General features: G+C 70.6%; 48 protein-coding genes (1 of these 48 running past the window's edge). 25 read left to right on the top strand and 23 right to left on the bottom strand.

The window, feature by feature from the left end:
- Positions 1 to 854, bottom strand: the 5' portion of a protein-coding gene (locus VLF38_RS02310; RefSeq protein ID WP_325269676.1) for a LacI family DNA-binding transcriptional regulator. Its footprint begins 172 nt before the window's first position; 854 of the gene's 1026 nt are visible here — the first part of the coding sequence; it begins with the start codon at positions 852 to 854; its stop codon lies beyond the left edge, outside the window.
- A 181-nt stretch (positions 855 to 1035) separates the two neighbouring features.
- Between VLF38_RS02310 and VLF38_RS02305 the strand changes: the two genes are divergently transcribed.
- The 7 genes from VLF38_RS02305 to VLF38_RS02275 are packed head-to-tail and all read left to right on the top strand — an operon-like array spanning position 1036 to position 9202.
- Entirely contained in the window at positions 1036 to 2730 is a 1695-nt protein-coding gene (locus tag VLF38_RS02305) for a glycoside hydrolase family 13 protein (RefSeq protein WP_325269675.1), read from the top strand.
- Positions 2731 to 2786: 56 nt separating this feature from the next.
- Positions 2787 to 4073: an ABC transporter substrate-binding protein gene (locus tag VLF38_RS02300; protein WP_325269674.1), complete on the top strand. Its 1287-nt coding sequence runs from the start codon at positions 2787 to 2789 to the stop codon at positions 4071 to 4073.
- A 25-nt stretch (positions 4074 to 4098) separates the two neighbouring features.
- Positions 4099 to 5130, top strand: coding sequence for a sugar ABC transporter permease (locus tag VLF38_RS02295; protein WP_325269673.1), 1032 nt, complete (start codon positions 4099 to 4101; stop codon positions 5128 to 5130).
- Positions 5127 to 5966 (top strand): carbohydrate ABC transporter permease, encoded by an 840-nt coding sequence (locus tag VLF38_RS02290; protein ID WP_325269672.1) that lies wholly within the window; start codon positions 5127 to 5129, stop codon positions 5964 to 5966. Before VLF38_RS02295 ends, VLF38_RS02290 begins: the two co-directional genes overlap by 4 nt.
- Positions 5967 to 5991: 25 nt before the next feature.
- On the top strand, positions 5992 to 7068 hold the full coding sequence (locus tag VLF38_RS02285; RefSeq protein WP_325269671.1) for a sn-glycerol-3-phosphate ABC transporter ATP-binding protein UgpC: 1077 nt from the start codon (positions 5992 to 5994) through the stop codon (positions 7066 to 7068).
- Complete coding sequence (locus VLF38_RS02280; protein WP_325269670.1) at positions 7049 to 7972, top strand: carbohydrate kinase; 924 nt, start codon at positions 7049 to 7051, stop codon at positions 7970 to 7972. Before VLF38_RS02285 ends, VLF38_RS02280 begins: the two co-directional genes overlap by 20 nt.
- Positions 7973 to 7984: 12 nt before the next feature.
- A complete protein-coding gene (locus VLF38_RS02275) occupies positions 7985 to 9202 on the top strand; it encodes a DUF4032 domain-containing protein (RefSeq protein WP_325269669.1) in 1218 nt (405 codons plus the stop codon).
- Here the strand turns inward: VLF38_RS02275 and hutI are convergent, their stop codons facing one another.
- Genes hutI through hutH form a run of 5 tightly spaced genes read right to left on the bottom strand, consistent with a single transcriptional unit; the run spans position 9203 to position 16110 of the window.
- On the bottom strand, positions 9203 to 10369 hold the full coding sequence (gene hutI, locus VLF38_RS02270; RefSeq protein WP_325269668.1) for an imidazolonepropionase: 1167 nt from the start codon (positions 10367 to 10369) through the stop codon (positions 9203 to 9205).
- A complete protein-coding gene (locus VLF38_RS02265; RefSeq protein ID WP_325269667.1) occupies positions 10366 to 11688 on the bottom strand; it encodes a formimidoylglutamate deiminase in 1323 nt (440 codons plus the stop codon). Before VLF38_RS02265 ends, hutI begins: the two co-directional genes overlap by 4 nt.
- Positions 11685 to 12875, bottom strand: coding sequence for an allantoate amidohydrolase (locus VLF38_RS02260; protein ID WP_325269666.1), 1191 nt, complete (start codon positions 12873 to 12875; stop codon positions 11685 to 11687). The genes VLF38_RS02265 and VLF38_RS02260 overlap by 4 nt, the downstream gene beginning before the upstream one ends.
- Before the next feature lie 8 nt (positions 12876 to 12883).
- The gene (gene hutU, locus VLF38_RS02255) at positions 12884 to 14566 is read right to left on the bottom strand and encodes a urocanate hydratase (RefSeq protein ID WP_325269665.1); all 1683 of its coding nucleotides are present in this window, start codon (positions 14564 to 14566) and stop codon (positions 12884 to 12886) included.
- Positions 14563 to 16110: a histidine ammonia-lyase gene (gene hutH, locus VLF38_RS02250; protein WP_325269664.1), complete on the bottom strand. Its 1548-nt coding sequence runs from the start codon at positions 16108 to 16110 to the stop codon at positions 14563 to 14565. Before hutH ends, hutU begins: the two co-directional genes overlap by 4 nt.
- 125 nt (positions 16111 to 16235) lie before the next feature.
- On the opposite strand from hutH, the gene VLF38_RS02245 reads away from it, so the two are divergent.
- Positions 16236 to 16985, top strand: a complete 750-nt coding sequence (locus tag VLF38_RS02245) for an IclR family transcriptional regulator (protein WP_325269663.1) — start codon at positions 16236 to 16238, stop codon at positions 16983 to 16985.
- 11 nt (positions 16986 to 16996) lie between these two features.
- Here the strand turns inward: VLF38_RS02245 and phaZ are convergent, their stop codons facing one another.
- On the bottom strand, positions 16997 to 17803 hold the full coding sequence (gene phaZ / locus VLF38_RS02240) for a poly(3-hydroxyalkanoate) depolymerase (protein ID WP_325269662.1): 807 nt from the start codon (positions 17801 to 17803) through the stop codon (positions 16997 to 16999).
- 8 nt (positions 17804 to 17811) lie between these two features.
- Entirely contained in the window at positions 17812 to 19500 is a 1689-nt protein-coding gene (locus VLF38_RS02235; protein WP_325269661.1) for a PHA/PHB synthase family protein, read from the bottom strand.
- A 141-nt stretch (positions 19501 to 19641) separates the two neighbouring features.
- Between VLF38_RS02235 and VLF38_RS02230 the strand changes: the two genes are divergently transcribed.
- Entirely contained in the window at positions 19642 to 20826 is a 1185-nt protein-coding gene (locus VLF38_RS02230) for a PucR family transcriptional regulator (RefSeq protein ID WP_325269660.1), read from the top strand.
- 27 nt (positions 20827 to 20853) lie between these two features.
- On the opposite strand, the gene VLF38_RS02225 is transcribed toward VLF38_RS02230, so the two are convergent.
- Entirely contained in the window at positions 20854 to 21843 is a 990-nt protein-coding gene (locus VLF38_RS02225) for a Gfo/Idh/MocA family oxidoreductase (RefSeq protein ID WP_325269659.1), read from the bottom strand.
- 100 nt (positions 21844 to 21943) lie between these two features.
- Between VLF38_RS02225 and pgm the strand changes: the two genes are divergently transcribed.
- Entirely contained in the window at positions 21944 to 23578 is a 1635-nt protein-coding gene (pgm, locus tag VLF38_RS02220) for a phosphoglucomutase (alpha-D-glucose-1,6-bisphosphate-dependent) (protein ID WP_325269658.1), read from the top strand.
- Positions 23579 to 23769: 191 nt separating this feature from the next.
- Here pgm and glgA read toward each other — a convergent pair whose 3' ends face one another.
- The 6 genes from glgA to VLF38_RS02190 form a co-directional block, all read right to left on the bottom strand.
- Positions 23770 to 24948: a glycogen synthase gene (gene glgA / locus VLF38_RS02215; RefSeq protein WP_325269657.1), complete on the bottom strand. Its 1179-nt coding sequence runs from the start codon at positions 24946 to 24948 to the stop codon at positions 23770 to 23772.
- Entirely contained in the window at positions 24945 to 26153 is a 1209-nt protein-coding gene (glgC, locus tag VLF38_RS02210) for a glucose-1-phosphate adenylyltransferase (RefSeq protein WP_325269656.1), read from the bottom strand. Before glgC ends, glgA begins: the two co-directional genes overlap by 4 nt.
- Positions 26150 to 28051 (bottom strand): 1,4-alpha-glucan branching protein GlgB, encoded by a 1902-nt coding sequence (gene glgB, locus VLF38_RS02205; RefSeq protein WP_325269655.1) that lies wholly within the window; start codon positions 28049 to 28051, stop codon positions 26150 to 26152. Before glgB ends, glgC begins: the two co-directional genes overlap by 4 nt.
- Positions 28051 to 30096, bottom strand: coding sequence for a maltotransferase domain-containing protein (locus VLF38_RS02200; protein WP_325269654.1), 2046 nt, complete (start codon positions 30094 to 30096; stop codon positions 28051 to 28053). The genes glgB and VLF38_RS02200 overlap by 1 nt, the downstream gene beginning before the upstream one ends.
- Positions 30093 to 32258: a glycogen debranching protein GlgX gene (gene glgX / locus VLF38_RS02195; RefSeq protein ID WP_325269653.1), complete on the bottom strand. Its 2166-nt coding sequence runs from the start codon at positions 32256 to 32258 to the stop codon at positions 30093 to 30095. Before glgX ends, VLF38_RS02200 begins: the two co-directional genes overlap by 4 nt.
- A 111-nt stretch (positions 32259 to 32369) precedes the next feature.
- Positions 32370 to 33359 carry a DMT family transporter gene (locus VLF38_RS02190; protein ID WP_325269652.1) on the bottom strand — a complete coding sequence of 330 codons (990 nt, stop codon included), beginning with the start codon at positions 33357 to 33359 and terminating at the stop codon, positions 32370 to 32372.
- A gap of 52 nt (positions 33360 to 33411) precedes the next feature.
- On the opposite strand from VLF38_RS02190, the gene VLF38_RS02185 reads away from it, so the two are divergent.
- On the top strand, positions 33412 to 34803 hold the full coding sequence (locus VLF38_RS02185) for an NAD(P)H-quinone dehydrogenase (RefSeq protein ID WP_325269651.1): 1392 nt from the start codon (positions 33412 to 33414) through the stop codon (positions 34801 to 34803).
- A 129-nt stretch (positions 34804 to 34932) separates the two neighbouring features.
- A complete protein-coding gene (locus VLF38_RS02180; protein WP_325269650.1) occupies positions 34933 to 36198 on the top strand; it encodes a SpoIID/LytB domain-containing protein in 1266 nt (421 codons plus the stop codon).
- Between the two features lie 83 nt (positions 36199 to 36281).
- On the opposite strand, the gene VLF38_RS02175 is transcribed toward VLF38_RS02180, so the two are convergent.
- From VLF38_RS02175 to VLF38_RS02155, 5 genes are all read right to left on the bottom strand, one after another.
- A complete protein-coding gene (locus tag VLF38_RS02175; protein WP_414689351.1) occupies positions 36282 to 38051 on the bottom strand; it encodes an acetyl/propionyl/methylcrotonyl-CoA carboxylase subunit alpha in 1770 nt (589 codons plus the stop codon).
- A gap of 122 nt (positions 38052 to 38173) precedes the next feature.
- Positions 38174 to 38773 (bottom strand): nucleoside triphosphate pyrophosphatase, encoded by a 600-nt coding sequence (locus VLF38_RS02170; RefSeq protein ID WP_325269648.1) that lies wholly within the window; start codon positions 38771 to 38773, stop codon positions 38174 to 38176.
- A gap of 102 nt (positions 38774 to 38875) precedes the next feature.
- Positions 38876 to 39460, bottom strand: coding sequence for a hypothetical protein (locus VLF38_RS02165; protein ID WP_325269679.1), 585 nt, complete (start codon positions 39458 to 39460; stop codon positions 38876 to 38878).
- A 127-nt stretch (positions 39461 to 39587) separates the two neighbouring features.
- Entirely contained in the window at positions 39588 to 39839 is a 252-nt protein-coding gene (locus VLF38_RS02160) for an acyl-CoA carboxylase subunit epsilon (protein ID WP_325269647.1), read from the bottom strand.
- The gene (locus tag VLF38_RS02155) at positions 39839 to 41452 is read right to left on the bottom strand and encodes an acyl-CoA carboxylase subunit beta (RefSeq protein WP_325269646.1); all 1614 of its coding nucleotides are present in this window, start codon (positions 41450 to 41452) and stop codon (positions 39839 to 39841) included. Before VLF38_RS02155 ends, VLF38_RS02160 begins: the two co-directional genes overlap by 1 nt.
- A gap of 44 nt (positions 41453 to 41496) precedes the next feature.
- Between VLF38_RS02155 and VLF38_RS02150 the strand changes: the two genes are divergently transcribed.
- The 4 genes from VLF38_RS02150 to purE all read left to right on the top strand — a co-directional run bounded on the left by VLF38_RS02150 (position 41497) and on the right by purE (position 44655).
- Complete coding sequence (locus VLF38_RS02150) at positions 41497 to 42282, top strand: biotin--[acetyl-CoA-carboxylase] ligase (protein WP_325269645.1); 786 nt, start codon at positions 41497 to 41499, stop codon at positions 42280 to 42282.
- On the top strand, positions 42279 to 42821 hold the full coding sequence (locus tag VLF38_RS02145) for a PH domain-containing protein (RefSeq protein WP_325269644.1): 543 nt from the start codon (positions 42279 to 42281) through the stop codon (positions 42819 to 42821). Before VLF38_RS02150 ends, VLF38_RS02145 begins: the two co-directional genes overlap by 4 nt.
- Before the next feature lie 110 nt (positions 42822 to 42931).
- Positions 42932 to 44119 carry a 5-(carboxyamino)imidazole ribonucleotide synthase gene (locus VLF38_RS02140; RefSeq protein WP_325269643.1) on the top strand — a complete coding sequence of 396 codons (1188 nt, stop codon included), beginning with the start codon at positions 42932 to 42934 and terminating at the stop codon, positions 44117 to 44119.
- A 44-nt stretch (positions 44120 to 44163) separates the two neighbouring features.
- Entirely contained in the window at positions 44164 to 44655 is a 492-nt protein-coding gene (gene purE, locus VLF38_RS02135; RefSeq protein ID WP_325269678.1) for a 5-(carboxyamino)imidazole ribonucleotide mutase, read from the top strand.
- Positions 44656 to 44673: 18 nt separating this feature from the next.
- Here the strand turns inward: purE and VLF38_RS02130 are convergent, their stop codons facing one another.
- Entirely contained in the window at positions 44674 to 45357 is a 684-nt protein-coding gene (locus VLF38_RS02130; protein ID WP_325269642.1) for a TetR/AcrR family transcriptional regulator, read from the bottom strand.
- 113 nt (positions 45358 to 45470) lie between these two features.
- On the opposite strand from VLF38_RS02130, the gene VLF38_RS02125 reads away from it, so the two are divergent.
- Positions 45471 to 46640 (top strand): acyl-CoA dehydrogenase family protein, encoded by a 1170-nt coding sequence (locus tag VLF38_RS02125; RefSeq protein WP_325269641.1) that lies wholly within the window; start codon positions 45471 to 45473, stop codon positions 46638 to 46640.
- Here the strand turns inward: VLF38_RS02125 and VLF38_RS02120 are convergent.
- Together VLF38_RS02120 and VLF38_RS02115 are read right to left on the bottom strand one after the other, a co-directional pair.
- Positions 46565 to 47452: a hypothetical protein gene (locus VLF38_RS02120; protein WP_325269640.1), complete on the bottom strand. Its 888-nt coding sequence runs from the start codon at positions 47450 to 47452 to the stop codon at positions 46565 to 46567. The two genes, VLF38_RS02125 and VLF38_RS02120, sit on opposite strands and share 76 nt — an antisense overlap.
- Before the next feature lie 141 nt (positions 47453 to 47593).
- A complete protein-coding gene (locus VLF38_RS02115) occupies positions 47594 to 48814 on the bottom strand; it encodes an LCP family protein (RefSeq protein WP_325269639.1) in 1221 nt (406 codons plus the stop codon).
- Between the two features lie 26 nt (positions 48815 to 48840).
- On the opposite strand from VLF38_RS02115, the gene VLF38_RS02110 reads away from it, so the two are divergent.
- From VLF38_RS02110 to VLF38_RS02075, 8 genes are all read left to right on the top strand, one after another.
- The gene (locus VLF38_RS02110; protein ID WP_325269638.1) at positions 48841 to 49350 is read left to right on the top strand and encodes an acyl-CoA thioesterase; all 510 of its coding nucleotides are present in this window, start codon (positions 48841 to 48843) and stop codon (positions 49348 to 49350) included.
- Between the two features lie 104 nt (positions 49351 to 49454).
- Positions 49455 to 50918 (top strand): LCP family protein, encoded by a 1464-nt coding sequence (locus tag VLF38_RS02105; RefSeq protein WP_325269637.1) that lies wholly within the window; start codon positions 49455 to 49457, stop codon positions 50916 to 50918.
- Between the two features lie 18 nt (positions 50919 to 50936).
- Positions 50937 to 51869, top strand: coding sequence for a glycosyltransferase family 2 protein (locus tag VLF38_RS02100; RefSeq protein WP_325269636.1), 933 nt, complete (start codon positions 50937 to 50939; stop codon positions 51867 to 51869).
- A complete protein-coding gene (locus tag VLF38_RS02095) occupies positions 51866 to 52795 on the top strand; it encodes a glycosyltransferase family 2 protein (RefSeq protein ID WP_325269635.1) in 930 nt (309 codons plus the stop codon). Before VLF38_RS02100 ends, VLF38_RS02095 begins: the two co-directional genes overlap by 4 nt.
- Positions 52796 to 52843: 48 nt before the next feature.
- On the top strand, positions 52844 to 54031 hold the full coding sequence (gene glf, locus VLF38_RS02090) for a UDP-galactopyranose mutase (RefSeq protein ID WP_325269634.1): 1188 nt from the start codon (positions 52844 to 52846) through the stop codon (positions 54029 to 54031).
- Complete coding sequence (locus tag VLF38_RS02085) at positions 54028 to 56001, top strand: glycosyltransferase (protein ID WP_325269633.1); 1974 nt, start codon at positions 54028 to 54030, stop codon at positions 55999 to 56001. Before glf ends, VLF38_RS02085 begins: the two co-directional genes overlap by 4 nt.
- Complete coding sequence (locus VLF38_RS02080) at positions 55998 to 56873, top strand: ABC transporter permease (protein ID WP_325269632.1); 876 nt, start codon at positions 55998 to 56000, stop codon at positions 56871 to 56873. The genes VLF38_RS02085 and VLF38_RS02080 overlap by 4 nt, the downstream gene beginning before the upstream one ends.
- 1 nt (position 56874) lies before the next feature.
- Positions 56875 to 57639, top strand: a complete 765-nt coding sequence (locus VLF38_RS02075) for an ABC transporter ATP-binding protein (protein ID WP_325269631.1) — start codon at positions 56875 to 56877, stop codon at positions 57637 to 57639.
- The last annotated feature ends 32 nt before the right edge of the window (positions 57640 to 57671 follow it).

The following is a 57671-nucleotide window of genomic DNA, read 5'->3' as shown; positions in this document are numbered from 1 at the left end:
GCCAGCGGGTGGTCGTCGATGCCGACGACGGAAACGTCCTCGGGCACGCGCAGGCCCAGGGCGCGCAGCCCCTGCATCGCGCCGAAGGCGACCTCGTCGGAGAAGCAGAGGATGGCGGTCGGCGGCTCGGGCAGGCTGCGGAGCTGCTCCGCCGCCGCGGCGCCGTCGGTGGGTGTGAACGGCACGGAGACGACGTACTCCTCGCGATGGGGGAGACCTGCCTCCGTGAGGCCGGCCAGGTAGCCCTCGAGGCGCAGAGTGTCGGGCGCCCAGTGCTCGTCGCCGTAGATGGTCGCCCGCACCATGGCGATGCGTGAGTGGCCCAGGCCGACGAGGTGCTCGACGGCCGTGCGTGCGATCGCGCGGTCGTCGACCTCGACGTGCGGGAAGTCGCGGATCCGACCACCGGCCACGACCACCTCGACACCCAGGTGGTCGAGGCGGTCGACCTCCTGCTGGGGCAGGGGGAGCGCGATCAGCACGACGGCGTCGACCTTGCGGCGCGTGGGCAGCTCGCGGAAGAACCGGCTGCGGACCGCGACGTCGCTGACCTGGTAGAGAAGCACGTCGAGGTCGGCGGCGCGGAGCCGGCGTTCGATGGCGGCGAGCATTTCGCCGTAGAACCACTTCTCCGTCGCGGGTACGACGACCCCGACGCGCCGCGTCGGGCCACCGGAGAGCCGCGAGGCCTCGGGGGAGATGACGTAGGCGAGCTCCTCGGCGATCTCGAGGATGCGGGTGCGGGTCGCCTCGCCGACGCCCGGCAGGCCACGCAGGGCGCGCGAGACCGTGGCGACGGAGACACCAGCGCGCTGCGCCACGTCGGCCATGTTGATCTCGTTGCGACTCACCACGCGGCTCAGGGTAAGCCCTCCTGTCGCTGTCGGCCCCGACTTCGGCAGCGGGATCGGACGGGGGTGTTGACAGCCGGGTGTGACTGTCGCCACGATATTAACGCAAACGTTTACGTGATCGCACTCACGGTCACCCGACACCCACAGAAGGGCGATCCCCTTGCTGCACCACGACACCGCAGTGGCCGACACACTCACCACGTTCCCGGCCTCGGCGGACTCCGACTCGGGCTCGGACTCCGGGCGCCCCTGGTGGACCGACGCGGTCGTCTACCAGGTCTACATCCGCTCCTTCGCCGACGGCTCGGGCGACGGCATCGGTGACCTCGCCGGCCTCCGCGCCCGTCTGCCCTACCTCGCCGAGCTCGGCGTCGACGCCATCTGGATCAACCCCTGGTACCCCTCGCCGCAGGCCGACGCCGGCTACGACGTGGCCGACTACCGCGACATCGAGCCCGACTACGGCACGCTCGAGGAGGCCGACCAGCTGATCGCCGAGGCGCACGCAGCCGGCATCCGGGTGATCCTCGACATCGTCCCCAACCACACCTCCGACCAGCATGCGTGGTTCCAGGCCGCGCTGGCCGGCGACGAGGCGGCCCGGGCCCGCTACGTCTTCCGGCCGGGGCGAGGCGAGCACGGCGAGCTCCCGCCCAACAACTGGGAGAGCATCTTCGGTGGCCTCGCCTGGACCCGCGTCCCGGACGCCGACGGCAATCCGGGGGAGTGGTACCTCCACCTCTTCGCCCCCGCGCAGCCCGATCTCGACTGGGAGAACCCCGAGGTGCGCCAGGAGTTCGAGGAGATCCTGCGCTTCTGGTTCGACCGTGGCGTCGACGGCTTCCGCATCGATGTCGCCCACGGCCTGGTCAAGCAGGAGGGGCTGCCCGACGCGGGCGAGCACGACCCGGCTGTCCCGCACAACACGCCGCACCCGGCGTGGGACAACGAGGGCGTCCACGAGATCTACCGCGGCTGGCGCGAGGTCGCCAACGCCTACGCGCCGGATCGTGTCTTCGTCGCCGAGGCCTGGGTCCGCGACAACGAGCGCCTCGCGGCGTATCTCCGCCACGACGAGCTGCACACGGCGTTCCAGTTCGACTTCCTGCGGGCGCCGTTCCGCGCCGACTACATGAAGGAGGTCGTCGACGACGCGCTGGCCGCGACGGCCGCCGCGGGTGGGACGAGCACGTGGGTGCTCTCCAACCACGACGTCCCGCGCCACGTCACCCGCTACGCCCGCTCCCAGCCGGAGCACATGGTCGAGTCGACGTGGGACCGGCTGCGGTGGCCGTCGGAGCCTGCCGACGTCGCGCTCGGTCAGCGCCGGGCGCGCGCCGCAGCGATGTTCATCCTCGGGTTGCCCGGCACGGTCTACCTCTACCAGGGCGAGGAGCTCGGCCTCCCCGAGGTCGAGGAACTGCCCGACGACGCCCGTCAGGACCCGACGTGGTTCCAGAACACGAACGGCGACCCGGGCCGCGACGGCTGCCGCGTCCCGCTGCCGTGGGGTGGCGACGGCGCCGCCGCCGGCTTCAGCCCCGCCGGCGCCACCGGTGAGCCCTGGCTTCCCCAGCCCACCGGCTGGGCGCAGTTCAGCGCCGCCGACCAGGAGTCCGACCCGGACTCCGTCCTCAACCTCTACCGCCGGGCGCTCCGCCTCCGTCGGGCCCACTTCGTCGGAGCCAGCGGCTTCGCGTGGGTGCACACGTCCGAGACGGCCGTCGCGTTCCGGCACGGCGACGTCGAGGTCTGGCTCAACACCGGGTCCGACCCGGTCGAGCTGCCCACCGGCGAGGTCCTGCTCGCCTCGGTCGCGGATGCCCCCTCGGGGTACCTCCCTGCCAACGGCGCCGTCTGGCTCCGTCGTTCCTGACCCCCGCTCCGAAGCCGCTCCCCAGCCGCACAGAAGCCGCACAGAAGGAAGTCACCATGCAGAAGATCCGAATCACCACCTCAGCACTCGCCGTCGGAGCGCTCGCTCTCCCGCTCCTCGCCGCATGTGGGGGTGACGGCGGCGGGGCAGCTGGCAGCAACGACGCCTTCAAGCAGCACCTCGACGACCGGGGCCCGATCACCTACGTCCAGGGCAAGGTCAACGACAACGCCACCAAGGGCATCATCGCCAAGTGGAACCAGCTCCACCCCGAGGAGAAGGTCACGCTCAAGGAGCAGACCGACGAGGCCGACCAGCAGCACGACGACCTGGTCCGCAACCTCGACGCGAAGAACCCCGACTACGACGTCGTCTCCGTCGACCTCGTCTGGACTGCCGAGTTCGCGGCCAAGGGCTACCTCCAGCCGCTCGAGGACGAGCTCGCGGTGGAGACCGAGGGCCTGCTCGAGTCCGCAGTGCAGGGCGGTCAGTACAACGGCGTCCAGTACGCCTCGCCGACGACCAGCGACGGCGGCATGCTCTACTACCGCACCGACCTCGTGAAGACCCCGCCGAAGACCTGGGCCGAGCTCTTCGACATGTGCGACGTCGCCGACAAGGCGGGCATCGACTGCTACGCCGGCCAGTTCAACAAGTACGAGGGCCTCACCGTGAACGCCTCCGAGGCGATCAACGGCGCCGGCGGCTCGATCGTCGACGAGGACGGCAAGACGCCGACCGTCGACAGCCCGGAGGCCGCCGAGGGCCTGCAGGTCCTGGTCGACGGCTTCAAGAGCGGTGACATCCCCAAGCCCGCGATCACCTACACCGAGGAGGAGGGCCGCGAGGCCTTCCAGTCGGGCAAGCTGCTCTTCCTGCGCAACTGGCCCTACGTCCACGGTCTCGCCGCCAAGGAGGCCAGCTCCAAGGTGAAGGGCAAGTTCGACGTCGCCCCGCTCCCGGGCCTCGACGGCGTGGGTGCCTCGACGCTCGGCGGTCACAACACGGCGATCAGCGCCTACTCCGACCACAAGGCGACCGCGATCGACTTCGTGAACTTCCTCGCGTCGGAGGAGATCCAGCACGAGTACCTCGACAAGGGCTCCCTGGCTCCGATCCGGGCCGACGTCTACGAGGACGCCGCGCTGGTCAAGAAGTACCCCTACCTCCCGACGCTCCTCACCTCCATCGAGAACGCCGTCCCGCGCCCGATCACGCCCTTCTACCCGGCCGTGACCAAGGCGATCCAGGACAACGCGTACGCCGCGCTGAAGGGTGACAAGACCGCCGAGGAGGCCGTGGCTGACATGGCCGCCGCGATCGAGGCGGCTTCCGGCAAGTGAGCCGGGGCCACACAAGGAATCCGTCATGAGCACCGCACCTCAGGTCGCCCCGGACGGGGCACCCAACGGGTCCGGCGGCTCCTTCCTCGCCCGGCGGCGCAACCCGCGCCGCCGGGCCGGGGGAGGGAGCGCGCCCAGGCCGCAGCGCACGGCCGTTCTCCTGGTCGCCCCGACGCTGGTCGTCCTGGCCGTCGTCATCGGCTACCCGGTCCTCCGGGCGGTCTGGATGTCGTTCCAGGCCGACGAGCGCGTCGACGAGAACGGCTTCTTCGTCGAGGGCGGCTTCGCCGGCTTCGACAACTACACGCACTGGCTCCTCGAGCGCTGTGGTGATGTTGCCTGCCCGCCGGGCAGCCTCGGCGCGAGCTTCTGGGAGGTCGTGTGGATCACGGTCTTCTTCACCGTCGTGACCGTCTCGATCGAGCTCGTCCTGGGCTTCTGGTTCGCGGTCATCATGAACGGCAAGTTCCGCGGGCGTGGGCTGGTCCGCGCCGCCGTGCTGATCCCGTGGGCGATCCCCACAGCGGTCACCGCCAAGCTCTGGTACTTCATCTTCAGCTACAACGGCATCGCCAACCAGCTCTTCAACACCGACATCGTCTGGTTCGGCGACAAGTGGGCAGCGCGGAGCGCGATCATCGTCTCCGACGTCTGGAAGACCACGCCGTTCATGGCGCTGCTCATCCTCGCCGGCCTGCAGCTGATCTCCGATGACGTCTACGAGGCTGCCAAGGTCGACGGCGCCTCCGCGTGGCAGCGGTTCTGGTCGATCACGGTGCCGCTGGTCAAGCCGGCCGTCGTCGTGGCGCTCCTCTTCCGCACCCTCGACGTCCTCCGGATGTACGACTTGCCGGAGATCATGACCGGTGGTGGAGCCGGTGACGGCAACGACACCACGACCCTGTCGATCCTGGTGATCGATCAGGTGCGCGAAGGATTCAACGGCGCAGCCGCCTTGTCGACGCTCACGTTCCTCTTCATCTTCGGAGTCGCGTTCGTCTTCATCAAGGTGCTCGGTGCGAGCGCCACAGGAGCCGAGGGGAAGGCCAAGCGATGACCACCACCAGCCGCTGGCGCTCCGTGCGCACCTACCTCGGAGTCGCCCTGATCGTGGTGTGGGGCCTGGCGCCCTTCTACTGGATGGTCGTCACCTCGCTGCGCGACCTGCAGTTCACCTTCGACACGACCCCGTGGCCGACCCACGTCACGCTCGACAACTTCCGCAACGCGTTCGACACGAGCAACGACAACCACTTCGGCCGGTCGCTCCTCAACAGCGTCTTCATCGGCGTGGTCACCACAGTGGTCGGCCTGATCGTCGGCGTCTTCTGCGCCTACGCCATGGCCCGCCTCCACTTCCGGGGCAAGAACCTGATCCTCGGGTTCATCCTCGCGGCCTCGATGTTCCCCGGCGTCGCGCTGGTCACTCCGCTCTTCCAGCTCTTCACCAACATCGGGTGGTTCGGCAGCTACCAGGCGATGATCATCCCGAACATCTCCTTCGTGCTCCCGCTGACCATCTACACCCTCACGGCGTTCTTCCGCGAGATGCCCTGGGAGCTGGAGGAGGCGGCCCGCATCGACGGTGCCACCAAGCGTCAGGCGTTCACCAAGATCATGCTGCCGCTGGCTGCTCCGGGTGTCGTGACGACCGCGATCCTGGCCTTCATCGCCTCGTGGAACGAGTTCCTGATCGCGAGCCAGCTGAGCAACAAGAAGACCGAGCCGGTCACGGTGGCGATCGCGAACTTCACCGGCAGTCAGCCGCACGTGGAGCCCTACACGGCGATCATGGCCGCCGGCACGATCGTCACCATCCCCCTCATCCTCATGGTCCTCGCCTTCCAGAGGCGCATCGTCGACGGTCTGACCGCCGGCGGCGTCAAGGGCTGACCCGCAACACAAAGGAGAAACCCTCATGGCACGAGTGACCTTCACAGGGACCCAGCGGTGGTACCCCGGCACCGACAAGCCCGCCGTTCCGGGCATCGACCTCGACATCGAGGACGGTGAGTTCATGGTCCTGGTGGGCCCGTCGGGGTGTGGCAAGTCCACCACCCTGCGGATGCTCGCCGGGCTGGAGGAGGTGAACGCGGGCACGATCCACATCGGTGACCGCGACGTCACCACGATGGCGCCGAAGGACCGCGACATCGCGATGGTCTTCCAGTCCTACGCGCTCTACCCGCACATGACCGTGGCCGACAACATGGGCTTCGCGCTGAAGATGGCGAAGGTGCCCAAGGAGGAGCGCGACCGCCGGGTCCGTGAGGCCGCGGAGATGCTGTCGCTGACGGAGTACCTCGACCGCAAGCCGAAGGCGCTCTCGGGTGGCCAGCGCCAGCGTGTGGCGATGGGGCGGGCGATCGTGCGCAAGCCGCAGGTCTTCTGCATGGACGAGCCGCTGTCGAACCTCGACGCCAAGATGCGGGTGCAGACCCGCACCGACATCGCCAAGCTCCAGCGCGAGCTCGGGGTCACCACGGTCTACGTCACGCACGACCAGGTCGAGGCGATGACGATGGGCGACCGGGTCGCGGTGATGAAGGACGGACTCATCCAGCAGGTCGACACGCCGCTGGCGCTCTACGACAAGCCGGCGAATCTCTTCGTGGCCGGGTTCATCGGCTCCCCGCAGATGAACCTCATGACCGGCACCGCCGCGGACGGCGGGGTCAAGGTCGGCGGTCACGTCCTGCCCGTCGCGGCTGCTGTGACGGCGAACGCCGGTGAGGTCGTCGTCGGCGTGCGTCCCGAGAACTGGCGCCGGGTCGGTGCCGGTGAGGGCATTCCCGTCACGGTCAACGTGATCGAGGAGCTCGGCGCGGACGCGTTCGTCTACGGCACGTCCGAGGCCGAGGGCACGCCCCACGACCTGATCGTCCGCGTCTCCGGCCGCGACTCCACCGCGAAGGGTGACGTCATCCACGTCACCACCGACCCGGCCAACGTCCACGTGTTCGACAAGGAGAGCGGTGCCCGCCTCTCCGACTGAGCCTGTCCTCGTCATCGGCGAGGCGCTCATCGACCTGATCCGGCGGCCCGGCCAGCCCGACGACGCACGCGTGGGCGGCAGCCCGCTCAACGTCGCGGTCGGGCTCAGCCGCCTCGGCGTACCCGTGGAGCTGCAGACCCACCTCGGCTCCGACGCGTACGCCGACCTGGTCACCGCCCACCTCGCGGCCAACGACGTGCCGCTCGTCCCGGGCTCGATCCGGGACGGGCGCACCTCGACGGCCGTCGCGACGATCGGCGCGGACGGGGCGGCGTCGTACGACTTCGCCATCGACTGGTCGGTAGAGCAGGGCCCCGTGGCCCCGGCCGGGCTGGTGCACACCGGCTCGATCGGTGCCGTGCTCGAGCCCGGTGGGAGCGCGGTCGTGGAGATCGTCCGTTCCGCCCGGGAGAGGGCGACGATCTCCTACGACCCCAACGTCCGCCCCCAGCTGATGGGCGAGCGCGACTCCGCCCGCGACCGGATCGAGTCCCTGGTCGGCCTCGCGGACGTGGTGAAGGCGAGCGACGAGGACATCGCCTGGCTCCACCCCGGCCTCTCCCTGCAGGAGGTCGCCCGGCGCTGGCTGGCGCTCGGTCCTGCGCTCGTCGTGGTGACCCGTGGCGGCGAGGGCGCGTACGCCGTCACCGCAGCCGGCGCGGTCGAGGTCATCGCCCCCGCGACGGCGGTCGCGGACACGATCGGTGCCGGTGACTCGTTCATGGCCGGGCTGCTCGCCGGGCTCTCCGATGCGGGGCTGCTGGGCCGCGACCGGGAGGCCGACCTGCGGGCGCTCGCCGGCGAGGAGCTCGCGCGCCTGCTCGGGTTCGCCGCCGCCTGCGCGGCGGTCACCGTCTCCCGGCCGGGTGCCGACCCGCCGCGCCGCGCCGAGCTGACGGTCTGAGGAGGTCGCGCCGTGCGGTTCGTCTTCAACCCACCCGCCGACGGGGCCGCCGAGCTGCTCGACCTGCCATGGGAGACCCCGCTCGCGCAGTGGGACGTGGAGGCGCTCGTCGAGGTGCCGACGGCCGGCATCCACCGCCACGTCGTGAAGTTCGTCGACACCCCGGTGGGTGTCTTCGTGCTGAAGGAGCTCCCCGACGACCTGGTGCTCCGGGAGTACCAGCTCCTCCGCGCGCTCGCCCACGACTCCATCCCCGCGGTCGAGGTGGTCGGCGCCTGCCTCGAGCGGGAGGGGCAGGACGCGATCGTGGTGACCCGCTTCCTGGCCTACTCGGCGACCTACCGGCGGCTGCTCAGCACGATCCAGGCGGGACCACAGTTCGACGCCCTGATCGGCGGGATGGTCGAGCTGCTGGTGCGGCTCCACCTCGGCGGCTACCTCTGGGGCGACTGCTCGCTCTCCAACACCCTCTTCAAGCTCGACGCCGGTGACCTCGAGGCGTACCTCGTCGACGCCGAGACGATGGAGCACCACCCGGGGCTCAGCGACGGCCAGCGCCAGCTCGACCTCGACGCGGCGTACGAGCGGATCGGGGGTGAGCTGCTCGACCTGGAGGCCGGTGGTCTCCTCGACCCGGGGATCGACCCGGTCGAGACCGCGGACAGCGTGATGGAGCGCTACCGCGCGCTCTGGTGCGAACTGACCCGCGACGAGGTGATCTCCCGGGACGAGCAGCGCTACCTGATCGGGGAGCGGATGCGGCGGATCGAGGAGCTCGGCTTCGACGTCGACGAGGTGGAGCTGCTGCCCGCCGAGGACGGCTCCAAGATCCGGCTCCGCACGCGCGTCGCCGACCCGGGCCGGTGGCAGCGACTGCTCCGGAGCCGCACCGGACTCGACGTCCAGGACCGGCAGGCGCGGCGCCTGCTCTCCGACATCGCGAGCTTCCGGGCCTGGCTGGAGCAGTCCACCGGGAGGAACCTCACCGAGGCCGCCGCGGCGACCCGCTGGCTCGTCGAGTGCTTCGACCCGGTGGTGTCGGAGATCCCGGCCGAGCTGCGCGGCAAGCGCGACGAGGCGGAGGTCTTCCACGAGGTGCTCGAGCACCGCTGGCTGCTCTCCGAGCGGGCCGGCCGCGACGTGAGCACGTCGGAGGCGGCCCGCGACTACTTCGACACCGTGCTGCCGGACCTACCGACCGGCACGATCCCGGTGATCACCGACCCGTGATCACCGAACCGTGAGCTGTCCGCCGGCCCAGACGTCGCGGACCAGGGGTACGCCGGGCCGGTAGGCCAGGTGCACGTGGCTCGGCGCGTCGAGCACCATCAGGTCGGCACGGCCGCCCACGACCAGGCGGCCGACGTCGCTGCGGTCGAGGGCGGCGGCACCTCCCGCCGTCGCAGCACGCACGGCCTCGGCTGGGGTCATCCCCATGTCGCGGACCGCGATCGCGATGCAGAACGGGAGCGAGCTGGTGAAGCAGGAGCCCGGGTTGCAGTCGGACGCGAGCGCGACGGAGACGCCGGCGTCGAGGAGACGGCGCGCGTCCACGTACGGATGGCGGGTCGAGAACTCGACGCCGGGCAGCAGGGTCGCCACGGTGCCGGCCTCGCGCAGGGCGTGGACGTCGGCGTCGCTGAGGTAGGTGCAGTGGTCGACGGCGACGAGGCCGAGCTCGCAGGCGAGCTGGACACCGGGGCCGTAGGTCAGCTGGTTGGCATGGAGGCGCCCGCGCAGGCCGGCGGCCTCGCCGGCGGCGAGGATCGTCCGCGCCTGGTCGGCGTCGAAGGCACCCTTCTCGCAGAAGACGTCGATCCACCGCGCGTGCGGGGCGGCCGCAGCGAGCATCGGACCGGTCACCAGGTCGACGTAGCCCGCCGGGTCCTCGGCGTACTCGGCCGGGACGACGTGCGCGCCGAGGAACGTGGTCTCGTCGGTGAACTCGCGCGCCACCGCCAGGCTCCGTGCCTCGTCGGCGACGGAGAGGCCGTAGCCGCTCTTGACCTCGAGGGTCGTGGCCCCCTGGCGCCGCATCTCGTCGGCCAGGCGGCCGACGTGCGCGCGGAGCTGCTCATCGCTCGCGTCGCGCGTCGCCCGCACCGTCGTCCGGATGCCGCCCGCTGCATAGGGCTCTCCCGCCATGCGCGCCGCGAACTCGGCGGACCGGTCGCCGGCGAAGACGAGGTGGCTGTGGCTGTCGACGAAGCCGGGGAGCACCGCGCGGCCCTCGACGTCGACCACCTCATCGGCAGCAGGTGCCTCCGCGGCGTCGCCGACCCAGGTGACGCGGTCGCCCTCGATGACCAGCGCGGCGTTGTGGCGCAGGCCGAGGAGGTCGCCGGCGGCCGGGTCGTTGGTGACCAGCTCGCCGATGTTGGTGAGGAGGAGGCTCATGACCAGATCCTTTCGGTCGCGGCGGCCAGTGCGCGCCCGACCGCGCCGTGGTCGCCCTCGAAGACGACCCGGCCGTCGGCCACCACGTGGCGGACGTCGGCGGAGGAGGCGGCGAAGACGGCGGTGTGGGCGTCGGCGCCGGTCCCGGCGGTGCGCGCCGAAGTGGTGTCGAGCGTGACCAGGTCGGCGCGCTGGCCGACGGCGATCGCACCCGCGTCGGCGAAACCGAGGCTCCGTTGGCCCACGGCACCCGCCGCGTCGAGGAGCTCCCGTGCGCTCCAGTGGCCGCGCGCCTGCTGCGCGAGCCGCTCGTCCATCTCCAGCGCCCGCATCTCCTCGAAGGCGTCGATGACCGCATGGCTGTCGGAGCCGAGCGTCAGTGGCGCACCGGCCTCGAGGAGCGCACGGCTCGGGCCGATGCCGTCGCCGAGGTCGCGCTCGGTGGTCGGGCAGAAGCTCGCGCAGGTCCGGCTCTCGCCAAGGAGCCGGATGTCGTCGCTGGTCAGGTGCGTCGCGTGCACGGCACTGGTGGTCGGCCCGAGCAGGCCGTGGTCGGCGAGGAGGCGCGTCGGGGTCACGCCGTACGCCGCTAGGCAGTCGTCGTTCTCCTTCACCTGCTCGGAGAGGTGGACGTGGACCGGGCATCCTGCCTCGGCGTGGGGGCGGAGGGCGGAGAGGGCGACGGCAGGGACCGCCCGCACGGAGTGGGCGGCGACGCCGATGACCGCGTGGTCGTCGCCGCGCAGGTCGGCGACGCGTGCCTGCCACGCCTCGGCGGTGCCGTCGGTGAAGCGACGCTGGACCCCCTCGGGGGCCGCTCCGAAGCCACTGGAGAGGTAGAGGGTGTCGAGAAGGGTGATCCGGATGCCGGTGTCACGCGCTGCGGCGAGCAGCGCGTGGCCCATCGCGTTCGGGTCCGCGTACGGCGTGCCGTCGGGCTGGTGGTGGAGGTAGTGGAACTCGCCCACGGAGGTGTAGCCGGCCGCCACCATCTCGGCGTACGTCGCCCGCGCGAGCGCGTAGTAGGTGTCGGGGTCGAGCCGCTCGGCGACGGCGTACATCTGCTCGCGCCAGGTCCAGAACGTGCCCCGTCCGGTCTGGGTGCGCCCCCGCAGGGCGCGGTGGAAGGCGTGGCTGTGCGTGTTGGCGAGACCGGGCAGGGTCAACCCCGCGAGTTGAGTGCTCCCGTTGATGCTTTCGCCACGGGGCAGCGCACTCAAGGCGGTGACGCGGGTGAAGCGGCCGCCCTCGATCTCGACCACGACGTCGTCGGCGACGCCGTCGGGGAGCAGTGCGCGCTCGAGGAGGTAGGTGGTCATCCCACGAGCTCCGTCAGCGAGTCGGCCAGCGCCTCGACACCGGCGAGGCAGTCGGCGACCTCGGCACTCTCGAAGGGGGAGTGGGAGACGCCGGAGGGGTTGCGCACGAAGAGCATCGCGGTGGCGATGCCGGCCTCCTGCAGGATCCCGGCATCGTGGCCGGCCTGCGTCGGGAGGACCGGTACGCCGCCGAGCCGCGCGGCGAGTCGGTCGCGGAGCGGGACGTCGAAGCGGACCTCACCGCTGACCGACTCGGGCGTCACCGCGACGGAGGTGCCGTCCTCCTGTGCCCGCCCCGTTGCGGAGGCGCGGATCGCCTCGACCAGGTCGGCGAGCGCGCTGTCCGACTCCGCACGGGCGTCCAGCCACGCGGTGACCTGCGAGGGCACCGCGTTGGTGCCGTTGGGCCTGACGTCGAGCCGGCCGAAGGTGGCCCGCTGGCCGCTCTCGCGGGCGTGCGTGGCGGCAGCGAGGGCGGTGGCGGCGTAGGTGAGCATCGGGTCGGCGCGGTCCTCCATCCGGGTGCTGCCCGCGTGGTCGGCACGGCCGGCGAGGTCGAAGCGGTAGCGGCCGTGGGGCCAGATGGTGTCGCACACCCCGACCGCTGCGTCGCGGTCGATGAGCGCACGGCCCTGCTCGACGTGGAGCTCGACGTAGGTGTCGACCCCGTCGAGCAGCGCCGAGCGGGAGCCGTCGGCGGGGCCCTCGAGCACGTCGCCGAGCCGCACCCCCTCACGGTCGGTCAGCTCCCGCGCGTCGGACCACGCCGTGGTGCCCACCGCGAGCCGGGAGCCGAGGCAGGCCCGCCCGAAGCGGGAGCCCTCCTCTTCCACGAACGCCGCGACGCCGAGCGCGCGCGACGGAGTCACGCCGCGCTCCCGCATGAGGTCAACCGCCGCGAAGGAGGAGACCACGCCGAGCGGTCCGTCGTACGCGCCGCCGTCGAGGACGGAGTCGAGGTGGGAGCCGGTCAGCACCTTGCCGCTGGCCTCGGGCGAGCCCCACCACGCGACCAGGTTGCCGAACGGGTCCTCCTCGACGAGGAGCCCGCGGGCAGTGGCCGCTTCGCGGAACCAGGCCCGCAGCTCGAGCTCGGCGCTCTGCCAGGGCTGGCGGAAGTAGCCGCCGCTGCGCGGGCTGCGGCCGATGGGGGCGAGGTCGCCCCACATCTCCTCGAAGCCGGCCACCACCGCGATCAGCCCTCCTGGCCCTGCTCGTGCTGCATGGGGATGGCGACGCCGCGCTCGTCCGCGACCTCGACGGCGCGGTCGTAGCCCGCATCGACGTGGCGGATGACGCCCATGCCCGGGTCGTTGGTGAGTACGCGCTCGATCTTCTGCGCGGCGAGGTCGGTGCCGTCGGCGACGCAGACCTGGCCGGCGTGGATGGAGCGGCCCATGCCGACGCCGCCGCCGTGGTGGATCGAGACCCACGTGGCCCCGGAGGCCGTGTTGACCAGCGCGTTGAGCAGCGCCCAGTCGGCGATGGCGTCGGAGCCGTCGAGCATCGCCTCGGTCTCGCGGTACGGCGAGGCGACCGAGCCGCAGTCGAGGTGGTCGCGGCCGATGACGATGGGTGCGCTCAGCTCCCCGGACGCGACCATCTCGTTGAACTTCAGGCCGGCCAGGTGGCGCTCGCCGTAGCCGAGCCAGCAGATCCGCGCGGGGAGGCCCTGGAAGTGCACGCGCTCCTGCGCCATGCGGATCCACTTGTGCAGCCGGGCGTTGTCGGGGAAGAGCTCGAGGATCGCCTCGTCGGTCTTGCGGATGTCCTCCGGGTCGCCGGAGAGCGCGGCCCAGCGGAACGGACCCTTGCCCTCGCAGAAGAGCGGGCGGATGTACGCCGGCACGAAGCCGGGGAACTCGAAGGCCCGGTCGTAGCCGCCCTTGCGAGCCTCGTCGCGGATCGAGTTGCCGTAGTCGAAGACCTCGGCGCCGGCGTCCTGGAACTCCACCATTGCGCGGACGTGCGCGGCCATCGAGGCCTGGGCCTCCTTGGTGAAGCCGGCCGGGTCCGCCGCGGCGCGCTCGTGCCACTCCTCGAACGGCACCCCCACCGGGAGGTAGGAGAGCGGGTCGTGGGCGGAGGTCTGGTCGGTGACGATGTCGATCGGCGCCTTGCGCTCGAGGAGCTCGGGGAAGATCTCGGCGGCGTTGCCGAGGAGGCCGATGGAGAGCGCGCGCTTCTCGTCGCGGGCCTCGACCGCCAGCGACAGCGCATGGTCGAGCGAGTCGGCCTGCACGTCGAGGTAGCGGTGCTCGATCCGGCGCTTGATCCGGGTGTCGTCGACGTCGACGCAGATCGCGACGCCGTCGTTCATCGTCACCGCGAGCGGCTGGGCGCCACCCATGCCGCCGAGGCCAGCGGTGAGCGTGATGGTCCCGGCCAGCGTCCCGTTCAAACGCTTGTCGGCCACGGCCGCGAAGGTCTCGAAGGTGCCCTGGAGGATGCCCTGGGTGCCGATGTAGATCCACGACCCGGCCGTCATCTGGCCGTACATCGTCAGGCCGAGCTCCTCGAGGCGGCGGAACTCCTCCCAGTTGGCCCAGTCGCCGACCAGGTTGGAGTTCGCGATGAGCACACGCGGCGCCCACTCGCTGGTCCGCATGACACCGACCGGCTTGCCGCTCTGGACCAGCATCGTCTCGTCGGGCTCGAGGTCGCGCAGCGTGCGCACGAGGGCGTCGTACGCCTCCCAGCTGCGGGCCGCCTTGCCGGTGCCGCCGTAGACGACCAGATCCTCGGGACGCTCGGCGTTCTCCGGGTCGAGGTTGTTCATCAGCATCCGCAGCGGCGCCTCGGTCTGCCAGCACTTGGCGGACAGCTCGGTGCCGGTGGCGGCGTGGATCGGCAGACGGGGGTTGTCGGTGGTGGTCATGCGAGCTCTCCGATCACGGACTCGGCGGCGGCGAGAACCGCGCCGGAGGCGACGAGCGAGACGGCCGTCTCGATCTCGGGGGACAGGTAGCGGTCCGGGCCGGGCACGCTGGCGCCGTGGTCCCTGAGGAGCTGGACGACGGCGCCGGTGGCGGGGCTCGGAGTCAGGGGCGCGCGCAACTGGAGCGCACGGGCAGCGGTGAGGACCTCGATGGCGAGGACGCGCGTGAGGCCGTCGACGGACTTCCGCAGCTTGCGGGCAGCGGACCAGCCCATCGAGACGTGGTCCTCCTGCATGGCGCTCGAGGGGATCGAGTCGACGGAGGCCGGGTTGGCCAGCCGCTTGAGCTCGGAGACGATCGCGGCCTGGGTGTACTGCGCGATCATGTGGCCGCTGTCGACGCCGGGGTCGTCGGCGAGGAACGGCGGCAGCCCGTGGTTGCGGGCCTTGTCGAGGAAGCGGTCGGTGCGCCGCTCGGAGATGCTCGCGACGTCTGCGGCGATGATCGCGAGGAAGTCGAGCACGTAGGCGACGGGGGCGCCGTGGAAGTTGCCGTTGGACTCGACGCGGCCCTCCTCACCGAGGACCACCGGGTTGTCGACGGCAGAGGCCAGCTCGCGACCGGCGACGGAGGCGGCGTACTCGACGGTGTCGCGGGCGGCGCCCTGTACCTGGGGGGTGCAGCGCAGGGAGTAGGCGTCCTGGACGCGGTTGCAGTCGGGGCCACGGTGCGAGGCCACCACGCCGGAGTCGGCGAGGAGGCGGGTCAGGTTGGCGGCGGAGGAGGCCTGGCCGGGGTGCGGCCGGATCGCCTGCAGCTCGGGGGCGAAGACCCGATCGGTGCCGAGCTGGCCCTCGACGGACATCGCGGCGGCGATGTCGGCGACCTTGAGCAGGTCGCGGAGGTCGGTGATCGCCATGACCAGCTGGCCGAGCATGCCGTCGGTGCCGTTGATGAGCGCGAGGCCCTCCTTGGCACCGAGCTCGACGGGGGAGAGGCCGGCGGCAGCGAGCGCCTCGGCAGCCGGCATCAGGGTGCCGGACGCGTCGCGGACCTCGCCCTCGCCCATCAGCGCGAGCGCGACGTGCGACAGCGGCGCGAGGTCGCCGGAGCAGCCGAGCGAGCCGTACTCGCGGACCACCGGGGTGATGCCGTGCGTCAGGAAGGAGGCGAGCAGCTCGGCCGTCTCGCGGCGTACGCCGGTGTGCCCGGTGCAGAGGGTGGAGAGGCGGAGCAGCATCAGGCCGCGGACCACCTCGCGCTCGACCTCGGGGCCGGAGCCAGCGGCGTGCGAGCGGACCAGGGACTTCTGCAGCTGCGTGCGCATCTCGGTCGGGATGTGGCGGGTCGCGAGAGCGCCGAACCCTGTGGAGATGCCGTACGCCGGCACGGGTGCGGCAGCGAGCTCCTCGACGACGGCCCGTGCGCGGTCGATGGCGGTCAGTGCGTCCTCGCCGATCGTGACCGCGGCGCCGCCGCGGGTGACGGCGACGACCTCTGCCATCGAGACGGGACCGACTCCGATTGTGACGTGTTCAGCCATGTCTCCATTCCAGCCCCGCGGGGGCCGTTCCGCCATGGTTGGCACGGCGTCGCTATCTCGTATCCGAGACATGCTGGCATCTCGGATACGAGACGAGCTGCTGTCGCGGGTGGCACGATCGCCGCATGAGCAACGTGCCTGCAGCGACCCGCACCCTGCGCGTGCTGCGCTACCTCGCCTCCCAGGCCGACCCGGTCCCGATCGAGTCGATCATGCGGGCCTGCGAGCTTCCCCGGAGCACGACGTACCACCTGGTCAACGCGATGATCGACGAGGGCTTCGTGGTGCACCTGCCCGAGGAGCGGCGCTACGGCCTCGGCGTCAGCGCGTTCGAGGTCGGCAGCGGCTTCTCCCGTCAGGCCCCGCTCCAGCGGATCGCGCGTCGACCGCTGGCCCAGCTGGTCGACCGCGTGGGTCAGAGCGCCCACCTCGCGGTCCTGCACGGCCGCGACGTCCTCTACGTGCTCGAGGAGCGAGCGCCCGGGCGGCCGCACCTGGTCACCGACGTCGGTGTACGCCTGCCGGCGCACCTCACCGCGAGCGGACGCGCGATCATGGCCAGCCTCTCGCCGAGCCAGGTGCGGGCGCTCTATCCCGACCGCGCAGCGTTCACGGATCGGACCGGCAGCGGACCGCAGTCGCCGACCGCCCTGCGCACCGTGCTCACCGAGACGCGTCGACGTGGCTACGCGGTCGAGGACGGCGAGGTCACGCCCGGCCTGCGGAGCATCGCGGTGCCGGTCGTCGACCACAACGGTCACCCGGTCGCGGGCATCGCGGTCACCTATCCCGCTGACGACCCGGCTCCGCCGGCGGACCTCGTCGCGCACGGCGCGCGCCAGGTCAGCCAGCGGCTCGGCGCCCGTCGCGCCTGAGCGGCGGCCGCTCAGTCCGCCAGCAGGAAGGCGGCGATTCGCGGCGCCAGCTCGTCGGCTGACGTCACCAGGCCGAGATGGCCGTCGTCGTACACGTGGAGCCGGGCCCGGGGGATCAGGCGGGTCATGATCCGCGCGTTGACCAGCGGGATGATCGGGTCGTCGCGGCCAGCCAGGACGAGCGTTCGCTGCCGGAGGAAGGGCAGTGCCGGGAGGCTGGACCAGCCGGCGCCGGCGAGCAGTTGCAGCAGGTATCCCTTCTTCGACCCGACGCGTGACTCGTCGTGCATGAGCGCCTTCACCCGGCCCGGGTCGTCGCGCAGCTTGCCGCCGTAGAGCTCGGCGGCGACCTGCACGGCGTACTCCGGGTCGCGGTAGCGCCGGGGCGTGACCATCTTGCGCAGGACGTCGAACCGGGCCGGGACCATGAGTGAGCCGGTGGCGGTGCTGACCAGCACCAGCCGGCGGCAGCGCCGCGGGTTCTGGAAGGCGACCTGCTGCGCGAGCCCGCCGCCCCACGAGATGCCGAGGACGTCGAAATGGTCGTGGCCCAGCTCGCCCATCAGCCTGCCGACGAACCAGGTGAGCAAGGCGAAGTTGTACGGCACGAGCGGATCGGGCGACCCGCCCACGCCCGGCACGTCGAAGCTGACCACCTCGATCGCCGGGTCGAGCTCGTCGACGAACGGCTGGAGCAGGTCGAGGCTCGCGCCGATCCCGTTGCAGAGCAGCAGTGGCGTGCCGGTGCCGGTGCCCGGCCGGACGGCCACGCGCACGGCGTGACCGGCCACGGTGACGTTGCACAGCGACGACTCCATCGAGCTCCTCACTTGTCGAAGACGTAGGTGCCGGGAGCAGGGGCCAGGGCGGGCAGACGGGTCGAGCCGAGCTCCTTGGGGGTAGGCACCCGCGCGCCGCCGCGTTCGGCGAGCCAGGCGCTGAGGTCGACCCACCACGTGCCCTGGCGGGTCTCCGCACCCTTGAGCCACGCCTTCGGGTCCGGGGTGACCTCGTCGTTGACGTGGTACGTCGCCTTCGGGTTGCCCGGCGGGTTGACGAGCGCCGCGATGTGGCCGGACGTGGAGAGCACGAACCTGCTCGTGCCGCCGAGGAGCTGCGTGGTGCGGTAGCAGTTCTCCCACGGCGTGATGTGGTCGGCGATACCCGCCACGATGTAGGAGTCGACGGTGACCTTGCCCAGGTCGATCGGTACGCCGAGCACGGTGACGCCGCCCGCCTCGGTGAGCAGGTTGCCCGCGGCCATGTCCACGAAGTCGGCGTGCAGGCCGGCCGGCATCCGGGTGGTGTCGGCGTTCCAGAAGAGGATGTCGAAGGCCGGCGGGCGCTTGCCGAGCAGGTAGTTGTTGACCCAGTAGTTCCAGATCAGGTCGCCGGGGCGGAGCCAGGCGAAGACCTCGGCGAGGGTCCGGCCGTCGAGGTAGCCCTTCTTCGCCGAGCGCTTCTTGGCGAGCGCGGCCAGCCGCGGGTCGGAGAGGGCGGAGACGGTGCCGGCGTCGTGGTTGTCGATGACGGTGACGGCCAGCGCCAGTGCTGCGAGACGGTCCTCGCGGCCGATGCCGGCGAGGTAGGCGGCGGTGATGCTGGCCAGGATGCCGCCCGAGCAGATGCCGCCGAGGGTGGTCTTCTCCGTGCCGGTGATCTCCTCGACGGCGTCCAGGGCGTCGAGGATGGCGCGGACGTAGGTGTCGAAGTTCCAGTGCGCGTGGCGGGCGTCGGGGTTGCGCCACGAGATCAGGAACATCTGCCGACCCTGCTGCATGCCGTGCTCGACCAGGCTCCGCCCGGGCGCGAGGTCGACCGCGTAGAACTTGTTGATGGTCGGGGGCACGACCAGCATCGGCACCTCGTAGACCTCGTCGCCCTGCGGGGTGTACTGGATCAGCTCGAGCACCTCGCTGCGGAAGACGACCGCGCCCTCGCTGGCGGCGATGTTCTCGCCGACCCGGAAGCCGGTCGTGTCCACCATCTCCGGCACGCGCGGCGAGGAGGCCAGGTCCTTCGCCAGCTGCCTGCCGCCGCGCACCAGGCTGAGGCCGCCGGTCTCGATGACCGCCTTGGCGGACGCGGGATTCACCAGCGGGAGGTTGCTGGGGGAGAGCGCCTCGGTCACGTTCTCGACGAAGAACCGCACCCGCTTGCCGTCACGGCCGGGCAGGGCGGCGTCGGTGACGAGCTGCTCGGCGGTCCGACCCGCCGCCAGGTAGAGCTGGGAGACGCGCTTGAGCAGCGGGTTCTCCTGCCAGCCGGGGTCGGTGAACCGGCGGTCGCCGCGGCGCGGGGTGATCTCGGAGGAGCCGACGGCGATCCGACCGGCCTCCGCACCGAGTCCGGCGAGCCGACTGGCGGTCATCCGTGGCTGACGGGCCAGGGAGATCGCCCACTTCGCCGTGGAGACGTCCGGCACGAAGCGCCGCATCGGGCCGAGCGCGGCGTCGACGAGCAGGACGTCGAGCGGGACGGCGGCGTTGGCGAGGCGGTCTGCATTGGTGCTCACGGGCTGCTCCTGGGTGCGACGGGTGGGCTGGCTTCGACACGTCCAAGGTGCCACCGGTGGGGGCCCGGGCGCTTCGGCCCGGTGCCACGAATCGCCCAGCTCGTAGTTGTGCGCACGCACAACCGCCCCTACCTTCAGCGCATGGCCAAGACCGACGTCGCTCCCGAGGTCCGCGCGCTCAGCGCGGCGCTGCTCCCCGAGGTGGAGGCACACGGGCGTGCGATGGCGGACCTGATCCGTGCCACCGTGCCGGCGTACGCCGACGACCGGCTGGCGCCGTTCGACACGGTTGTCGCCTCCACGACCGCCAACCTGCGCGACGTCCTCGAGGAGCTCGCCGGGCTCGACCGGCCCTCGAGCGGCGCCACGCGCGCGACGGGCGCCATCCGCGCCGAGAGCGGCGTGCCGTACGACGCGGTGCTCCAGGCGTTCCGGGTCGGTGGACGGTTCATCTGGGAGCTGCTGGTCAGCCACGCCACCTCCGAGACCAGGGAGGCGCTGCTGCGCGCCGCTGCGGACATCTGGGCGGTCACGGACCGGCTGTCGCTCCAGGTCACCGAGAGCTACCGCGCCGCCCTCAGCGACCAGGTCCGCCGCGACGGCCAGCGGCGTACGGCGCTGGTCGGCGCGGTGCTCGGGGGCGAGGCGGGGGAGTCCGACGAGCTCTGGCGCTCGGCCGGTGTGCTGGGCATGCGGCGGTCGGGGACGTTCGTCGTCGTCTCGGCGGAGTGCCCGGAGCCGGGCACGGAGGGCCTTCCCGGGATCGAGCAGGTGCTGCGGCGGCACAACGTCACCTCGGCCTGGCGGCTGGAGCACGACCGGCAGGACGGCCTGGTCGAGCTCCGGCGCGACGTGGCCTGCGACAGCCTCGCCGCGCTGGTCTCCACGGTCGCCCTGGGCAGGGTGGGCGTGAGCACGACGTTCGACGCGCTCACCCGCGCGCCGGAGGCGCTGCGCGAGGCGCGGATCGCCTCGACCGCAGCCGCCCCGGGCACGCGCGAGCTGGTCCGTTTCGACGAGCACCCCCTCGCGGTGCTCCTCGCGACCGCGCCCGGGCAGGCCGAGGCGCTGGCCCGCTCGGTGCTGGGGCCGGTGCTCGACCTGCCGGCCGAGGACCGCGACCTGCTCGTCGCGACCGCCCGCACCTGGCTCGTGGCCGGCGGCTCGACCTCGACCGCCGCGCGCGACCTGCACCTGCACCGCAACACGGTCCGCTACCGGCTCAAGCGGATCGAGCAGCTCACCGGCCTCGACCTGGGTCACCCTGTCGAGCTGGCGCGGGCGCACATGGCGCTGGAGTGTGCGCGCATCCACGGTCTCGCCTGAGGCAGCCAGCCGGGACCGGCGGCAGGGTCAGAGGGGTGTGGTGTCCTCGCTCGGTGTGATGCCGAGCTGGGTCAGCACCTCTTCCATCGCCCACTGGACGTCGAGGGTGTCCTGGAGGGGAACGACCGGGCTCTCGGTCAGGCCGAGTGCGAGGCAGCGGTTCACCTCGATCGCCTCGTGCGCATAGCCGCGGCCGACAGGCGCACGAACGACGGTCTCGGCCGGCTCGCCGTTGCGGCGTACGACGAGGGTGTCGGGGTGGTGGAAGCGCGGCACCAGCTCGATCGACCCGCTCGTCCCCGCGATCACTGCACGGCCCGGGGTCTCGCTCTCGAGGCTGGCCAGGAGCCCCGCCGAACGGCCGTCGTCGTAGCCGAGCAGGATGCTGACACTGGCGTCGGCGCCGTTGGGGAAGTGCGTGCCGGAGCTGTGCACCCGGTCCGGCCGGCCGAGGAAGTGCTGCGCGATCGAGACGACGTAGACCCCCAGGTCGAGGGTCGCGCCGCCGCCCAGATGGGGTGCGAAGAGACGGTCGTCCTCGTCGTACGCGCGGAACGCGCCGAGGTCGGCCTGGACCATGCGGACCTCACCGATCGTGCCGGCCGCCACCAGGTCACGGGCGTGCGCGACGACCGGCTGGAAGCGGGTCCACATGGCCTCCATGCAGAAGATGCCGCGTGCCCGGGCCAGGTCGACGATCTCCTGCGCGCCGGCGAGCGTGGCGGTGAACGCCTTCTCGACGAGGACCGCCTTGCCTGCCTCGATGGCCGCCGTGGCGATGGCGTGGTGCTGAGGGTGCGGCGTCGCGATGTAGACGACGTCGACGTCCGGGTCCTCGATCAGCGCGCGGTAGGAACCGTGGGCCGTCGCGATGCCGTGGCGCCCGGCGAAGGTCCCGGCGGACTCCGGGCGCCGCGAGCCGACGGCGGTGATCGCCGCGTCGGGCACGTGCGCGAAGTCGCGGACGAAACCGTCGGCCATCTTGCCGGTGCCCGCGACACCCCAGCGAATCGTCATGGGCCCATTGTGCATTCCAGGCCAGGATCTTAGGTATTGCAAAAGGCAAAAGTCTCACATTACGGTTCACTCATCCGCCCGACGAGAGGTCCGAAGCCCGATGACACAGCCCGGAACGCGCGCCACCGAGAGCGACCTCGTCGACGTCGCGCGCCTGGTGACCGCCTACTTCACCGTCGATCCGGACCCGGCCGACCCCGACCAGCGCGTGGTCTTCGGCACCAGCGGCCATCGCGGCTCCTCGCTCACCGCCTCCTTCAACGAGGCCCACATCGCGGCGACCAGCCAGGCGATCTGTGAGTACCGCGCCCGCTGCGGCTACACCGGCCCGCTCTTCCTCGGTCGTGACACCCACGCCCTCTCCGACCCCGCGTGGGTCACCGCGCTGGAGGTGCTCGCCGCCAACGACGTCACCGTGCTGATCGACTCCCGTGATGGCTACACCCCGACGCCGGCGCTCTCGCACGCGATCATCCGCGCCAACGGCGGGCGTACCGAGGGCCCGGGGCTCGCCGACGGCATCGTCGTCACCCCCTCGCACAACCCGCCCGCTGACGGCGGCTTCAAGTACAACCCGCCCCACGGAGGCCCCGCCGACACCGACGCCACCAGCGTCATCGCCGAGCGCGCCAACGAGCTCATCGCGGGCAACCTCGCCGACGTACGCCGGGTGCCCGTGAGCGTCGCCCTCGCCCGTGCCGGCCGCTACGACTTCCTCGGCGCGTACGTCGACGACCTCCCGTCCGTCGTCGATCTCGACCGCATCCGGGAGGTCGGCGTCCGCATCGGCGCCGACCCGCTCGGCGGCGCGAGCGTCGACTACTGGGCCGCGATCGCGGAGCGCCACGGCCTGGACCTGACCGTCCTCAACCCGCTGGTCGACCCGACGTGGCGCTTCATGACCGTCGACTGGGACGGCAAGATCCGCATGGACTGCTCCTCGCCGCACGCGATGGCGAGCGTCCTGGAGCGCCGGCACGAGTTCGACCTCGTCACCGGCAACGACGCCGACGCGGACCGTCACGGCATCGTGACACCCGACGGGCTGATGAACCCCAACCACTACCTCGCGGTCGCGATCGGCTATCTCTTCGGCGGCGCGCGTCCTGGGTGGCAGGCCGGCACCCGGATCGGCAAGACGCTCGTCTCCTCGTCGATGATCGACCGGGTCGCCGCCGAGGTGGGCCGGCCGCTCGAGGAGGTGCCGGTCGGCTTCAAGTGGTTCGTGCCCGGCCTGATCGATGGCTCGATGGGCTTCGGCGGCGAGGAGTCCGCAGGCGCCTCCCTGCTGCGGAGGGACGGCACGACCTGGACCACGGACAAGGACGGCATCGTGCTGGCACTCCTGGCCAGCGAGATCCAGGCAGCCACCGGCCAGTCGCCGAGTGGGCTCTACCGCGGGCTGACCGACCGCCACGGCGCCCCGGCGTACGCGCGCATCGACGCCCCCGCCGATCGGGAGCAGAAGGCGCGCCTGGCCCGGCTCGCCTCCGAGGACGTCACCGCCGTCGAGCTGGCCGGCGAGCCGATCACCGCGCGTCTGACCGCCGCCCCGGGCAACGGCGCAGCGATCGGCGGCCTCAAGGTCACCACCGGGTCGGCGTGGTTCGCGGCCCGGCCGTCGGGCACCGAGGACGTCTACAAGATCTACGCCGAGTCGTTCCGCGGCGCCGATCACCTTGCCCAGGTGCAGGCCGAGGCGAAGGAGATCGTGAGCGCCGCGCTCGGCGCCTGACGCGCTGTGGGGGGCGGCCAATCGCCGGCCGCTGGGTGCCGCCGCACTCCCGCCCGGGCCCGCGCCAAAGTGTCAGGCTGACAGTTTCGGTCGCCCGTGACAGTTCGGAACTGTCAGACGGAGCCAAACTGTCAGTCTGACAGTTTGGCACCGCCGGTCTTGGCGCCAGCGCGCCCGTCTCTGCAGCAGCGTCAAAGCAGCGAGCGGTAGAGCGCGGCGGTCTGCTCCGCGATCGGGCCCCAGCCGAACTGGCCGCGGGCCCGCTCCATGCCTGCCTTGCCGAGCTCCTCGGCGAGCGCGCGGTCGGTGACGAGCCGGTTGGCGGCCGCCGCGATGCCGGCCTCGAAGCCGACGGCGTCCGCGGGGTCGTAGTCGACCAGCAGGCCGGTCTCGCCGTCGAGCACCACGTCCGGGATGCCGCCGACGCGGCTGGCGACGACCGCAGCCCCGCACGCCATCGCCTCCAGGTTGACGATGCCCAGCGGCTCGTAGACCGACGGGCAGCAGAAGAAGAGCGCGTGGCTCAGCACCTGCCGGACATCCTCCGGCGGCAGCATCTCCGACACCACGAAGACCCCCGTACGCCGTGCGTGCAGCTCGGCGATCGCGGCATCGGTCTCGTCCTTGAGCTCGGGGGTGTCGGCGGCCCCGGCCAGCAGCACCAGCTGCAGCTCCGGGTCGAAGTCGAGGGCCGCGCGCAGCAGGTGGGCGACACCCTTCTGCCGGGTGATCCGGCCGACGAATGCGGCGTACGGCCGCGAGGGGTCGACGCCGACCCGCTCCAGGACGTCCCGGGACGGGTCGGGGAAGTAGAGCTCGGCGTCGATGCCGTTGTGAATCACGTGGATGCGTGACGGGTCGACCTCCGGGTAGGCCCGCTGGATGTCGCCGACCATCGCTCTGCTGACCGCGACGACCGCGTCCGCGCCCTCGTAGGCGGTCTTCTCCGCCCACGACGAGAGCGCGTAGCCGCCCCCGAGCTGCTCGGCCTTCCACGGCCGGTCCGGCTCGAGGGAGTGGGCCGTGATGACGTGAGGCACGCCGTACAGGAGCTTGGCCCAGTGGCCGGCCATCGCGGCGTACCAGGTGTGGGAGTGGACGATGTCCGCCCCCTCGGCGGCGGCCGTCATCGACAGGTCGGTGGAGAGGACGCGCAGTGCGGAGTTGGCCGACGCGAGGCGCTCATCCTTCTCGGAGTGCGCGGTGGCGCCCGGTCGCGGCTCGCCCATGCACTGCACGTCCACGTCGACCCCGGAGAGCTTCGCCAGCTCGCGGGTCAGGAACGTGACGTGGACGCCGGCGCCGCCGTAGACGTCGGGCGGGAACTCGCGGGTCAGGATGCTCGCACGGAGCGGCTCGACGTCTCTCATACGTGCTGCCCCTTGCCGATCACGACGATGCCGCCTTCGCTGACGTGGAAGCCACGGCGGCGGTCCTCGTCGTGGTTGATGCCGATCAGTGTGCCGGGCGGAATGACGACGTTCTTGTCGACGATCACGTCGCGCAGGATCGCGCCGCGCCCGACCTGCACGCCGTCCATGAGCACGGCACGCTGGATCGCGGCACCGTCCTCGACGCGCACGCCGGTGCCGATCACCGAGGAGTCGGTGTTGGCACCGGAGACGATCGAGCCGGCGCAGACGATCGAGTCACGCACCGAGGCTCCGTGGACGAACTTGGCGCCCGGCAGCTGTGCGGGGAGCGAGTAGATCGGCCACTCCTGGTTGTAGAGGTTGAACTCGGGCGACGCGGAGACCAGGTCCAGGTGCGCGTCGTGGTACGAGTCGATCGTGCCCACGTCGCGCCAGTACGACCGGTCGGCACCGAGTGCGCCCGGTACCTCGTTCTCCTTGAAGTCGTAGACCGCGGCCTGCTGCTGTGCGACCAGCGCGGGCACGATGTCGCCGCCCATGTCGTGGAGCGAGGCGGGGTCCTTGGCGTCGGCCTCGAGCGCCTCGATGAGCACGTCGGCCGTGAAGACGTAGTTGCCCATCGAAGCGAGGATCTCGTCGGGGGAGTCGGGCAGCCCCGGCGGGTCGGTTGGCTTCTCGAGGAACTCGTCGATCGTGGTGCCGTCCTCCTTGACCGTCATCACGCCGAACTGGTTGGCCTGGCTCCGCGGCACCCGGATGCCGGCGACGGTCACGCCGGCGCCGGAGGCGACGTGGGCGTCGACCATCTGGCGCGCGTTCATCCGGTAGACGTGGTCGGCACCGAAGACCACGATGATGTCGGGTCGCTCGTCGGTGATGAGGTTCATCGACTGGTAGATCGCGTCGGCGCTGCCCTGGTACCACTGCTTGCCGCGCCGCTGCTGCGCCGGCACGGGCGTCACGTAGTTGCCGAGCATGCTCGACATCCGCCAGGTCAGCGAGATGTGCCGGTCCAGCGAGTGCGACTTGTACTGCGTCAGCACCGCGCACTTGAGGAAGCCCGAGTTGATCAGGTTCGACAGGGCGAAGTCGATCAGCCGGTAGCTCCCGGCGAAGGGGACCGCGGGCTTGGCCCGGTCCTCGGTCAGCGGCATCAGTCGCTTGCCCTCGCCGCCGGCGAGGATCAGGCTCAGCACCTTCATGCGGGGTCTCCGTTCGTGGGGGCGGGCGTGAGCCACAGGACGCCGGCAGGAGGTACGACGAGCACCGCGGAGGCCGGCTGGTCCTGCCACGGGTCGTTGGTCGCCTCGACGGAGCCGAGGTTGCCCGCTCCACTCCCGCCGTACGTCGAGGCGTCGGTGTTGAGCACCTCGGCCCACCGCCCGGCGCTGGGCAGCCCGAGGCGGTAGCCGTCGACGGTGACGCCGGAGACGTTCGCGACCGCGACGACCGGGGTGGCGTCGGCCGACCACCGGAGGAACGCGAGCACGTCGTGGCCCGCGTCGCCGGTGTCGAGCCAGCGGAAGCGGGAGGAGTCGCCGTCGGTCTCCCACAGGGAGGTGAGGCTGCGATAGGTGGCGTTGAGGTCGGTGACCAGCCGGCGTACCCCGTCGTGCTCGGGCTCGCCGAGCAGCCACCAGTCGAGCTCACGGGGCTCGGCCCATTCGGCGGCCTGGCCGAACTCGCCGCCCATGAAGAGGAGCTTCTTGCCCGGGTGGGCGTACTGCAGCGCGAAGAGGGAGCGGAGGTGGGCGAAGCGGTTCCACCGGTCGCCCGGCATCTTGTCGAGCAGCGAGCCCTTGCCGTGCACGACCTCGTCGTGACTCAGCGGGAGCACGTAGTTCTCCGAGAACGCGTAGACCAGCGTGAAGGTGACGTCGCCGTGGTGGTGGCCGCGGTAGAGGGGGTCGCGCTGCAGGTAGTGCAGCGTGTCGTGCATCCAGCCCATGTTCCACTTGAAGCCGAAGCCCAGGCCGTCGTGCTCCGTGGCGCGCGTGACGCCCGGCCACGACGTCGACTCCTCGGCGACCGTGAAGGCGCCGGGCACGCGGCGGTAGACCGTGGCGTTGAGCTCCTGCAGGAACTGCACCGCCTCGAGGTTCTCGCGGCCGCCGTGGACGTTGGGCTGCCACTCGCCGTCGTTGCGCGAGTAGTCGAGGTAGAGCATCGAGGCGACGGCGTCGACCCGCAGGCCGTCGATGTGGAACTCCTCGAGCCAGTAGAGCGCGTTGGCCACGAGGAAGTTGCGCACCTCGGGACGGCCGAAGTCGAAGACGTAGGTGCCCCAGTCGGGGTGCTCCCCGCGACGCGGGTCCGGGTGCTCGTAGAGCGCCGTGCCGTCGAAGCGGGCCAGGGCGAACTCGTCCTTGGGGAAGTGGGCCGGCACCCAGTCGAGGATGACGCCGATGCCCGCGGCGTGCAGCGCGTCGACCAGCCGGCGCAGCCCGTCGGGGTCGCCGTGGCGCGCGGTCGGCGCGTAGTAGGAGGTCACCTGGTAGCCCCACGAGCCGCCGAAGGGGTGCTCCATCACGGGCAGCAGCTCGACGTGGGTGTAGCCCATCTCGACGACGTACGCCGTGAGGTGCTCGGCCAGCTCGTCCCACGCGTACGGCGAGCCGTCGGGGTGGCGGCGCCACGAGCCCAGGTGGACCTCGTAGACCGTCATCGCGGTCAGGTCGGGGCGGTCGGTGCGGGACTCCATCCAGGCGCCGTCCGACCAGACGTGCGCGCTGTCGAAGGTGACCGACGCGGTGCGCGGCGGCACCTCGGTGCGCCGTGCCATCGGGTCGGCCTTCTCGCGCCACGTGCCGTCGGCGCCGAGCACCGCGAACTTGTAGGCGACGCCGGGGGCGAGGTGCGGGACGAAGAGCTCCCAGACACCGGAGGAGTCGAGCCGCCGCATCGCGTGCGCGTGCCCGTCCCAGTGGTTGAAGTCGCCGATGACCCGCACCTCGCGGGCGTTCGGAGCCCAGAGGGTGAAGGAGGTGCCGGTCGTGCCGCCGATGGTGCGGGTGTGGGCGCCGAGCACGTCCCAGAGGTGCTCGTGGCGACCCTCTGCGATCAGGTGCAGGTCGAGCTCGCCGAGAACCGGCTCCGTCATCATCGCTCCTCACTCGTCGAGTCGCTCGTCGGCCGCCGGACGGCCAGCACGTGCGCCGGCCGGGTGGCGGGGTCGAGGTGGACGTAGGTGTGCTCGGACCAGCGCCAGGTGCCGGGAGCGAGCAGGTCCTGGACCTCCATCTCGTCGTGCCAGTCGAGGCCGAGCGCGGGCATGTCGAGGTGGAGCGTCGTCTCCCGGGCGGTCGTCGGGTCGAGGTTGACGACCACGATGACCAGGTCGCCGCTCACGACGTCGCGCTTGCTGAAGCAGAGGACCGCCTCGTCGTCGGTGCGGTGGACGGTCACGTTGCGGAGCTGGCGCAGCGCCGGGTGGTTGCGACGGATCTCGTTGAGCCGGGTGAGGTACGGCGCGAGCGACTCGCCGCGCTCCTCGGCGCCGGCCCAGTCGCGGACCTTGAGCTCGAACTTCTCCGAGTGGAGGTACTCCTCGGCACCGGGCCGCAGCGGGGTGTGCTCGAGCAGCTCGAACCCGGCGTACACGCCCCAGCTGGGAGAGCCCGTCGCGGCGAGCACCGCGCGGATCTGGAAGGCCGCGCGCAGGCCGCTCTGCAGGAAGGTCGGGAGGATGTCGGGGGTGTTGACCCAGAAGCTCGGCCGGACCTTGTGGCTGGTTTCGTGGGAGACCTCGTGGAGGTACTCCTCGATCTCGCGACGCTCGTTGCGCCAGGTGAAGTAGCAGTAGGACTGGTGGAAGCCGACCGCGCCGAGCGCGTGCAGCATCGCCGGCTGGGTGAAGGCCTCGGAGAGGAAGACGACGTCGGGGTCGGTACGCCGGATCGCCGCGAGCAGGTCGGCCCAGAACCGGACCGGCTTCGTGTGGGGGTTGTCCACGCGGAAGGTGCGGACGCCCAGGCGCATCCAGTGGCGCAGGATCCGCTCGGACTCCTGCAGGATGCCCGCGTAGTCGTTGTCGAAGTTGACCGGGTAGATGTCCTGGTACTTCTTCGGCGGGTTCTCCGCGTAGGCGATCGACCCGTCGACGCGGGTGGTGAACCACTCCGGGTGCGACGCCACCCACGGGTGGTCGGGTGCGGCCTGGAGGGCGAAGTCGAGGGCGACCTCGAGGCCCAGGTCGTTGGCGGTCGTCACGAACGCCGCGAAGTCCTCCTCGGTCCCGAGGTCGGGGTGGATCGCGTCGTGGCCGCCGTCCTTCGAGCCGACGGCCCAGGGGGAGCCGACCCAGTCGGCGGGGTGCTCTGCGTCCGGGCCGAGGACGACGTTGTTGGGCCCCTTGCGGTTGACCTCGCCGATCGGGTGGATCGGCGGCAGGTAGACGATGTCGAAGCCCATCGCCGCCACCGCGGGGAGCCGCTCGGCCGCTGTCCGGAAAGTGCCGGAGATGAGCGCGCCCGTCGCCGGGTCGGCGTACGCGCCCTCGGAGCGGGGGAAGAACTCGTACCAACTCGAGGCGAGCGCGCGCTCGGGGTCGACGTACAGCGGATGCTCGCGGGTCAGCGTGAGCAGGTCGCGCAGCGGATAGCGCGCGAAGAGCTCCGCGAGCTCGGGCGACTCGATCGCCGCCAGCCGGGTCTCGAGGGCGGCCCGGGAGTCGCCGAGGAGCTTGCGGATCCGCGTTGCCGTCGACCGGTCCTTTCGGGTCATCCGGGTGCCGGCCAGCCAGCGCTCGAGCAGGGCGACCCCCTCGGCGAACATCAGGTCGACGTCGACGCCGGCGCGGATCTTCACGGTCGCGGCGTGGTGCCAGGTCTCGAGTGGGTCGCTCCACGCCTGGATCCGGAACGTCCAGGCGCCGACCTCGTCGCCGGCGACTGTGGCGGAGAGGCGGGCGCGCTCGTGCTCGAGCGGCTCCATCCGCACCGGCGCGCGCTCCTTGCCGCGCGGATCGGTGAGGACGACCTCCGCACCGAGTGCGTCGTGGCCCTCGCGGAAGACGAGCGCGGTGACGGCGAACGGTTCGCCGACCGCCGCCTTGGCGGGCAGTGCACCGCCCTCGATCACGGGGGCGACCTCCATGACGGGAATCCGGCCGATCACCTGAGGGGTCACGTGCTGGGTGCTGGTCATGCGTGGTCATCCGTTCGGGTCTGGAGCAGGACGAGGGAGTGCGGCGAGAGGGGCATGGTCTGCCCGGCCTTGACCGGTGTGCCGACGGGGAGCGCGTCGTCGGTGGAGAGCACCACCACGCCGGAGGTCACCCACGGGTTGTCGGCGAGCTGGCACTCGCACGGGTTGCCGGAGCCGTTGAGCCAGAGCAGGAACGACGCATCGTGGAGCACCTCGCCGCGCGGGCCCGCCTCGCGCAGCGGGGAGCCGGAGACGAACATGCCGATCACCCGGAGCTCGTCGTCGTGCCAGTCGCCGTCGGTCATCTCGCGGCCCGTCGGGTGGATCCAGGCGAGGTCCTTCGGGCCGCCGCGGACGGTCGGGCGGCCCTCGAACCAGTGGCGCTGGCGTAGCGCCGGGTGCTCGCGGCGGATCCGCAGCGCGGTCCGGGTGATCTCGTGCAGGTCGAGCCAGGTGTCGTCCTCCCAGTCGACCCAGGAGGTCTTGTTGTCCTGGCAGAACGCGTTGTTGTTGCCACCCTGGGTGCGCCCGCGCTCGTCACCTGCGGTCAGCATCGGGACTCCGTTGGAGAGGCAGAGCGTGGCCAGCAGGTTCGCGGCGATCCGGTGCCGCGTCTGCACGATGGCCGCGTCGTCGGTCTCGCCCTCGGCGCCCCAGTTGTGGGAGCGGTTGTTGTCGGTGCCGTCGCGGTTCTCCTCGCCGTTCGCCTCGTTGTGCTTGGCGTCGTACGAGACGAGGTCACGCAGCGTGAAGCCGTCGTGGGCGGTCACGAAGTTCACCGACGCGTACGGCGAGCGGCCGTCGTCGGCGTACAGGTCGGCGGAGCCGGCGATCCGGGTCGCGACCGTGCGGATGCCGTCGGACTGGCCGCGCCAGAAGTCGCGGATCGTGTCGCGGTACTGGTCGTTCCACTCCACCCATGGCGGTGGGTACTGGCCGACGCGGTAGCCCTCCATCGAGGCGTCCCAGGGCTCGGCGATCAGCTTCACGTGGCGCAGGACGGGGTCCTGGTTGATGGTGGTGAGAAGGGCTCCGTGCATGTCGACCGCGTACCCAGTCCGCGTCAACGCTGACATCAGGTCGAAGCGGAAGCCGTCGACGTGCATCTCGGTGACCCAGTAGCGCAGGGAGTCGAGGATCAGCCGGAGCGTGTTGGCGTTCGAGCTGTCGACGGTGTTGCCACAGCCGGTGACGTCCCAGTACGTGTCCTCCCAGGCGGCATCCTCGTCGGCGTCCTCCGGCTGCTGCACGCGGCGGTAGGAGCCGAGGTCGTCGAGCCCGCGGAAGCTGAGTGTCGGCCCCAGCGCCCCGCCCTCCGCGGTGTGGTTGTAGACCACGTCGAGGATCACCTCGATGCCGGCGGCGTGGAGGTCCTTCACCATCTGCTTGAACTCGGTGACCTGCTCGCCCCGGTCGCCTCCCGAGGCGAACGCCGAGCAGTAGGCGTTGTGTGGCGCCAGGAAGCCGAGGGAGTTGTAGCCCCAGTAGTTCACCAGGCCGCGGTCGAGCAGGGCAGGCTCGGAGAAGAACTGGTGCACCGGAAGGAGCTCCACCGCGGTCACCCCCAGGTCGGTGAGGTAGGCGATCGTCGTGGGGTGGCCGAGCCCGGCGTACGTGCCGCGCAGGTGCTCGGGCAGGTCGCGGTTGAGCTTCGTGAAGCCACGGACGTGGAGCTCGTAGATGACGGTGTCGCGCCAGCGCAGGCGGAGCGGGGCGTCGTCGCCCCAGTCGAAGTCGTCGTGCACGACCACGCTGCGGGGGACGACGGACGCGGAGTCGAGCGCGCTCGGCTTGCCCGGCTCCTCCAGGTCGTGGCCGTAGAGCGCCGGGTCCTGGGTGATGTCGCCGGAGATCGCGCGCGCATACGGGTCGAGCAGCAGCTTGGTGGAGTTGAAGCGCAGGCCCGCTGCGGGCTCCCACGGGCCGTCGACGCGGTAGCCGTAGCGCGTGCCCACGGCAACACCGGGGATCCGCGCGTGCCAGACGCCGAGGCTCCGCTCGGTCAGCTCGTACGCCGTCTCGTGGTCGGCGTCGTCGAAGAGGCAGAGCCATGCCCGCGTCGCCCCCGGCGCGTGGACCGCGAAGTTCGTCGACTCGGGGGACCAGGTCGCACCCAGCGGCCAGTTCCGGCCGGGCCATTGCTCGAGGCGGTCGGGCGTCACGGCTCAGATCACCGTCACGGAGGGCGACGTAAGGTGGCTCACAAGAACAGCGTAGCGGCTTTTGCGTTTTAAAGATACCTAAGTCGGTGCGCAAAAAACCTTGCCCTCCTGTCAGGCCGGGCCTCTCTCGCGGGGCCGCAGGCCGAGGGCGAGGAGGACGCCGATCACGGTGAGACCGCTCGCCGCGTAGCCGGCGAGGCCGACCGACCCGTGGTCCATCATCGCCTCGATGATCTGGGCGCCCACCACCTGGCCGGCGATCATCGACAGGCTCAGGACCAGGACGCCGTGGACGCGCACCAGCAGGGCCGCGAGCCAGATGAACGCGACACCGATCACGCCGCCGAGGTAGAGCCACCACGTGCCGGGCAGGCCGTCGAGGCGTCCGTCGAGCAGCAGGCTGAGTGCGAACGCGACGAGCAGCGCGGTCCACCCGACCACGAAGTTGTTGAGCGTCGTGACCCACGGACCGACATGCCGCGAGACGCGCCCGTTGAGCGCCTGCTGGACCGCCGACCCGGCGCCGGCCAGGAAGGCCAGCAAGGCAAACACGAGGAGCTGCACCGACACCTCGTCGGCCAGCCTCGATCCGGTGCCCAGCAGCACCGCGGCGACCGCGAAGGTCGCCGCCACCGCCCGCGGCACCGACAGCGCCTGGTGTCCCGCGGGCCCGAAGCCGAGGTGGTCGACCACGAGCGAGCTCACCGACTGGCCCGCGGTCAGCGCGACGCTGAAGAGGGCAACGCCGATCGTGCCGACCGTGATGCCCTGCGTCGAGACGAGGAACGCGCCCATCAGGCCGCCGACGAGCTCCACCGGGCGGATGGTGCGGTGGCGCAGGCCCGAGATGAGCGCGGCCGCGTTGCGGCGCTGGGTGGGGGAGAATGTGGTGAGCAGGGCGAGCAGAAGGAGCCCTGTGCCGAAGCTGAGCACGGCCGCCCCGATGCCGGCCCGCGGACCGTCACCCAGTGCCGTGGCGAGGCGGCCGTTGACCTCCGACTGCACGGCGACCGCGCCGCCTGCGACGAGCATCAGCGGGACCGCGGAGATGCGGAGCAGGGTCGAGGGGGCCTGCGGTGGCGCGGAGGCGTGTGTCGTCACCAAGCGATCGTAGGGGTGCGCCGGGTCGAGCCGGACCTGAGAGGATGCCCCCATGACGCGCGTGGTGATCATCGGTGGCGGTCCGGGTGGCTACGAGTCGGCGTTGGTCGCCGCGCAGCTGGGTGCGGAGGTGACGGTCGTCGACACCGACGGCCTGGGCGGCTCCGCCGTGCTCACCGACTGCGTACCGTCCAAGACCCTCATCGCCACCGCCGAGGTGATGGCTGAGCTGCCACGCTCCTCCGTGCTCGGCATCACGACACAGGACCACGAGGGCGACGCGGCCGGGGCCGTCGGGATCGATCTCGGCCGGATCAACGCCCGGGTCAAGCAGCTCGCGTCCGACCAGTCCGCCGACATCGCCACGCGCCTCACCTCCGAGGGCGTCACGGTGGTGCAGGGCCGCGGCCGGCTCGACGGCCCGGGTCGCGTCGTCGCCACCGCGGCGGACGGCACCGAGACGTCGTACGACGCGGACGCGGTGCTCATCTCCACCGGCGCCAGCCCGCGCACGCTGCCGACCGCCCGGCCCGACGGCGAGCGGATCCTGACCTGGGAGCAGGTCTACGACCTGCAGGAGACCCCGACGAAGATGATCGTCGTCGGCTCCGGCGTGACCGGCGCCGAGTTCGCCAGTGCCTACAACGCGCTCGGCATCGAGGTCACCCTCGTCTCCAGCCGCGACCGGGTCCTTCCCGGCGAGGACGCCGATGCTGCCGAGGTCCTCGAGGAGGTCTTCAAGCGGCGGGGCATGGAGGTGCTCGGCAAGTCCCGCATGAAGTCGGTCAGCCGGGACGGCGACACCGTCACCGTCGAGCTCGAGGACGGACGCAGCGTCACCGGCTCCCACTGCCTCCTCGCGCTCGGCTCGGTGCCCAACACGACGGGCATGGGTCTGGAGGACGCCGGCGTGGCGCTCGACGCCGGAGGCTTCATCACCGTCGACCGCGTCTCGCGGACCACCGCCCGGGGCGTGTACGCCGCCGGCGACTGCACCGGTGTCTTCATGCTCGCCAGCGTCGCGGCCATGCAGGGCCGCATCGCGATGTGGCACGTGCTCGGCGACGCGGTCGCGCCGCTCGACCTCAGCATCGTGGCGTCCAACGTCTTCACCTCGCCGGAGATCGCCACCGTCGGGGTCAGCCAGAACGCCGTCGACGCGGGTGAGGTGAAGGCCGACGGCGTGATGCTCCCGCTCGCCACCAACGCCCGCGCCAAGATGCAGGGCATCCAGGACGGCTTCGTGAAGCTCTTCGTCAGCCCGCACTCGCGGCGTGTGCTCGGGGGAGTGGTCGTGGGGCCGCGCGCCAGTGAGCTGATCCACCCGATCGCGCTCGCCGTCACGATGAAGGTGACCGCCGACCAGCTGGCCCAGACGTTCACCGTCTACCCGTCGCTGTCCGGCTCCATCGCCGAGGCCGCGCGCCGGCTGCACCAGTCCTGAGGGACTAGTCACTGCGGGCTACGAATTCCAGCTCTGTAGTTCCCGCAGAGCGGTTTACAGGCGCCGTCGCGCCCGCGCATGCTGGAGTCTCACGGTTCCCAACAGTCACATCAGTCACGGAGTTCTCTCATGCGCCGCGGTGCCCTCGGTCGGACCACGGCCGCCCTGTCCAGCCTCCTCGTCGGGACGGCTCTCGTGGCCGTCGGTCCTCTCCTCACGCCCGCCTCGGCAGCCACGACGACGTACACGATGCCCGCGACGGGCGCGGTGAAGCTGACCGGCCACGGCTACGGCCATGGCCACGGCATGTCGCAGTACGGCGCGCAGGGCGCCGCCCTGAAGGGGCTGACCTGGCAGCAGATCACGTCCTTCTACTACCCCGGTACGACGCGCGCGACGCTCTCGCGCACGGTCCGTGTGCTGATCTCGGCCGACACCTCGCGCGACGTCGTGGTGGCGCCGCGGTCGAACCTCCGCCTGCTCGCCACGGCGACGCGTGAGGTTCGCCTGCTGCCCGCCAACGGCGCGACCCGCTGGCGCCTCACCGTCACGGCAGATAACAGCACGGCCGTCGACTACCTGCTCGCGGGCACCTGGAAGCGCTGGTGGACCTTCACCGGTGACGGAGCGTTCCTGGCCGGCGGGCGTCCGATCCGCCTCTACTACGGCGGCACCAGCCACCAGTTCCGCGGCCGCCTGTACGCCGCGCGACCCACCGCCGGCTCGACCGATCGCGACACGGTCAACCTGCTCTCCCTGGAAAGCTACCTCCGTGGCGTCGTGCCCGCGGAGATGCCGTCGTCGTGGGACCCCGACGCCGTCGCATCGCAGGCCGTCGCTGCCCGGAGCTACGCGGCCTGGGACCTCTCCACGCCCTCGCGCGCGACCCACTACGACATCTGTGACACCACGCAGTGCCAGGTCTACGGCGGCTACGACCGCGAGGCAGCCGGCAGCAACGTCGCGATCGACGCCACGCGCGGGGTGATCCTGACGCACAACGGGACGCCGGCGTTCACGCAGTTCTCCTCGAGCAGCGGTGGCTGGACCAGCGCAGGCTCGGTGCCCTACCTCCCGGCCAAGCAGGATCCGTACGACGGCTGGAAGCGCGCCGACGGCAGCTATGGCAACCCGAACCACAACTGGACCACGACCGTCGACGTGGCAGCGATCGAGCGACGGTGGCCGGCCTTGGGCAACCTCACGTCCATCGAAGTGCTCAGTCGGGACGGCAACGGTGAGTGGGGCGGTCGGATCAACAAGCTCCGGCTGCGCGGTACGAAGGACGGCAAGGCGACACTCGTCGACAACGTCTACGGCAGCGACTTCCGGATGAAGCTCGGCCTCAAGTCGACGTACTTCACCTTCTCCGGTGTGCCCACGAAGACAACCTGAGCTCCGGCACCGCAAGCCCGGGCGACAACCACGAAGGGCGCCCACCTCGATGAGGTGGGCGCCCTTCGGCGTGCTGGATGAGATCAGTCCTTGAGCTCGCAGATGACCGCGCCCTGGGTGACGGTGACGCCGACCTCGGCATCGAGACCGGTCACGGTGCCGGCCTTGTGCGCCTTGAGCGGCTGCTCCATCTTCATCGCCTCGAGGACCACGATGACGTCGCCCTCGGCGACCTCCTGGCCCTCCTCGACGGCGATCTTCACGATGGTGCCCTGCATGGGGGAGGCGACGGCGTCACCGGAGACGGCGGCGCCGGCCTTCTTGCGAGCGGCCTTCGGCTTCTTGGCCGCGGCGGCGCCGCCACCCGTGGAGAGGCCACCCAGGCCGGCCGGGATGACGACCTCGAGGCGCTTGCCACCGACCTCGACGACGACCTTCTGGCGCTCGCCGGCCTCTTCGGCCTCGCCCGCGTCGCCGGCGTACGGCGTGATGGTGTTGTTGAAGTCGGTCTCGATCCACGTCGTGTAGACGTCGAAGGAGCCCTCGCCGGTCGGGTTGGAGGCGCCCACCCAGGCCGGGTCGTTGACGATGACCTCGTCGAAGGTGAGGGCGGTCGGCATGCCGTCGACCTCGAACTCGGCGATGGCGCGGCGCGAGCGCTCGATGGCCTGGGTGCGGTCCTTGCCGGTGACGATCAGCTTGGCGACCAGGGAGTCGAAGGCACCCGGGATCGTCTCGCCGACCTCGTAGCCACCGTCGACGCGGATGCCGGGGCCGGCCGGCGGGTTCCACTTGGTCAGCGTGCCGGGCGCCGGCATGAAGTTGTTGCCGCCGTCCTCGGCGTTGATGCGGAACTCGATCGAGTGACCACGGACCTCGGGGTCGTCGTAGCCGAGCTCCTCGCCCGCGGCGATGCGGAACATCTCGCGGACCAGGTCGATGCCGGTGACCTCCTCGGAGACACAGTGCTCGACCTGGAGGCGGGTGTTGACCTCGAGGAAGGAGATCGTGCCGTCGTTGGCGACGAGGAACTCACAGGTGCCGGCGCCGACGTACTTCGCCTCGCGCAGGATCGCCTTGGACGACTCGTAGAGGCGCTGGTTCTGCTCGTCGGTGAGGAATGGCGCGGGGGCCTCCTCGACCAGCTTCTGGTGGCGACGCTGCAGCGAGCAGTCGCGGGTGGAGACGACCACGACGTTGCCGTACTGGTCGGCCAGGCACTGGGTCTCGACGTGGCGCGGCTTGTCGAGGAACTTCTCCACGAGGCACTCGCCGCGGCCGAAGGCGGAGATCGCCTCACGGGTGGCGGACTCGAAGAGCTCGGGGATCTCCTCGAGCGTGCGGGCGACCTTGAGGCCGCGACCGCCGCCACCGAAGACCGCCTTGATGGCGACCGGGAGGCCGTGCTCCTTGGCGAACTCGACGATCTGGTCGGCGTTCTCGACCGCGTCCTTGAGGCCGGGGGCGAGGGGCGCGCCGGCGGCGAGGGCGATCTGCTTGGCCTTGGCCTTGTCGCCCAGGCCGTCGATCGCCTCCGGGGAGGGACCGATCCAGATCAGCCCGGCGTCAAGGACGGCCTGGGCGAAGTTGGCGTTCTCGGCGAGGAAGCCGTAGCCGGGGTGGACCGAGTCGGCGCCCGACTCCTTGGCGACGGCGATGATCTTCTCGATCACGAGGTACGAGTCGGCGGGCGTCGAACCGTTGAGCGAGTAGGCCTCGTCGGCCAGGCGCACGAACAGCGCGTCCCGGTCCGGCTCGGCGTACACGGCCACGGAGCCGATGCCGGCGTCCTTGCAGGCGCGGATGACGCGGACGGCGATCTCACCACGGTTGGCGATGAGGACCTTCTGCAGGGGCTTGATCTCGGGCACGGCACACTCCTGTTTCCATGTCGGGCTCGTCCGGAGTCTAGGGGCACATCAGGTTCCCGGGGACCCTCCGCCGATGTGTGGACCGCCACTCACATTTGTGGGACTCAGTACCGCGCCCAGAAATCGGTCCACGAGCGGCCGAGATCCGCCAGCAGCGTGCGGACCAGTGGCAGGGAGACACCGACCACGTTGTGATGACAACCCTCGATGCCGGTCACGAAGGCCCCTCCGAGGCCGTCGACGGTGAAGGCGCCCGCAACATGGAGTGGTTCGCCCGTGGCGACGTACGCCGTGATCTCGGCGTCGGTGACGTCGGCGAAGTGGACGGTGGTGGCCGCCGTCGCAGAGACGGTGCGGCCGCTGGCCGTGTCGTGGAGCGCGTGGCCGGTGACGAGCACGCCCGTGCGACCGCGCATCGCCTGCCAGCGCCGGGTCGCCTCCTCGGGCGTGCCGGGCTTGCCGAGGGCCTCGCCGTCGAGCTCGAGCACGGAGTCACAGCCGAGGACGACGGCGTCGGACGGCAGGTCCTCCCTCTCGACGACAGCGGCGCACTTGAGCTCCGCGAGGCGCAGGGCGAGCTCGACCGGAGGCAGCCCCGCGAGCTGGTCCTCGTCGACGCCGCTCACGATGACCTGCGGGTCGAGACCGGCCTTGCGGAGCGTGGCGAGGCGGGCGGGGGACTGGGAGGCCAGCACGAAGGTCACGCCCGCGACCCTATCCGCCGAGGCGGCGCGTACTTGCACGGTGGGAGCGCCGAGGCGGCGCGTACCTGCACGGTGGGAGCGCCGAGGCGGCGCGTACGTGAGTTACTGGCCGTCTAGCGAGCGCAGGTGGCGCAGCACGGCACGGCCGCGGGGCGAGAGTCGGTAGCCCGGGCGGAGGCTCTCGGTCAGGCCGAGCTCCTTGAGGCGCCGGATGTCGGCCTTGAAGGGCAGCTTCTCGCGCCCGATGCTGGCCGCGATCTCCTCGGCCAGGGTCGAGGGCCGAGCCTCGATCAGCTCCAGGTGCTGGCGGGTCCACGGACCCCGCTTGCTCCGCGCGTCCATGCCGGCGAGCGTCGCCACCATGTCGTCGCGCTGCTTCGGAGTGAGCCGGGCCTTCTCGCGCAGCGCCACCCGGTCGTCCGCACCGGCGTAGGAGAGGCGGATCCGGTAGACGTCACCCTCCTTGCGCCCGAGGACCGCTCGGATCCGCTCCAGTGGCTGCCCTGCGCGACGGGCGTCGTCCTCGGTGATCGCGTCGAGGTCCACGACGTCCACGGCCTCGAAGCGCACCACGCCGTACGCCGTGCGCTGGGTGCCGCCGGGGACGTGCATGCGGCGGGTCCAGCGCCGGAAGGCCAGGTCGAGCTCACCGGCCACGATGCCGTCGAGGAGCCAGCGCGGGATCATCACGCGTTGAGGCTAGTCGCCGACTCGGCGCGGACCCACGGCCAGGAACGTCGAAGCGGCGCGGACTCGCAGGATTCCTGCAAGTCCGCGCCGCCTCGATGTCGATCGGGTGCAGCTGAGCGCCGCTTCAGCGAGGGAGGGCCGAGGCCTTCCAGCCGCCGAGGCCGTGCGGGAGCGTACAACGCACGCGTCGCGCCGGCGAGGCCCAGTCGGAGGGGCGCTTCTTCACCGGAGCTGCGTCGCCGGAGCCCATGGCCGCGAAGACCGCGGTGATCACCGCGATCTCCTCGGGGGTGGCGTGGGGGGAGACCACGCGGAGGAGCGGCTTCTGCTCCTCCACGACGGTCTCCGCCGTCTCGTTCTCCGTCGAGGCCGCCATCAGAGCGGGATGTTCCCGTGCTTCTTCGGCAGCTGCTCGACGCGCTTGCCCTTGAGCAGACGCAGCGCCTTGACGATCTCGGCGCGGGTCTCGTGGGGGCGGATGACGCCGTCGATGTAGCCACGCTCGGCCGCGATGTACGGGTTGGCCAGGGTGGTCTCGTACTCGTCGATGAGCTCGGCGCGCTTGGCCTCGACGGCGTCGGTGCCGGCACCCGAGGCAGCTAGGTCGGAGAGCGTGCGGCGGTGGATGATGTTCGCCGCCCCCTGCGCGCCCATGACCGCGATCTGGGCGGTGGGCCACGCGAGGTTGATGTCGCCACCGAGGTGCTTGGAGCCCATGACGTCGTACGCGCCGCCGTACGCCTTGCGGGTGATGATCGTGACGAGCGGGACCGTCGCCTCGCAGTAGGCGTAGAGGAGCTTCGCGCCACGGCGGATGATGCCGGTGTGCTCCTGGTCGGTGCCCGGGAGGAAGCCGGGGACGTCGACCAGGGTGACGACCGGGATGTTGAACGCGTCGCAGGTGCGGACGAAGCGCGCGGCCTTCTCGGAGGCGTCGATGTCCAGCGTGCCGGCGAACTGCATCGGCTGGTTGGCGACGATGCCGACCGGGGAGCCCTCGACGCGGCCGAAGCCGATGATGAGGTTCGGGGCGAAGAGCTCCTGGACCTCGAGGAACTCCTGGTCGTCGAGGATCGTCTCGATGACCTCGTGCATGTCGTACGGCTGGTTCGCGCCGTCGGGGATGATCGTGTCGAGCTTGAGGTCCAGCTCGTTGGGCTCGAGGTCGGCCGGGGCGTCGTAGACCGGGAGCTCGTCGAGGTTGTTCTGTGGCAGGTGGTCCAGCAGGCCCTTGACGTACTCGATGGCGTCCTCCTCGTCGACCGCCATGTGGTGCGCGGAGCCGGACTTGGAGTTGTGCGCACGCGCACCACCGAGGTCCTCCATCGAGATGTCCTCGCCGGTGACGGTCTTGATGACGTCGGGGCCGGTGATGAACATCGCGGAGGTCTGGTCGACCATGACGACGAAGTCGGTCAGGGCCGGCGAGTAGACGTGGCCGCCGGCGCAGTTGCCCATGATCAGGGAGATCTGCGGGATGACACCCGAGGCGCGGGTGTTGCGCTTGAAGATCTCGCCATAGAGGCCGAGGGAGACGACACCCTCCTGGATGCGGGCACCCGCACCCTCGTTGATGCCGACGATCGGGGAGCCGGTCTTGATCGCGAGGTCCATGACCTTGACGATCTTCTCGCCGTAGACCTCGCCCAGGGAGCCACCGAAGACGGTGAAGTCCTGCGAGAAGGCGCAGACCTGGCGGCCGTTGACCGTGCCGTAGCCGGTGACGACGCCGTCGCCGTAGGGACGGGTCTTCTCCAGCCCGAACGCCGTCGAACGGTGACGGGCGAACTCGTCGAGCTCGACGAAGGAGCCCTCGTCGAAGAGGAGCTCGAGGCGCTCGCGGGCGGTCTTGCGACCCTTCGCGTGCTGCTTCTCCTGCGCCTTGGCGGCGGGCGCGTGAACGGCCTCGTTCTCGCGACGCTCGAGGTCGGCGAGCTTGCCGGCGGTGGTGTGAAGGTCGATCTCGGGAGTCGACTCGAGTGCGCTCATGGGGGTCTGGCCTCCTGTTGGTGTGCTGCGCCAATGTAGTGCCCATGACGCTTCCGCTGGAGTCCCGACCGCCACTTGATCCCCGTCGACTTCCTCACACTGTCGAGATCGTCGACGAGGCCGGATCGACCAACGCGCTGGTCGCGGCGCGCGCCCGCGAGGGCGCCGAGGCCGGTCTGGTCATCGTCGCCGAGCACCAGACCTCCGGTCGCGGACGCCTCGACCGGACGTGGGAGGTGCCGCCCCGGGCCGCCCTCACCTTCTCCGTCCTGGTCCGTCCCGAGGTCGAGCCGGCGAGCTGGCCCTGGCTGCCCCTCCTCACCGGGTACGCCGTGCACGCCGCGCTCGACGACCGCGCCGACGGCATCGGCCTGAAGTGGCCGAACGACATCGTCGTCGACGACCCGCGGGGCCCGCGCAAGCTGGCCGGCATCCTCGTGGAGCGCGTCGACACGCCCACCGGCCCTGCCGCTGTGCTCGGCATCGGCATCAACGTGCACCAGGCCTCCTCGGAGCTGCCGATCGAGGCCGCAACCTCGCTCGAGCAGCTCGTCGAAGGTGTCCCGGACCGCACCGAGGTGCTCGCCATGGTGTTGGCCAGCCTCGACTCGCTCTTCCCGCTCATCCAGGACACCGACGCCCTGCGCCGGGCCTACGCCGGGGAGTGCGTGACGATCGGCAAGGCGGTGCGTGTCGACGTACCAGCTGGGGAGCCGCTCACGGGAACGGCCGTCGACATCGACGCGGGCGGCCGCCTCGTCGTCGACACCGGCACGGGCGAGGTCCCCGTGGGGGCCGGCGACGTGATCCACGTGCGGCCCGCGGAGTGAGCACGTTTCCCGCGCGCCTGCTGAACGACGGCGAGCAGGTCGTCGTCTCGACCCGTACGCACGCGAAGGCCCTGGTGCTGCCGGTGCTGGGTCTGCTCGTGGCGCTGGTCCTGGTGGCGTGGTCCTTCACGCCGGGCATCGCGGAGCCGCCGAAGGTGCCGGACGGCGACAACGACCTGGGCATCTTCCATGCCGCGCTGCGCTGGGGTGCACGGCTGCTCGCACTCCTGGTCCTTGCGATGGCCCTTCCCCCGTTCGTGCGGTGGCTGACCACGACGTACACCTTCACCACGCGGCGCTTCATCAAGCGCTCGGGCCTCATCGCCAAGGAGGGGCGCACGATCCCGCTCAACCGGATCAGCGGCGTCGACTTCGAGATGGGCGTCATCGACCGGCTCTTCGGCTGCGGCACGCTCGTGGTCAGCGATGCCAGCACGGGTGGCCGCGTCGAGCTGGCCGACATCCCGCGGGTCGAGGAGGTCCAGCTGCAGGTCGCGGCCGAGCTGCACCGACTGAGCGGGGACGACGACGGAGCCTGACCCCGGGTTGGTGCGTCCACATGCCCATGGATGGCACCAGGGCACACCAACCCGCGGACCTCGCGGGCTCGAAGCGGGACACGCAGGCCTCCACCGATAGGGTGACGCCCGTGTCCGACAGTGCTTCCCATGATTTTGGGCGACCGACCCTCGCGATCATCGGCGGCGGCCAACTCGCCCGGATGATGGCGGCGCCCGCTCTCAACCTGGGGCTCCCGCTCCGCCTCCTCGCCGAGGCGGAGGGCGTGAGTGCCGCGCAGGTCATCCCCGACCAGCAGGTCGGCGACTACCGCGACCTCGACACGCTCCTCCAGGTCACCGAGGGCTGCGCTGTCGTGACCTTCGATCACGAGCACGTGCCCACCGAGCACCTCCACGCCCTCGAGGCCGCTGGCCACTCGCCGCGCCCCGGGCCGGAAGCGCTCGTCTACGCCCAGGACAAGGGCGAGATGCGGACGAAGCTCGCGGAGCTGGGTGTCCCGTGCCCGCGCAACGCGATCGTCACCTCGGTCGACGAGGTCGCCGCCTTCGGCTTCCCCTGCGTGCTCAAGACCACCCGCGGTGGGTACGACGGCAAGGGCGTCTGGGTGGTCCGCTCGGCCGACGACTGCGCCGAGCCGTTCGCCACCGCCGAGCAGGCCGGCGTACGCATCCTGGCCGAGGAGCTCGTCGACTTCCGTCGCGAGCTCTCCGCGCTGATCGCGCGTTCGCCCAGCGGCCAGGCCGCGGCGTACCCCGTCGTCCAGACGACGCAGCGTGACGGCATCTGCCACGAGGTGATCGCCCCCGCACCGGACCTGAGTGCCGAGCTCGCGACCCAGGCACAGGAGGCCGCGCTGCGCGTCGCCAAGGAGCTCGGGGTCACCGGCATCATGGCGATGGAGCTCTTCGAGACCAACGACGGCCGCATCCTCGTCAACGAGCTCGCGATGCGTCCCCACAACACCGGTCACTGGAGCCAGGACGGCGCGGTCACCAGCCAGTTCGAGAACCACCTTCGCGCGGTGATGGACCTCCCGCTCGGCTCACCCGAGCCTCGTCAGCCGTGGACCGTGATGGTCAACATCCTCGGCAGCGACCCCGAGGCCGGCCATCTGTACGACGGCTACCCGCACGCGTTCGCGCGCGATCCCAGGCTCCGCGTCCACCTCTACGGCAAGGAGATCCGTCCTGGCCGCAAGGTGGGACACGTCAACACCTACGGCGACGACCTCGAGGACTGCCTGGAGCGGGCGCGGCACGCCGCCGCCTGGTTCGACGGCAGCCTGGGGAATGAATCAGCCGACGAGAGCGAGTGAGAGAAATGACCGTGACTCAGAGCAACCCCCTGGTCGGCATCGTCATGGGCTCCGACTCGGACTGGCCGACGATGCAGGCGGCCGCCGACGTACTGACGGAGTTCGGTGTCGCGTGGGAGGCCGACGTCGTCTCCGCGCACCGGATGCCGGTCGAGATGGTGGAGTACGGCAAGGCCGCGGCGGGCCGCGGGTTGAAGGCGATCATCGCCGGCGCCGGGGGAGCAGCCCACCTGCCCGGCATGCTCGCCTCGCTGACGCCGCTGCCCGTGATCGGTGTGCCCGTGCCGCTGAAGTACCTCGACGGCATGGACTCGCTCCTCTCGATCGTGCAGATGCCGGCCGGCATCCCGGTCGCCACCGTCGCCATCGGCAACGCCAAGAACGCCGGCATCCTTGCCGCGCGCATCCTCGGCACCTCCGACGCGGCGCTGCAGGAGAGGCTCGAGGCGTACGCCGCGGACCTGTCCGAGCAGGCGCACGCCAAGGGCAAGGTCGTCCGTGACCACGCTGCCGGGAAGCCCCGCCTCGGCTTCTGACCCCTCCTGAGCGACGCCTCAGGCGAACTTCGAGACCACGCCGGTCTCGTCGACCGCGATGCCGTGCTCGGCGAGTCCGCTCTGGACGATGAGCCCGACCTGGCGCGAGAGCCGGTCGACGAGCGCGTCGCGCTCCTCGTCCTGGTGGCGGACCCACCAGACGATGCTCGTGTCGACCATGCCCTTGAGGCCGGAGAAGAGCGCGTCGAGCGGAACGCCGGCGGTGCCCACGGTGCCGACGGCCGCCAGGTGGGCCTCGGCAGCCTCGACGATCTTGCCGAGGAAGTGGCTGCGTCCGGCACGGCCCCGCTGCAGGTCGCGCGCCTGGTTGCGGCCCATCAGGAAGAGGAAGAGGCCGGGGTTCTCAGACGCCCACTCCACGGCCTGCTTGACCGGTTCGCGGATCCAGTCGACGGCGTCGCCGTTGGCCTCCAGCGCCGGCAGGACGCGGTCCTTCAGCGACCCCGCGGCGTACCGGGCGACCTCCTGGAGCAGCTCCTCCTTGCTGGAGAAGTGCCGGTAGACGTGCGGGCGTGCGACGCCGGCCAGCTCGGCGATCTGGCTCGTGGCTGCGTCGGGACCGTTCTCTTCGATCGCCACTGCCGCTGCCTGGATGATCCGGTCACGCACCGGGGCACGGTGCCCCTGGCGGCTGCTCGCACGCCGGGCCGCGGTGGTGTCCTCCCACTTCTGCGCCGTCATGAGAGGAGAACCTACACCGGGGACACGGTGTACCACTTACCTCGGTTTCGTGCGATGATCCTGCCGTCGGGGTACACCGTGTACCCATCCCTAGTTGTGTGAAGGACGGACCCATGGCTCGCCCCGTGTCCCGCTGGATGGACGAGGACCTCAAGGACTTCCGCGACCTCGCGCGCACCTTCTGCGAGAAGGAGATCAAGCCGAACGTCGAGAACTACATCGCCAACAAGCAGGTCGACCGCGACCTGTGGAGCAAGGCCGGAGCGCTCGGCCTGCTGTGCACCTCCATCAAGGAGGAGAACGGCGGCGGTGGCGGCACGTTCGCGCACGAGGCGATCCTGATCGAGGAGCAGGCGTACGCCGGTGACTCCTCGTGGGGCGCTTCCCTCCACTCCGGCATCGTGGCCCACTACATCGAGGCCTACGGCTCGGACGCGATCAAGGCGGAGTGGCTGCCGAAGCTCGCCTCCGGCGAGGCCGTCGCTGCGATCGCCATGACCGAGCCGGGCACCGGCTCGGACCTGCAGAACGTGAAGACGAAGGCGCTCAAGGATGGCGACGACTACGTCATCAACGGCTCGAAGACCTTCATCACCAACGGCGCCCAGGCGGACGTCGTCGTGGTGGTCGCGAAGACGAACCCGGAGGAGGCCGCTGCCGGCATCTCCCTGATCGTCGTCCCGACGTCCACCCCGGGCTTCGGCCGCGGTCGGGTCCTCGACAAGATCGGCATGAAGGGCCAGGACACCTCGGAGCTCTTCTTCGAGGACTGCCGCGTGCCGCAGGGCAACCTGCTCGGCGCCGAGGAGGGCCAGGGCTTCATCCAGCTGATGATGCAGCTGCCGCAGGAGCGCCTGATCGTCGCCACGTCGAACGTCGCGGCCATGGAGGCCCTGCTCGACCTCACGCTCGAGTACACCGAGAACCGCCAGGCCTTCGGCAAGGCGATCGGCAAGTTCCAGAACACCAAGTTCAAGCTCGCCGAGATCGCCACCGAGGCGCGCGTCGCGCGTGCCTTCCTCGACGAGTGCATCGAGCGCCACATCAAGGGCGAGCTCGACATCGAGTCGGCCGCGATGGTCAAGCTCTGGTGCTCGGAGCGCGCACAGAAGGTCGCAGACATGTGCCTCCAGTTGCACGGCGGCTACGGCTACATGAACGAGTACCCCGTCGCCCGCGCCTGGGCCGACCTGCGCATCTCGCAGATCTACGCGGGCACCTCCGAGATCATGAAGGAGATCATCTCCCGCTTCCTGAAGTCGGGCGACGTCATCCCGCGCTGATCCCGAGGGCGGGCGACCGCCGTGCTCTGGATAGCCGCCCGATACGCCGTGACGCACGGCGTGTCGGGCGGTTTCGCATTCTCAGGCGGGCCGTGATGTGCCCACGAGTCCGCCTCGATCACGATGCCCAGCAGCGGGTTGGCCAGGTCAGGGTGCAGGGTCAGGCCAGCGGCCCTGACCTCCCACTGAGCGACAACCTCGATCCCGACCTCGATGCAGTGTGCGCGCAGTTCGGACTCGAAGGGGTTGGCGGCTCGACCGTCTGCGTGCGTGAGCACCCTGCGCACGCGTTCGCGGTCGCCGCGGGGGACAGTGGTGGCGGCCGCGAGCATCTCGTCGTACGTCACTACACCGTCGCGCAGGGCGCTGTCCGCCACCGTCAGGGCCGCAGCGAACGTCAGGTCACGGGCGCAGTCGAGAACGGTGCGTAAGGGCGAGGTCCGCATCCCGTCGAGGTCGCGGACGGGCACCCGGCGTACGACGACGTCCGCGGTCGCGTCGGCCTCATCGGACGGCGCAACGCGCGGGTCGATCGTGATGATCGGGCGCTCAGGAAGCTCGAGCACTTCCCAGCCGTGAGCGCGCGCCGCAGAGGTGTGAGAGACGATCCCGCCGATCGCGAGAGCAACTGCCTGTGCCGCGTGGTCAGGCGGCAGGGAAACGAGGTCGCGGCCGGGGACCCGGACGATCGTGCCGTGCGCGAGGGCAGTGCGCAGCCGGCGCCGTGAGCTGATCGGGATGACCGCGGACCGCGACGCGACCCCGCCGAGCAGGCGTAGTGCCTCGGGTGCGGGCAGGGGCTCCTTCTTCATGATGTCAGCCTCGTCAGGCCCGGGCTGAGGGGCGACCGCTCATCCACAGGCCGGCCTTCACCCGGCCCGGGTCAACACGCTGGAGGTGTCGGTGTGTCGGCCCGAATTTCGGCGCAAGGCGGCCGCCTGGCTCAGGTGTAGTCAGCGGGGGAGGCCGGACTCCGTGCAGAGCGCCTTGCCCACCTCGTCGGTGCGGTCCTCGCGGATCAGCCGGAACATGCGCTTCGAGCGCTCGGCGTCCCAGTGCACGGCGAGGTCGGAGATCGGGACGCCGCAACTCAGGTCGGGGCTGGTCATCGCCAGCGCGAAGCGGCCGAGCGCCCAGGGGCCGGTGCCCTCGGAGACGGTGAGCGTCGAGGCGCCGGCGTTGGTGAGCCTCCAGTAGCGGACCGGGTTCAGCACCGACCACGGAGAGACGGCCTTCTTGCCGACGGCGTTGACCACCTCGCGCTGGTGGCGCGCGCGGTCGAGGTCGCCGAGCTGCTGTGCGTGGCGGGAACGGGCGTAGGCGAGGGCGGTCAGGCCGTCGACCTCCTGGCACCCCTTCTTGATGTGGAGGCGGGCGTCGCGGTCGTCCATGCGCTTGTCGGGACAGATCTCGATGCCGCCAACGGCATCGACCACGTCGACGAAGCCGCCGAAGCCGATCTGGATCACGTCGTCGATGCGGACCCCGGTGTTCTGCTCGATCGTCTGCACGAGCAGCTTCGGCCCGCCGTACGCATAGGCGGCGTTGATCTTGGTGGTGCCGTGGCCGGGGACGGCGACGATCGAGTCGCGCGGGATGGACATCAGCAGGTCGGGGCCGGCGCCGATGTGGAGCAGCATGATGCTGTCGGTGCGCGCGGTCGAACGGGCGCCGGCACGGATCGCCCGCTTCTGCGCCTCGGTGAGGCCGTCGGCCTTGTCCGACCCCAGCACGAGGTACGTCGTGCCCGGCTGCTCGGCGGGCCGGTCGCCGCTGGGGAAGGACGCGACCTCCTCGACCTTCTGCATCGCCAGCAGGGGAGTGATGACCAGGAACGCGATCCACGCCAGCAGCACGACCATGATGCGGCGCTTCCACGAGCCCCGCTTCCGGGGTCCCCGGGCCGGCTCGGGGCGGGCCGGGGGAGCGGTCGGGCGTCGCGGCGGCGCCGGCGGCTCGTAGGCGCCGGGCCGCTCGGGCGCGGGGCGCTGGGGCCGCTGCGGACGGCTCCGCTCGGGTGGCAGGACGACCGGCATGACCCGGGTCTCGTCGGACTGCGGGATCGGGCGCTTCTGTCCGCCGCCGACGTCAGTGGCGCGGGTCTCGTCGGGGTCGCCGTAGAGCCAGCGATACTCCGGCGTGCCCGGCTTGGGAGGTTCGCGCCGCTCTGCCATGGCCCCAGACGCTACCGTGCGGTGCCATGAGCGAGCTTCAGCTGGGGACCCTGCCTGCGTCGTACTCCCGCGTGGCGCTGGCCATGGTGATGGAGCGCACCCGGGCCAACCTCCACGGCAACGTCCACGGTGGCGAGATCATGAAGCTCGTCGACTCGACGGCGGGTGCTGTCGCCCAGCGCCACAGTGGTGGGCTCGCGGTGACGGCTGCGATGGACGAGATGGCCTTCCTGCGCCCCGTCCACGTCGGCGACATCCTGCGCACCTACTCGCAGGTGAACTGGGCGGGATCGTCGTCGATGGAGATCGGGGTCCGCGTCGAGGCGGAGCCCTGGGACGCCCCGAACGCCTCGGTGCACGTCGCCTCGGCGTACCTCGTCTTCGTCGCCGTTGACGCCAACGGACACGCGCGCAGGATCCCGGGCTTCCAGCCGGAGAACCCGGACGAGGTACGCCGCCAGCGCGAGGCCGAGATCCGGCGTGCGCACCGGCTCGCCGGGAAGGCCGAGATCCTCAAGGCGCGCGACGGCTCCTGAGGCGGATCGACTGTCCGGTGCTGCCCGGCGCGCCGCGTCGGGAGTGACAGGTGTGACTGGTGATACTGGGCGACAACTTCCCCCGCCGATGAGAAAGGCGTCCGATGCCGCCCGTCCTTCCCCCCGGGTCGCACCTGAGCAGTCGTGAGCACGAGCGCGCGGCGCGGATCCGCTTCCGCCGCGCGATCACCCTCATGGTGATGACCCTGGTGCTCCCCGGCTCGGCACAGCTGGTCGCGGGCAACCGCAAGGTCGGCCGGATCGCCCTCCGCGTCGTCATTCTCCTGGCTGGCTTCGGACTCCTCGTCGGCCTGATCACGCTCGCATGGAGCGGGTTCGTCTTCCTGTTCATCCAGCCCTGGGTGCTCGGGCTGCTCCGCCTCGGCCTGATCGCCGGCGCCATCGGCTGGTTCCTCCTGCTCGTCGACGCCTGGCGCCTCGGCCAGCCGCTCACCCTGATCAAGAACCACCGCCTGGCGATGACCGGTCTGAACGCCGTCCTCACCTTCGCGGTGGCGGGCTCCCTCCTCTTCGGCGCCCATCTCGTCGGTGCCAGCCGGGTCGCCCTGCTCGCTGCGTCGGGCCACGGTGGCGACGGCAGTGCCAACGACGGCCGCTACAACGTCCTCCTGCTCGGTGGCGACTCCGGCGCCGGCCGCTGGGGCCTGCGCCCCGACTCGCTCCAGGTCGCCAGCGTCGACGCCGAGACCGGCCGCACGGTCCTCATCGGCCTGCCGCGCAACATGGCGAACTTCGACTTCGCGCCCGGGTCGGTCATGGACGAGCAGTTCCCCGACGGGTTCGACTGCGAGGGCTGCTACCTCAACGGCGTCGCCACCTGGGCCGGCGACCACAAGACCCTCTTCCCCGAGGACTCCCAGGACGTCGGTGTCGACGCGACCGTGATGGCGGTCGAGGGCATCACCGGCCTGAAGATCAACTACTGGGCGATGGTCAACCTCCAGGGGTTCAAGGACGTGGTCAACGCCGTCGGCGGCGTCAAGCTCCACGTCCGCGAGCCGATCCCGGTCGGCATCCCCGGCGACAGCTTCTACACCCACCTCAAGCCCGGCTACCGCAAGCTCAACGGCTTCGAGGCGCTCTGGTACGCCCGTGCCCGGCACGACTCCGACGACTACTCCCGCATGGCCCGGCAGAAGTGCGTCGTCAACGCGCTCGCGCAGCAGGTCAGCCCCACCACGATCGTGCGCAAGTTCGGTGCGATCAGCAAGGCCACCAGCGGCATGATCGAGACCAACGTCCCCGCCGGCGACTTCGGCAAGCTCGTGCCGTTGGCGATGAAGGCGCGGTCGCAGCGGATCTCGACGCTCTCGCTCGTCCCGCCGCTGGTGCGCGACACGGCGAACCCCGACATGGACTTCATCCACGACAAGGTCGAGCGCGCGATCGACAAGGCGGAGGGCAAGGCGGGCAAGCCGCGCGGCAAGGCCGTCCTGCCGTCGGCCTCGAAGGCACCCAACGGTGAGACCCAGCGCGGCGGCTCCATCGGCACGCGCGAGGCGGGCTACGCCGCCAACGAGAGCACCGACCTCTCGTCGGCCTGCTGACGCCCTAGGGTGTACGCCGTGACGCCGACGCCCGCCGCCCCCCGCATCGTGGCGGTCGTCGTCACCTTCAACCGCGTGGGGCTCCTGCAGCGGCTCATCCCGAGGCTGCGGGAGATCGCCGGACTCGACCGGATCATCGTGGTCGACAACGCCTCCACGGACGGTACGCCGGCCTGGCTCGCCGCCGCCGAGAAGGAGCCCGGCACCCCGGTGCACGCGCACCTGCTGACCAGCAACACCGGGGGAGCGGGCGGGTTCCACGACGGGCTCGCGGCCGCGATCGAGGGCACGGACGCCGACCTGGTCTGGCTGATGGACGACGACGGCCTGCCCGACGTCGACTGCCTGCGCACCCTCCTCCAACACGGCGACCTCGACTTCTGGGGTCCCGTCGTCGTCGACGAGGACGACCCCGAGCGGCTGGTCTTCCCGATCCGCCTTCCCGGCGGCACCTCGGTCGTGCACGATCGGGCCGCCGTCTCCCGCGCGGCGCGCGACGGTCGGCTCGACGACATCGTGATCCCCTTCAACGGGATCCTCGTGACCCGAGCGCTGGTCGAGAAGATCGGCTACCCCCGCGCGGAGTTCTTCATCTGGGGCGACGACCACGAGTACCGCCTCCGTGCCGAGAAGGCAGGTGCGCGGATCGCCACGGTCACGGACGCTGCTGTGCGCCACCCCTCGGTGGGCCAGCTCGGCACGCCGATGCTCTTCGGGCGCACCACCTACAACCACACCCCGAGCGACCTGAAGCACTACTGCATGGCCCGCAACAACGTGGTCAACCTGCGCGACTACCGCGGCTGGCTCTTCGTGCTCGCCTTCGTCCTCAAGACGGTCTGGTTCTATGCGTTCACGCGGCCGAGCGCGAGGCGGCTGAGGCTGAGCGCGCAGGGCATCGCCGCCGGGGTGCGCAACGACTTCACGGGCCACCGGCGGTTCCTCGCGTGAGCGGCGTGCACGAGAGCGTCGCGGTCGTCGTCGTCACCTACAACCGCTCGGCGATGCTCACCGGGATGCTCGACGGCCTCGCCGCGCAGACCCGGCCCGCCGACGCGATCTTCGTCATCGACAACGCGAGCACCGACGACACCCGGGCCGTCCTCGACGCGCGCACCGACCTGCCGATGACGGTCACCACCACGGGCGCGAACCTCGGCGGTGCAGGTGGCTTCCATCTCGGCATGCTGCAGGCGTACGACGCGGGCCACGACCGGATCCTGCTCATGGACGACGACGTGGTGCCCGCGCCCGACTTCCTCGAGGTGATGGTCGCCCACCGCGGCCCCTGCCAGATGGCCGTCCGCGAGGACCTGCAGGGGCGGCTCGTCGAGAAGTCCGCCGTCCGCTTCGACCTGGACAACCCGCTCGCCATCAAGCCGAAGACGGCGAGCGTCGACTCGACGTACGCCACCCGCGCGGAGATGCCGGCGGAGGTCGAGGTCGAGAACGTCGCGTTCGAGGGCTTCATGGTCCGCCGCGACGTGATCGCCGCGATCGGCCTGCCCGACCCGTCGTTCTTCATCTTCTACGACGACGTCGACTTCGCGGTGCGTGCGCGGAAGGCCGGCTTCCCGATCGTCTGCGTGCGCGACGCGGTGCTGGTGCGTCAGCTGGACTTCAACCAGCAGCACGCGCTCGACACCTGGAAGGGGTTCTACATGTACCGGAACCTCTTCGTCGTCCACTTCCGCTACGGCGGCAACGTCCTGGTCCGGCTCAAGCCGTGGCTGATCGTGTTGATGGTCGTCCTGCTCAGCCCGCTCCGCGGCGGCCGGGGCGAGGCGGCCAACGTGATCAAGGCCATCCGCTCCGCAGGCGAGATGCGTCACCTCGACCCCGCGTCGTCCCCGTCCGCCCTGCCTCCGCCTCGCTAGACTCACGCCCGATCGGCGTGCGCCTGCGCCGCGAACCCCAGGAGAATCGTGACCCAGCCTGATCTCGTCGTTGTCGGCGCCGGCTTCTTCGGCCTGACCCTCGCGGAGCGCTGCGCCGCCGAGCTCGACCTCAAGGTGCTCATCCTCGAGCGCCGCTCCCACCTGGGTGGCAACGCCTACTCGGAGTTCGACGAGGAGACCGGCATCGAGGTGCACAAGTACGGCACGCACCTCTTCCACACCTCCAACGAGCGGGTCTGGGAGTACGTCAACCGTTTCACCTCGTTCACCAACTACCAGCACAAGGTCTTCGGCAAGTACAAGGGGCAGGTCTACTCCTTGCCGATGAACCTCGCCCTGATCAACAGCTTCTTCGGCAAGAGCCACACCCCGGACGAGGCGCGGGCGCTCATCGCGGAGCAGGCCTCCGAGATCAACACCGAGGACGCGAAGAACCTCGAGGAGAAGGCGATCTCGCTGATCGGCCGCCCGCTCTACGAGGCGTTCATCAAGGGCTACACCGCGAAGCAGTGGCAGACCGACCCGACCGAGCTGGACGCTGCGATCATCACGCGCCTCCCGGTCCGCTACAACTTCGACAACCGCTACTTCAACGACACCTACGAGGGTCTCCCGACCGACGGCTACACCGCCTGGCTGACCCGCATGGCCGACCACCCCAACATCGAGGTCCGGCTGAACGTCGACTTCCTCGACCCCGAGGTCAACGCGGAGTTCAAGGGCAAGGTCCCGGTCGTCTACACCGGCCCGGTCGACGAGTACTTCGGCAACTCCGAGGGCCGCCTCTCGTGGCGCACCGTCGACCTCGAGCAGGAGATCATCGACGTCGACGACTACCAGGGCACCGGCGTGGTCAACGCCAACGACCCGGAGGTCCCCTTCACGCGCGAGCTCGAGTTCAAGCACCTCCACCCCGAGCGCGCCTCGTCGTACACCAAGGGCAAGACGCTGGTCGTGCGCGAGTACAGCCGCTTCGCGGAGGAGGGCGACGAGCCCTACTACCCGATCAACACCGCCGAGGACCGCGAGAAGCTGCTGAAGTACCGCGACCTGGCCAACAAGGAGCCGATGGTGCTCTTCGGTGGCCGCCTCGGCACCTACAAGTACCTCGACATGCACATGGCGATCGCCTCAGCCCTGTCGATGTACGACAACAAGATCAAGCCCCACTTCGCCGATGGCGCGGAGCTGAAGTCGGGCGGTGTCGACGCATGAGCCGTCGGATGCTGATGCGGCAGATCCTGCCGCTCGACCGTGACCTCGAGGTCATGCCGCTCTACGTCGACCTCGAGGACGCGCGCCTCGACGAGGACAAGTACGTCGTCGGCGGCAACGATGCGGCGAAGGCCCTCAATGCGGCGCAGATCCGTCAGGCGACCGGCACCGGACGCCGGGTCGCCGTCGACCAGCTCCTGGACCGGACCACGTTCAAGGTGCTCGCCGGGCAGAGCGTCTCCTTCGGATCGGTCTTCAACGGGTTCCCCGCGTCGTACTGGCGTCGCTACACGATCGTCGACCAGGTCCGCCTCGAGGTGACCCTCGCCGGCCGTGGTGGCCACGTGGTCGTCAACAAGTCGCTGGCCAACGGCAACAGCCAGCGCATCGACGACGCGGTCGTCACCGGCGACGAGGCCGAGACCTTCACCTTCGACCTCCCGCTCAACTCCTTCGTCGACGGCGGCTGGCTCTGGTACGACGTCATCGCGGGCGTCGAGCCCGTCACCGTCTCGGCGCAGTGGACGGCCGAGGTGCCCGAGGAGCGTGCGGGGCACGGCACGGTCGACATGGCGATCACCACGATGAACCGCCCCGACTGGTGCGCCCGCCTCCTGCAGCAGCTGGGTGACGCGGACCTGAAGGAGTACCTCGACACGGTCTTCGTCATGGAGCAGGGCACCAAGCTGGTCGTCGACGACGCCGAGTACCCCGCGGCGCAGGCGGCGCTGGGCGACAAGCTCCGGATCATCCAGCAGGGCAACCTGGGCGGCTCGGGCGGCTACGCCCGTGGCCAGCTGGAGTCGGTCCGCAAGGGCACGGCGACGTACGCGCTGATGATGGACGACGACGTCGTCTGCGAGCCCGAGGGCATCATCCGCCAGGTGACCTTCGGCGACCTCTGCCGTCGGCCCACGATCGTCGGCGGCATGATGTTCAACATCTACTCCCGCTCGCGGCTGCACAGCTTTGGCGAGATCGTCCAGCCGTGGCGCTTCCTCTGGATGACGCCCCCGGACGCTTACCAGCACTGGGACTTCTCGACCCGCAACATCCGCTCGGCGCGCTGGCTGCACAAGCGCTGGGACGTCGACTTCAACGGCTGGTACTCCTGCCTGATCCCGCGCGCGGTGATCGCCGACATCGGCCTCTCGCTCCCGGTCTTCATCAAGTGGGACGACTCCGAGTACGGCCTGCGCGCCCGCGCCGCCGGGTACCCCACGGTGACGCTGCCCGGTGCAGCCGTCTGGCACGTCCCGTGGACCGACAAGAACGACGCGCTGGACTGGCAGTCGTACTTCCACCACCGCAACCGGATCATCGCGGCGCTGCTCCACTCGCCGTTCAAGCGGGGCGGTCGCCTTCTCCGGGAGAGCCTCAACAACCAGATCGCGCACATCGTGGCGATGCAGTACTCCACTGCAGAGCTGCGGCTGCAGGCGATGGAGGACGTGCTCCGGGGTCCGGGCCACCTGCACGAGATGCTGCCGACGCGTCTGGCCGAGATCAACGCGTTGCGCAAGGAGTTCCCCGACGCCGTCCTCGTCCCGGACCGTGACGCGCTGCCGCCGGTCCGCCGGGCCAAGGCCAACAAGGGCAAGAGCATCTCCGAGGTCCCCAGCCGCAAGTCGCAGCTCCTGGCCGCGGCGAAGGCACCCCTCCGACAGCTCCGTCCGCCGCGGGAGCTCGCGCGCGAGTTCCCCGAGGTCGAGGTGCCGGCGCTGGACGCGAAGTGGTACCAGCTGGCGAAGTTCGACTCCGCGGTTGTCTCGATGAACGACGGCACGTCAGCGGCCCTCTACCGCCGCGACCCCGAGCTCTTCCGCGAGCAGATGAAGCGCACGGTGCAGCTGCACGACCGGTTCTATCGCGAGTGGCCGGCGCTCGCCCAGGCCTACCGCGAGCAGCTCCACGAGTTCACGTCCCAGGAGGCATGGGCGCGCACGTTCGGCATCGAGGAGAGCCCGTGACGGCCGACTATGCGAGCCTGCCGCTGGTGGACCCGGCGGGGGAGTCCGGCCTCCTGGCTGTCGGTCGCAAGCAGTATCTCCTGCGACTGCTCGTACGTCGGGAGCTCACGGCGCGCTACTCGGGCTCGTTCCTGGGCCTGCTGTGGAGCTACTTCAACCCGCTGACGCAGCTCTTCATCTACTGGTTCGTCATGGGCAAGATCATGGGGATGGCCGGCAAGACCGAGCAGTTCGCCATCCACGTGTTCGTTGGCCTGATCGCCGTGCACTTCTTCACCGAGACCTTCAACGCCGGCACGCGCTCGATCATGCGCAACAAGGCGTTCGTGAAGAAGATGGCGCTCCCTCTGGAGATGTTCCCGGTCTCCACGGTGCTCGTCTCGCTGCTCAACGCCGGGCCGGCGCTCCTTCTGCTCGTGGTCATCTGCCTCTTCAACGGATGGCAGCCGGACCTGGTGGGCGTGGCGGCGTTCGCGCTCGCGACCCTGATCATGGTGACCGTCGGCACCGGTGTCGCGCTCATGCTGAGCGTGGCCAACGTGCTCTGGCGAGACACCGGCCAGCTGGTCGGGATCCTGACCAACTTCATCCGCTTCTCGGTGCCGATGATGTACCCCTTCACCCGGGTCACCGGCTCGATCCCGGACTACCTCGAGTACTACCTGGCGAACCCGATCGCCGATGTCGTCCTGCTCCTCCAGCGGGCCTTCTGGGTCGGCACGACGAGTGACCCCGGACGGATCAGCGAGAGCCATTTCCCCGACAACCTGATGACGCACGGCCTGATCGCACTGGCCGCAGGCGTGGTGCTGCTGGTCATCGGCCAGGTCGTCTTCAGCCGCCTCGAGCGCCGCGTCCCGGAGCGTGTGTGACATGACGACAGCGATCCAGATCGATCACGTCTCCAAGAAGTTCACCCTCAACTACCACCGCACCATGAAGCAGATGGCGGTGGCCTCGGCCAAGGGACAGAAGGTCCGCGACACCTTCCTGGCCCTCGACGACGTGAGCTTCGAGGTGAAGCAGGGCGAGTCGATCGGCCTCATGGGCCTCAACGGCTCGGGCAAGAGCACCCTGCTCAAGCTGGTGCAGGGCGTGATGCGACCCGACAGCGGGTCGATCCGCACCCGCGGCCGCATCGCTGGCCTGATCGCCACGGGTGCCGGCTTCCACCCGCAGCTCTCCGGCCGCGAGAACATCTTCCTCAACGCGGCCGTCTTCGGGATGAGCGAGGCCGAGACGAAGCGGAAGCTTGACGCGATCATCGACTTCGCCGACATCGGTCGCCAGATCGACACCGAGGTCGGCTTCTACAGCTCCGGCATGAATGCCCGCCTCGGCTTCGCGATCGCGATCCACGTGGAGTCCGACATCTTCCTGGCCGACGAGGTGCTGGCGGTGGGCGACAAGCCGTTCCGCCAGAAGTGCATGGCCAAGATCAAGGAGGTCCGCGAGGAGGGCCGCACGCTCTTCTACGTGAGCCACTCCGTGGGCTCGGTCCGCCGCGTCTGCGATCGCGTCGTCGTCCTGGAGAAGGGCCGACTCGGCTTCGACGGCGGCGTCGAGGAGGGCATCAAGTACGTCCAGTACGACGGTGACGACGGCTCGACCGACGATGAGCTGGGCGCCGACATCTGATCGACTCCCTGAGGCTCCCCACCGTCCTGGAC

This window comes from Nocardioides sp. (assembly GCF_035481145.1).
Classification (GTDB): Bacteria; Actinomycetota; Actinomycetes; order Propionibacteriales; family Nocardioidaceae; genus Nocardioides.
Note: the sequence above shows the minus strand (reverse complement) of the source record. Positions and strands in the feature narration are given on the sequence as shown.

Excerpts from the sequence above, each read along its gene's own strand:
- VLF38_RS02265 (WP_325269667.1), bottom strand. The coding sequence starts at position 11,688 with ATGACCACCTACCTCCTCGAGCGCGCACTGCTCCCCGACGGCGTCGCC.
- VLF38_RS02300 (WP_325269674.1), top strand. The coding sequence starts at position 2,787 with ATGCAGAAGATCCGAATCACCACCTCAGCACTCGCCGTCGGAGCGCTC.
- VLF38_RS02185 (WP_325269651.1), top strand. The coding sequence starts at position 33,412 with ATGACGCGCGTGGTGATCATCGGTGGCGGTCCGGGTGGCTACGAGTCG.
- VLF38_RS02225 (WP_325269659.1), bottom strand. The coding sequence starts at position 21,843 with ATGACGATTCGCTGGGGTGTCGCGGGCACCGGCAAGATGGCCGACGGT.
- VLF38_RS02180 (WP_325269650.1), top strand. The coding sequence starts at position 34,933 with ATGCGCCGCGGTGCCCTCGGTCGGACCACGGCCGCCCTGTCCAGCCTC.
- VLF38_RS02110 (WP_325269638.1), top strand. The coding sequence starts at position 48,841 with ATGAGCGAGCTTCAGCTGGGGACCCTGCCTGCGTCGTACTCCCGCGTG.
- pgm (WP_325269658.1), top strand. The coding sequence starts at position 21,944 with ATGACACAGCCCGGAACGCGCGCCACCGAGAGCGACCTCGTCGACGTC.
- VLF38_RS02160 (WP_325269647.1), bottom strand. The coding sequence starts at position 39,839 with ATGGCGGCCTCGACGGAGAACGAGACGGCGGAGACCGTCGTGGAGGAG.
- glgC (WP_325269656.1), bottom strand. The coding sequence starts at position 26,153 with ATGAAGGTGCTGAGCCTGATCCTCGCCGGCGGCGAGGGCAAGCGACTG.
- hutU (WP_325269665.1), bottom strand. The coding sequence starts at position 14,566 with ATGACCACCACCGACAACCCCCGTCTGCCGATCCACGCCGCCACCGGC.
- VLF38_RS02120 (WP_325269640.1), bottom strand. The coding sequence starts at position 47,452 with ATGAAGAAGGAGCCCCTGCCCGCACCCGAGGCACTACGCCTGCTCGGC.
- VLF38_RS02165 (WP_325269679.1), bottom strand. The coding sequence starts at position 39,460 with ATGATCCCGCGCTGGCTCCTCGACGGCATCGTGGCCGGTGAGCTCGAC.
- purE (WP_325269678.1), top strand. The coding sequence starts at position 44,164 with ATGGGCTCCGACTCGGACTGGCCGACGATGCAGGCGGCCGCCGACGTA.
- VLF38_RS02075 (WP_325269631.1), top strand. The coding sequence starts at position 56,875 with ATGACGACAGCGATCCAGATCGATCACGTCTCCAAGAAGTTCACCCTC.
- VLF38_RS02290 (WP_325269672.1), top strand. The coding sequence starts at position 5,127 with ATGACCACCACCAGCCGCTGGCGCTCCGTGCGCACCTACCTCGGAGTC.
- VLF38_RS02295 (WP_325269673.1), top strand. The coding sequence starts at position 4,099 with ATGAGCACCGCACCTCAGGTCGCCCCGGACGGGGCACCCAACGGGTCC.
- glgA (WP_325269657.1), bottom strand. The coding sequence starts at position 24,948 with ATGAGAGACGTCGAGCCGCTCCGTGCGAGCATCCTGACCCGCGAGTTC.
- VLF38_RS02115 (WP_325269639.1), bottom strand. The coding sequence starts at position 48,814 with ATGGCAGAGCGGCGCGAACCTCCCAAGCCGGGCACGCCGGAGTATCGC.
- VLF38_RS02200 (WP_325269654.1), bottom strand. The coding sequence starts at position 30,096 with ATGACCAGCACCCAGCACGTGACCCCTCAGGTGATCGGCCGGATTCCC.
- VLF38_RS02155 (WP_325269646.1), bottom strand. The coding sequence starts at position 41,452 with ATGAGCGCACTCGAGTCGACTCCCGAGATCGACCTTCACACCACCGCC.
- VLF38_RS02245 (WP_325269663.1), top strand. The coding sequence starts at position 16,236 with ATGAGCAACGTGCCTGCAGCGACCCGCACCCTGCGCGTGCTGCGCTAC.
- phaZ (WP_325269662.1), bottom strand. The coding sequence starts at position 17,803 with ATGGAGTCGTCGCTGTGCAACGTCACCGTGGCCGGTCACGCCGTGCGC.
- glgB (WP_325269655.1), bottom strand. The coding sequence starts at position 28,051 with ATGACGGAGCCGGTTCTCGGCGAGCTCGACCTGCACCTGATCGCAGAG.
- hutH (WP_325269664.1), bottom strand. The coding sequence starts at position 16,110 with ATGGCTGAACACGTCACAATCGGAGTCGGTCCCGTCTCGATGGCAGAG.
- VLF38_RS02230 (WP_325269660.1), top strand. The coding sequence starts at position 19,642 with ATGGCCAAGACCGACGTCGCTCCCGAGGTCCGCGCGCTCAGCGCGGCG.
- VLF38_RS02150 (WP_325269645.1), top strand. The coding sequence starts at position 41,497 with ATGACGCTTCCGCTGGAGTCCCGACCGCCACTTGATCCCCGTCGACTT.
- VLF38_RS02085 (WP_325269633.1), top strand. The coding sequence starts at position 54,028 with ATGAGCCGTCGGATGCTGATGCGGCAGATCCTGCCGCTCGACCGTGAC.
- VLF38_RS02125 (WP_325269641.1), top strand. The coding sequence starts at position 45,471 with ATGGCTCGCCCCGTGTCCCGCTGGATGGACGAGGACCTCAAGGACTTC.
- hutI (WP_325269668.1), bottom strand. The coding sequence starts at position 10,369 with ATGAGCCTCCTCCTCACCAACATCGGCGAGCTGGTCACCAACGACCCG.
- VLF38_RS02105 (WP_325269637.1), top strand. The coding sequence starts at position 49,455 with ATGCCGCCCGTCCTTCCCCCCGGGTCGCACCTGAGCAGTCGTGAGCAC.
- VLF38_RS02130 (WP_325269642.1), bottom strand. The coding sequence starts at position 45,357 with ATGACGGCGCAGAAGTGGGAGGACACCACCGCGGCCCGGCGTGCGAGC.
- VLF38_RS02285 (WP_325269671.1), top strand. The coding sequence starts at position 5,992 with ATGGCACGAGTGACCTTCACAGGGACCCAGCGGTGGTACCCCGGCACC.